The sequence below is a fragment of the Phytopseudomonas daroniae genome, assembly GCF_004327285.1.
In the GTDB taxonomy this organism is placed as follows: Bacteria; Pseudomonadota; Gammaproteobacteria; order Pseudomonadales; family Pseudomonadaceae; genus Aquipseudomonas; species Aquipseudomonas daroniae.
The window spans coordinates 171,986-227,929 of record NZ_QJUI01000006.1; the positions used below are offsets into that span (position 1 = coordinate 171,986).

57 protein-coding genes and 1 tRNA gene (2 of these 58 only partly in view) are annotated in these 55,944 nt (G+C 62.6%); 28 read left to right on the forward strand and 30 right to left on the reverse strand.

Annotated elements, in window-relative coordinates; genetic code table 11:
- Both typA and thiI read right to left on the reverse strand, forming a co-directional pair.
- Window positions 1-1,428 carry the 5' portion of a translational GTPase TypA gene (typA, locus tag DNK06_RS08620; protein ID WP_131179619.1) on the reverse strand. It extends 393 nt beyond the left edge of the window, so 1,428 of the gene's 1,821 nt are visible here — the first part of the coding sequence; it begins with the start codon at window positions 1,426-1,428; the stop codon falls past the left edge of the window.
- 172 nt (window positions 1,429-1,600) lie between these two features.
- Window positions 1,601-3,055 (reverse strand): tRNA uracil 4-sulfurtransferase ThiI, encoded by a 1,455-nt coding sequence (gene thiI, locus DNK06_RS08625; protein WP_131179620.1) that lies wholly within the window; start codon window positions 3,053-3,055, stop codon window positions 1,601-1,603.
- Between the two features lie 330 nt (window positions 3,056-3,385).
- Between thiI and glnA the strand changes: the two genes are divergently transcribed.
- The 5 genes from glnA to ntrC all read left to right on the forward strand — a co-directional run bounded on the left by glnA (window position 3,386) and on the right by ntrC (window position 9,215).
- Window positions 3,386-4,792, forward strand: a complete 1,407-nt coding sequence (gene glnA / locus DNK06_RS08630; RefSeq protein WP_131179621.1) for a glutamate--ammonia ligase — start codon at window positions 3,386-3,388, stop codon at window positions 4,790-4,792.
- Between the two features lie 272 nt (window positions 4,793-5,064).
- Window positions 5,065-5,619 (forward strand): DUF4124 domain-containing protein, encoded by a 555-nt coding sequence (locus DNK06_RS08635; protein WP_131179622.1) that lies wholly within the window; start codon window positions 5,065-5,067, stop codon window positions 5,617-5,619.
- Between the two features lie 5 nt (window positions 5,620-5,624).
- The gene (locus DNK06_RS08640) at window positions 5,625-6,251 is read left to right on the forward strand and encodes a DUF4124 domain-containing protein (protein WP_131179623.1); all 627 of its coding nucleotides are present in this window, start codon (window positions 5,625-5,627) and stop codon (window positions 6,249-6,251) included.
- Between the two features lie 445 nt (window positions 6,252-6,696).
- Window positions 6,697-7,782: a nitrogen regulation protein NR(II) gene (gene glnL, locus DNK06_RS08645; RefSeq protein ID WP_131179624.1), complete on the forward strand. Its 1,086-nt coding sequence runs from the start codon at window positions 6,697-6,699 to the stop codon at window positions 7,780-7,782.
- Window positions 7,779-9,215, forward strand: coding sequence for a nitrogen regulation protein NR(I) (ntrC, locus tag DNK06_RS08650; RefSeq protein WP_131179625.1), 1,437 nt, complete (start codon window positions 7,779-7,781; stop codon window positions 9,213-9,215). The genes glnL and ntrC overlap by 4 nt, the downstream gene beginning before the upstream one ends.
- Window positions 9,216-9,812: 597 nt before the next feature.
- Here the strand turns inward: ntrC and DNK06_RS08655 are convergent.
- A complete protein-coding gene (locus tag DNK06_RS08655) occupies window positions 9,813-10,253 on the reverse strand; it encodes a hypothetical protein (RefSeq protein ID WP_131179626.1) in 441 nt (146 codons plus the stop codon).
- On the opposite strand from DNK06_RS08655, the gene trmL reads away from it, so the two are divergent.
- Window positions 10,252-10,707, forward strand: coding sequence for a tRNA (uridine(34)/cytosine(34)/5-carboxymethylaminomethyluridine(34)-2'-O)-methyltransferase TrmL (gene trmL, locus DNK06_RS08660; RefSeq protein ID WP_131179627.1), 456 nt, complete (start codon window positions 10,252-10,254; stop codon window positions 10,705-10,707). The genes DNK06_RS08655 and trmL overlap by 2 nt on opposite strands.
- A 207-nt stretch (window positions 10,708-10,914) precedes the next feature.
- Here trmL and secB read toward each other — a convergent pair whose 3' ends face one another.
- Genes secB through DNK06_RS08675 form a run of 3 tightly spaced genes read right to left on the reverse strand, consistent with a single transcriptional unit; the run spans window position 10,915 to window position 12,096 of the window.
- A complete protein-coding gene (gene secB, locus DNK06_RS08665; protein ID WP_131179628.1) occupies window positions 10,915-11,379 on the reverse strand; it encodes a protein-export chaperone SecB in 465 nt (154 codons plus the stop codon).
- 47 nt (window positions 11,380-11,426) lie between these two features.
- Window positions 11,427-11,681, reverse strand: coding sequence for a glutaredoxin 3 (gene grxC / locus DNK06_RS08670; RefSeq protein ID WP_131179629.1), 255 nt, complete (start codon window positions 11,679-11,681; stop codon window positions 11,427-11,429).
- Between the two features lies 1 nt (window position 11,682).
- Window positions 11,683-12,096, reverse strand: a complete 414-nt coding sequence (locus tag DNK06_RS08675; protein ID WP_131179630.1) for a rhodanese-like domain-containing protein — start codon at window positions 12,094-12,096, stop codon at window positions 11,683-11,685.
- A gap of 145 nt (window positions 12,097-12,241) precedes the next feature.
- Here DNK06_RS08675 and gpmI point away from each other — a divergent pair, with 145 nt between their 5' ends.
- The 4 genes from gpmI to DNK06_RS08695 all read left to right on the forward strand — a co-directional run bounded on the left by gpmI (window position 12,242) and on the right by DNK06_RS08695 (window position 17,534).
- A complete protein-coding gene (gene gpmI, locus DNK06_RS08680) occupies window positions 12,242-13,777 on the forward strand; it encodes a 2,3-bisphosphoglycerate-independent phosphoglycerate mutase (RefSeq protein ID WP_131179631.1) in 1,536 nt (511 codons plus the stop codon).
- Between the two features lie 155 nt (window positions 13,778-13,932).
- Entirely contained in the window at window positions 13,933-14,829 is an 897-nt protein-coding gene (locus DNK06_RS08685; protein ID WP_131179632.1) for an NAD-dependent epimerase/dehydratase family protein, read from the forward strand.
- 113 nt (window positions 14,830-14,942) lie between these two features.
- A complete protein-coding gene (locus DNK06_RS08690) occupies window positions 14,943-16,187 on the forward strand; it encodes a murein hydrolase activator EnvC family protein (protein ID WP_131179633.1) in 1,245 nt (414 codons plus the stop codon).
- Between the two features lie 33 nt (window positions 16,188-16,220).
- Window positions 16,221-17,534 carry a S41 family peptidase gene (locus DNK06_RS08695; protein WP_131179634.1) on the forward strand — a complete coding sequence of 438 codons (1,314 nt, stop codon included), beginning with the start codon at window positions 16,221-16,223 and terminating at the stop codon, window positions 17,532-17,534.
- Between the two features lie 180 nt (window positions 17,535-17,714).
- Here DNK06_RS08695 and DNK06_RS08705 read toward each other — a convergent pair whose 3' ends face one another.
- The 14 genes from DNK06_RS08705 to DNK06_RS08770 all read right to left on the reverse strand — a co-directional run bounded on the left by DNK06_RS08705 (window position 17,715) and on the right by DNK06_RS08770 (window position 31,865).
- Complete coding sequence (locus DNK06_RS08705) at window positions 17,715-18,470, reverse strand: substrate-binding periplasmic protein (protein ID WP_131179635.1); 756 nt, start codon at window positions 18,468-18,470, stop codon at window positions 17,715-17,717.
- 183 nt (window positions 18,471-18,653) lie between these two features.
- Entirely contained in the window at window positions 18,654-19,409 is a 756-nt protein-coding gene (locus DNK06_RS08710) for a substrate-binding periplasmic protein (protein WP_131179636.1), read from the reverse strand.
- Window positions 19,410-19,667: 258 nt separating this feature from the next.
- Complete coding sequence (locus DNK06_RS08715; RefSeq protein WP_131179637.1) at window positions 19,668-21,113, reverse strand: aldehyde dehydrogenase family protein; 1,446 nt, start codon at window positions 21,111-21,113, stop codon at window positions 19,668-19,670.
- A gap of 36 nt (window positions 21,114-21,149) precedes the next feature.
- The gene (locus tag DNK06_RS08720) at window positions 21,150-22,325 is read right to left on the reverse strand and encodes a fumarylacetoacetate hydrolase family protein (protein WP_131179638.1); all 1,176 of its coding nucleotides are present in this window, start codon (window positions 22,323-22,325) and stop codon (window positions 21,150-21,152) included.
- Window positions 22,312-23,571, reverse strand: coding sequence for a glycoside hydrolase family protein (locus DNK06_RS08725; RefSeq protein ID WP_131179639.1), 1,260 nt, complete (start codon window positions 23,569-23,571; stop codon window positions 22,312-22,314). The genes DNK06_RS08720 and DNK06_RS08725 overlap by 14 nt, the downstream gene beginning before the upstream one ends.
- A 417-nt stretch (window positions 23,572-23,988) precedes the next feature.
- Window positions 23,989-24,909 (reverse strand): DMT family transporter, encoded by a 921-nt coding sequence (locus DNK06_RS08730; protein ID WP_131179640.1) that lies wholly within the window; start codon window positions 24,907-24,909, stop codon window positions 23,989-23,991.
- The gene (locus tag DNK06_RS08735) at window positions 24,899-25,336 is read right to left on the reverse strand and encodes a MaoC family dehydratase (RefSeq protein WP_131179641.1); all 438 of its coding nucleotides are present in this window, start codon (window positions 25,334-25,336) and stop codon (window positions 24,899-24,901) included. The genes DNK06_RS08730 and DNK06_RS08735 overlap by 11 nt, the downstream gene beginning before the upstream one ends.
- Entirely contained in the window at window positions 25,333-26,523 is a 1,191-nt protein-coding gene (locus DNK06_RS08740) for a CaiB/BaiF CoA transferase family protein (RefSeq protein WP_131179642.1), read from the reverse strand. The genes DNK06_RS08735 and DNK06_RS08740 overlap by 4 nt, the downstream gene beginning before the upstream one ends.
- A 2-nt stretch (window positions 26,524-26,525) precedes the next feature.
- Window positions 26,526-27,716: an acyl-CoA dehydrogenase family protein gene (locus DNK06_RS08745; protein ID WP_207389972.1), complete on the reverse strand. Its 1,191-nt coding sequence runs from the start codon at window positions 27,714-27,716 to the stop codon at window positions 26,526-26,528.
- Window positions 27,709-28,503, reverse strand: a complete 795-nt coding sequence (locus DNK06_RS08750; protein WP_131176685.1) for an enoyl-CoA hydratase/isomerase family protein — start codon at window positions 28,501-28,503, stop codon at window positions 27,709-27,711. The genes DNK06_RS08745 and DNK06_RS08750 overlap by 8 nt, the downstream gene beginning before the upstream one ends.
- 10 nt (window positions 28,504-28,513) lie before the next feature.
- The gene (locus tag DNK06_RS08755) at window positions 28,514-28,939 is read right to left on the reverse strand and encodes a MaoC family dehydratase (protein WP_207389973.1); all 426 of its coding nucleotides are present in this window, start codon (window positions 28,937-28,939) and stop codon (window positions 28,514-28,516) included.
- Window positions 28,940-28,953: 14 nt separating this feature from the next.
- The gene (locus DNK06_RS08760) at window positions 28,954-29,949 is read right to left on the reverse strand and encodes a TRAP transporter substrate-binding protein (protein ID WP_131176684.1); all 996 of its coding nucleotides are present in this window, start codon (window positions 29,947-29,949) and stop codon (window positions 28,954-28,956) included.
- 33 nt (window positions 29,950-29,982) lie between these two features.
- Window positions 29,983-31,257: a TRAP transporter large permease gene (locus DNK06_RS08765; protein ID WP_131179643.1), complete on the reverse strand. Its 1,275-nt coding sequence runs from the start codon at window positions 31,255-31,257 to the stop codon at window positions 29,983-29,985.
- On the reverse strand, window positions 31,254-31,865 hold the full coding sequence (locus DNK06_RS08770) for a TRAP transporter small permease (RefSeq protein WP_131176682.1): 612 nt from the start codon (window positions 31,863-31,865) through the stop codon (window positions 31,254-31,256). Before DNK06_RS08770 ends, DNK06_RS08765 begins: the two co-directional genes overlap by 4 nt.
- A 314-nt stretch (window positions 31,866-32,179) precedes the next feature.
- Between DNK06_RS08770 and DNK06_RS08775 the strand changes: the two genes are divergently transcribed.
- Window positions 32,180-33,076, forward strand: coding sequence for a helix-turn-helix domain-containing protein (locus DNK06_RS08775; RefSeq protein WP_131179644.1), 897 nt, complete (start codon window positions 32,180-32,182; stop codon window positions 33,074-33,076).
- A gap of 230 nt (window positions 33,077-33,306) precedes the next feature.
- Here the strand turns inward: DNK06_RS08775 and hisF are convergent, their stop codons facing one another.
- The 6 genes from hisF to DNK06_RS08805 form a co-directional block, all read right to left on the reverse strand.
- A complete protein-coding gene (gene hisF, locus DNK06_RS08780; protein WP_131179645.1) occupies window positions 33,307-34,077 on the reverse strand; it encodes an imidazole glycerol phosphate synthase subunit HisF in 771 nt (256 codons plus the stop codon).
- A gap of 96 nt (window positions 34,078-34,173) precedes the next feature.
- Window positions 34,174-34,917: a 1-(5-phosphoribosyl)-5-[(5-phosphoribosylamino)methylideneamino]imidazole-4-carboxamide isomerase gene (gene hisA, locus DNK06_RS08785; protein ID WP_131179646.1), complete on the reverse strand. Its 744-nt coding sequence runs from the start codon at window positions 34,915-34,917 to the stop codon at window positions 34,174-34,176.
- Window positions 34,918-35,010: 93 nt separating this feature from the next.
- Window positions 35,011-35,265: a DUF2164 domain-containing protein gene (locus DNK06_RS08790; protein WP_207389974.1), complete on the reverse strand. Its 255-nt coding sequence runs from the start codon at window positions 35,263-35,265 to the stop codon at window positions 35,011-35,013.
- On the reverse strand, window positions 35,265-35,903 hold the full coding sequence (gene hisH, locus DNK06_RS08795) for an imidazole glycerol phosphate synthase subunit HisH (protein ID WP_131179648.1): 639 nt from the start codon (window positions 35,901-35,903) through the stop codon (window positions 35,265-35,267). Before hisH ends, DNK06_RS08790 begins: the two co-directional genes overlap by 1 nt.
- Window positions 35,903-36,496, reverse strand: coding sequence for an imidazoleglycerol-phosphate dehydratase HisB (hisB, locus tag DNK06_RS08800; protein ID WP_131179649.1), 594 nt, complete (start codon window positions 36,494-36,496; stop codon window positions 35,903-35,905). Before hisB ends, hisH begins: the two co-directional genes overlap by 1 nt.
- Before the next feature lie 184 nt (window positions 36,497-36,680).
- The gene (locus DNK06_RS08805; RefSeq protein ID WP_131179650.1) at window positions 36,681-38,339 is read right to left on the reverse strand and encodes an OFA family MFS transporter; all 1,659 of its coding nucleotides are present in this window, start codon (window positions 38,337-38,339) and stop codon (window positions 36,681-36,683) included.
- A gap of 352 nt (window positions 38,340-38,691) precedes the next feature.
- On the opposite strand from DNK06_RS08805, the gene DNK06_RS08810 reads away from it, so the two are divergent.
- From DNK06_RS08810 to DNK06_RS08890, 17 genes are all read left to right on the forward strand, one after another.
- Entirely contained in the window at window positions 38,692-39,798 is a 1,107-nt protein-coding gene (locus tag DNK06_RS08810; RefSeq protein WP_131179651.1) for an NAD(P)/FAD-dependent oxidoreductase, read from the forward strand.
- A 65-nt stretch (window positions 39,799-39,863) separates the two neighbouring features.
- Window positions 39,864-42,095, forward strand: a complete 2,232-nt coding sequence (locus DNK06_RS08815; RefSeq protein ID WP_131179652.1) for an AsmA family protein — start codon at window positions 39,864-39,866, stop codon at window positions 42,093-42,095.
- Entirely contained in the window at window positions 42,092-43,159 is a 1,068-nt protein-coding gene (gene mutY, locus DNK06_RS08820; RefSeq protein ID WP_131179653.1) for an A/G-specific adenine glycosylase, read from the forward strand. Before DNK06_RS08815 ends, mutY begins: the two co-directional genes overlap by 4 nt.
- Window positions 43,156-43,428: an oxidative damage protection protein gene (locus DNK06_RS08825; RefSeq protein ID WP_131179654.1), complete on the forward strand. Its 273-nt coding sequence runs from the start codon at window positions 43,156-43,158 to the stop codon at window positions 43,426-43,428. Before mutY ends, DNK06_RS08825 begins: the two co-directional genes overlap by 4 nt.
- Before the next feature lie 90 nt (window positions 43,429-43,518).
- A tRNA-Phe gene (locus tag DNK06_RS08830) sits at window positions 43,519-43,594 on the forward strand.
- 292 nt (window positions 43,595-43,886) lie between these two features.
- On the forward strand, window positions 43,887-45,095 hold the full coding sequence (locus DNK06_RS08835) for a tyrosine-type recombinase/integrase (protein ID WP_131179655.1): 1,209 nt from the start codon (window positions 43,887-43,889) through the stop codon (window positions 45,093-45,095).
- Between the two features lie 2 nt (window positions 45,096-45,097).
- Entirely contained in the window at window positions 45,098-45,829 is a 732-nt protein-coding gene (locus tag DNK06_RS08840; protein WP_131179656.1) for a hypothetical protein, read from the forward strand.
- 61 nt (window positions 45,830-45,890) lie between these two features.
- Entirely contained in the window at window positions 45,891-46,115 is a 225-nt protein-coding gene (locus tag DNK06_RS08845; protein ID WP_131179657.1) for a helix-turn-helix transcriptional regulator, read from the forward strand.
- Between the two features lie 278 nt (window positions 46,116-46,393).
- On the forward strand, window positions 46,394-46,552 hold the full coding sequence (locus DNK06_RS25085; protein ID WP_165493664.1) for a hypothetical protein: 159 nt from the start codon (window positions 46,394-46,396) through the stop codon (window positions 46,550-46,552).
- On the forward strand, window positions 46,549-46,776 hold the full coding sequence (locus DNK06_RS08855; RefSeq protein WP_131179659.1) for a hypothetical protein: 228 nt from the start codon (window positions 46,549-46,551) through the stop codon (window positions 46,774-46,776). Before DNK06_RS25085 ends, DNK06_RS08855 begins: the two co-directional genes overlap by 4 nt.
- On the forward strand, window positions 46,769-47,005 hold the full coding sequence (locus tag DNK06_RS08860) for a hypothetical protein (RefSeq protein ID WP_131179660.1): 237 nt from the start codon (window positions 46,769-46,771) through the stop codon (window positions 47,003-47,005). The genes DNK06_RS08855 and DNK06_RS08860 overlap by 8 nt, the downstream gene beginning before the upstream one ends.
- A gap of 82 nt (window positions 47,006-47,087) precedes the next feature.
- Window positions 47,088-47,378, forward strand: a complete 291-nt coding sequence (locus DNK06_RS08865; protein WP_242674708.1) for a hypothetical protein — start codon at window positions 47,088-47,090, stop codon at window positions 47,376-47,378.
- Window positions 47,375-47,689 (forward strand): DUF3077 domain-containing protein, encoded by a 315-nt coding sequence (locus DNK06_RS08870; protein ID WP_131179661.1) that lies wholly within the window; start codon window positions 47,375-47,377, stop codon window positions 47,687-47,689. Before DNK06_RS08865 ends, DNK06_RS08870 begins: the two co-directional genes overlap by 4 nt.
- The gene (locus DNK06_RS08875) at window positions 47,686-47,937 is read left to right on the forward strand and encodes a hypothetical protein (RefSeq protein WP_131179662.1); all 252 of its coding nucleotides are present in this window, start codon (window positions 47,686-47,688) and stop codon (window positions 47,935-47,937) included. The genes DNK06_RS08870 and DNK06_RS08875 overlap by 4 nt, the downstream gene beginning before the upstream one ends.
- A gap of 3 nt (window positions 47,938-47,940) precedes the next feature.
- Entirely contained in the window at window positions 47,941-48,585 is a 645-nt protein-coding gene (locus DNK06_RS08880) for a primase/helicase family protein (protein ID WP_165496317.1), read from the forward strand.
- Between the two features lie 65 nt (window positions 48,586-48,650).
- Window positions 48,651-49,058, forward strand: coding sequence for a hypothetical protein (locus tag DNK06_RS08885; protein ID WP_131179664.1), 408 nt, complete (start codon window positions 48,651-48,653; stop codon window positions 49,056-49,058).
- Window positions 49,059-49,490: 432 nt separating this feature from the next.
- On the forward strand, window positions 49,491-49,700 hold the full coding sequence (locus DNK06_RS08890) for a hypothetical protein (RefSeq protein WP_131179665.1): 210 nt from the start codon (window positions 49,491-49,493) through the stop codon (window positions 49,698-49,700).
- 383 nt (window positions 49,701-50,083) lie between these two features.
- On the opposite strand, the gene DNK06_RS08895 is transcribed toward DNK06_RS08890, so the two are convergent.
- The 4 genes in view from DNK06_RS08895 to DNK06_RS08910 are tightly spaced (at most 1 nt apart) and all read right to left on the reverse strand, a layout consistent with a single transcriptional unit that may run on beyond the window.
- Window positions 50,084-51,322, reverse strand: a complete 1,239-nt coding sequence (locus DNK06_RS08895; RefSeq protein ID WP_131179666.1) for a hybrid sensor histidine kinase/response regulator — start codon at window positions 51,320-51,322, stop codon at window positions 50,084-50,086.
- On the reverse strand, window positions 51,316-51,903 hold the full coding sequence (locus DNK06_RS08900) for a chemotaxis protein CheB (RefSeq protein ID WP_131179667.1): 588 nt from the start codon (window positions 51,901-51,903) through the stop codon (window positions 51,316-51,318). The genes DNK06_RS08895 and DNK06_RS08900 overlap by 7 nt, the downstream gene beginning before the upstream one ends.
- Entirely contained in the window at window positions 51,900-52,718 is an 819-nt protein-coding gene (locus tag DNK06_RS08905) for a CheR family methyltransferase (RefSeq protein ID WP_131179668.1), read from the reverse strand. Before DNK06_RS08905 ends, DNK06_RS08900 begins: the two co-directional genes overlap by 4 nt.
- Window position 52,719: 1 nt before the next feature.
- On the reverse strand, window positions 52,720-55,944 hold the 3' portion of the coding sequence (locus DNK06_RS08910) for a response regulator (RefSeq protein ID WP_131179669.1). Its footprint extends 246 nt past the window's final position; only the last 3,225 of its 3,471 coding nucleotides appear in the window; the start codon falls outside the window, past its right edge; it ends in the stop codon at window positions 52,720-52,722.

Below are 55,944 nucleotides of genomic sequence, written 5' to 3' on the forward strand. Positions count from 1 at the left end.
CTTCATCACGTCGTAACGATCGAAGATCGAGGTCAGGATGCCTGCGCCGTTGGTCAGGGTCAGGAACTGGTTACGGAAACCGATCAGACCACGGGCCGGGATGTTGTATTCCAGGCGTACACGGCCCTTGCCATCCGGAACCATGTTGCTCAGGTCGCCCTTACGCAGGCCCATCTCTTCCATGACCTTGCCCTGAGCCTCTTCAGGGATGTCGATGGTGACGTTCTCGAACGGCTCGTGCTTGGCACCGTTGACTTCACGGATGATCACTTCCGGACGGCCTACGCCCATTTCGAAACCTTCGCGACGCATGTTCTCGATCAGTACCGACAGGTGCAGCTCACCGCGGCCGGAGACCTTGAACTTGTCGGCCGAATCGCCTTCTTCGACGCGCAGGGCCACGTTGTACAGCAGCTCCTTGTCCAGACGTTCCTTGATGTTACGGCTGGTGACGAACTTGCCTTCCTTGCCGCAGAACGGCGAATCGTTGACCTGGAAGGTCATGGAAACGGTCGGCTCGTCGACGGTCAGCGGCTTCATCGCTTCGACATTGTTGATGTCGCACAGGGTGTCGGAGATGAACAGCTGATCCATGCCGCTGATGCACACGATGTCACCGGCAGCGGCTTCCTCCACATCGACGCGATGCAGGCCGTGGTGGCCCATCAGCTTGAGGATACGACCATTGCGGCGCTTGCCGTCGGCGTCGATGGCGACCACCGGGGTGTTCGGCTTGACACGGCCACGGGCGATACGACCCACGCCGATGATGCCGAGGAAGCTGTTGTAGTCCAGTGCCGAGATCTGCATCTGGAACGGGCCTTCGCGGTCAACGGCCGGAGCCGGAACGTTGTCGACGATGGACTGGTACAGCGGGGTCATGTCTTCGGCCATTTCGGTGTGATCCAGACCGGCAATGCCGTTCAGGGCCGAGGCGTAGACGACTTTGAAGTCCAACTGTTCTTCGGTGGCACCGAGGTTGTCGAACAGATCGAAGATCTGATCCAGCACCCAGTCAGGACGCGCGCCCGGACGGTCGACCTTGTTGATCACCACGATCGGACGCAGGCCGGCTTCGAAAGCCTTCTTGGTCACGAAGCGGGTTTGCGGCATCGGGCCGTCTTGAGCATCGACCAGCAGCAGCACGGAGTCGACCATCGACATCACGCGCTCTACTTCACCGCCGAAGTCGGCGTGGCCGGGGGTGTCGACGATGTTGATGTGGTAGCCGTTCCAGTTGATCGCGGTGTTCTTCGCGAGAATGGTGATGCCACGCTCTTTTTCCTGGTCGTTGCTGTCCATCACGCGCTCGTCGTTGAGCTCGCCGCGCTCCAGGGTGCCGGACTGGCGCAGGAGCTTGTCGACCAGAGTGGTTTTACCATGGTCAACGTGGGCGATGATGGCGATGTTACGTAGATTCTCGATCACAGTAGTGGTCTCGTAGGTTGGGTCGGGCTACCCAGCAGTTGCATTCAGCGGCCCAACGCGAAAAATCGGGATAAGGATAAAGGCAGTTCGTTAACGATGTGTGGCGACAATGCCGCCGCGAATCGGGTCGGGAGGTCGGTGGCGGATACTGCCGCCATTCAGCCCAGGCGTTTTATGCCGGACGATAAACGCGCACATTGGCATGCCCCTCGCTCAGCAGGTGATGAGCATGCAAACGGCTCATCACGCCCTTGTCGCAGTAAAGGAGGTACTGGCGGCTCGCATCCAGCTCCTTGAAACGGTTGTTCAGTGCATAGAACGGCATGGCCTGCACGTCGACGCCAGGCAGTTGCAGCGGCTCATCCTCGACCAGATCCGGGTGACGGATATCGATGACCACATGGCTGGGCAGTGCCTCGGCCAGTTCCTCTACCTGAATGTCCTGGCCCAGCTCTTCGATCACTCGGTCGATCGGCAGCAGGCGTGCCCGCTCCAGCGCTCGTTCGAGCACCGCCATGTCGAACTGCTCTTCTTCATGGACGATGCGATGCGGCTTGGCCTTGGTAGTCGGGTTCACCGAGATCACGCCACAATATTCTGGCATGTGCCGGGCGAAGTCGGCGGTACCGATCGCCTCGGCGGTGTCGATGATGTCCTGCTTGTGGCTGGCGATCAGCGGGCGCAGCACCAGCTTGTCGGTGACCGAATCGATCACCGAAAGGTTCGGCAAGGTCTGGCTGGATACCTGGCTGATCGCTTCACCGGTCACCAGGGCATCGATCTGCAGGCGCTCGGCCAGTCGGCTGGCGACGCGCAGCATCATGCGCTTGAGGGTCACGCCCATGTAGCTGTTGTCGACCTTGCCGAGAATCTCGGCGAGCACTTCCTCGAACGGCACGCTGATGAACAGCACACGGTGCGAGCGGCCGTACTTCTGCCACAGATAATGGGCGACTTCCATCACGCCCAGTTCGTGGGCACGGCCGCCGAGGTTGAAGAAACAGAAATGGGTCATCAGGCCGCGGCGCATGATCTGGTAGGCGGCGACAGTGGAGTCGAAGCCGCCGCTCATCAGCACCAGGGTCTGCTCCAGCGAGCCCAGCGGATAACCGCCCAGCCCCGGATGCTGGTGATGAATGACGAACAGGCGCTGGTCGCGGATCTCGATGCGTACTTCGATCTCGGGCTTCTTCAGGTCGATACCCGCAGCGCCGCATTGCTGGCGCAACTGGCTGCCGACATGACGCTCGACATCGATAGAGGAGAAAGAATGCCGGCCACCGCGCTTGCAGCGCACCGAAAAGATCTTGCCCGGCAGCAGGTCACCGTAATGAAGCTTGCACTTTTCGACGATATCGTCGAAGTCGCCCAGCGGGTATTCGTCGATCTGCAGAAAATGCACGATGCCCGGCACGCAGCTCAGGCGTTCCACGAGTTCGTGCAGAAGCTTGGCCTCGGTGACCTCGGTCTTCACTTCCAGATTGTCCCAGACACCGGTCACCTGCAGTTGCGGATCGAGATCACGCGTGACTGCACGGATGTTCTTGGCCAACTGCCGGATGAAGTTCTTGCGAACCGGCGGGCTCTTGATGGTGATTTCCGGGAAGACTTTGACGATCAGTTTCATGGGAGCAAATGTCGGGCACCAGGGCCTGAAAAACAGGGGCGCGGATTATAGCGGAAATTGCTCAAGCTTTGATCAAAAATCCTCAAACAATCCGCGAGCGCACCAAAAAAGAACACAACTCCGCTATTACGCACCAATAAGGAGCCACGACGAACCATGTCGATGCACCGACACCCGCGTCAGCGCTGGTTTTCAGGGCACGATCCCATCACGGGGCACTGGCATGCAAATTGCTCCCTTGTGAGGCAGGGTGTCCTGGCAGACCATCTTGCCCGGCGTCACGAACTCAAAGAAGGGTCAATAGAAGACCCTATCCACCTGGAGGACAACATGTCTAAGGCTGTTCAACTGATCAAAGAACACGACGTGAAGTGGGTTGACCTGCGCTTCACCGACACCAAGGGCAAGCAGCACCACGTGACCATGCCGGCCCGTGATGCCCTGGACGACGAATTCTTCGAAGTCGGCAAGATGTTCGACGGTTCCTCCATCCATGGCTGGAAAGGCATCGAAGCCTCCGACATGATCCTGCTGCCGGACGACAGCACTGCCGTTCTCGACCCGTTCACCGAAGAGCCGACCCTGATCCTGGTCTGCGACATTATCGAGCCGAGCACCATGCAAGGCTACGACCGCGACCCGCGCTCCATCGCCCGTCGCGCCGAGGAATACCTGAAGAGCACCGGTATCGGTGATACCGTATTCGTTGGCCCGGAGCCTGAGTTCTTCATCTTCGACGAAGTGAAGTTCAAGTCCGACATCTCCGGTTCCATGTTCAAGATCTACTCCGAACAAGGCTCCTGGAACACCGACGCCGACATCGAAGGCGGCAACAAGGGCCACCGCCCAGCCGTCAAAGGCGGTTATTTCCCGGTTCCGCCGTGCGACCACGACCACGAAATCCGTACTGCCATGTGTAATGCCATGGAAGAAATGGGCCTGGTCATCGAAGTTCACCACCACGAAGTGGCGACTGCCGGTCAGAACGAAATCGGCGTGAAGTTCAACACCCTGGTGGCCAAGGCCGACGAAACCCAGACCCTGAAGTACTGCGTGCACAACGTGGCCGATGCCTACGGCAAAACCGCCACTTTCATGCCGAAGCCGCTGTATGGCGACAACGGTTCGGGCATGCACGTACACATCTCGGTTTCCAAAGACGGCAAGAACACCTTCGCAGGCGAAGGCTATGCCGGCCTGTCCGAGACAGCCCTGTACTTCATCGGCGGCATCATCAAGCACGGCAAGGCCCTGAACGGCTTCACCAACCCGTCGACCAACTCGTACAAGCGCCTGGTTCCGGGCTTCGAAGCACCGGTCATGCTGGCCTACTCGGCTCGCAACCGCTCTGCCTCGATCCGTATCCCGTACGTTTCCAGCCCGAAAGCCCGCCGCATCGAAGCACGCTTCCCGGATCCCTCTGCCAACCCATACCTGGCCTTCGCAGCACTGCTGATGGCTGGTCTGGACGGCATCCAGAACAAGATCCACCCTGGCGATGCAGCGGACAAGAACCTGTACGACCTGCCGCCGGAAGAAGGCAAGCTGATCCCGCAGGTTTGCGGCAGCCTGAAAGAAGCCCTGGAAGAGCTGGACAAGGGCCGTGCGTTCCTGACCAAGGGCGGCGTATTCTCCGACGACTTCATCGATGCCTACATCGAGCTGAAATCGGAAGAAGAAATCAAAGTGCGCACCTTCGTACACCCGCTGGAATACGACCTGTACTACAGCGTCTAAGCCGAAACCCGGATTACGCCTTCGGCTAATCCAGGCTACGCTACCTGCGCCGCGCACACGGCGGCACGAGAAAACCTCCCCGGTTTTGCCGGGGAGGTTTTTTTATGGCCTGCCGCCATCTCTGGCGGCCACGTCATGAGCTGTTTCGGCGCGACATTTGAATCATGCCCGGCCATTTTTATGGGCAAGTGCAAATCCTCGGCGCAGCGTGCTTGCCAGCGCGCCGCGGCGGTGCAAGGCTATCGACATCACCTAGATGGGAGACCGGCCCAATGCGCCGTACGCTCGCTTGCCTGCTGCTGATACTGGCCCTGCCAGTCAGCGCACAGATCTACAAGTACACCGATGCCAACGGCAACACGGTGTTCACCAATCAGCCACCGGATGGCGTCGAAGCCGAGAACGTCGAGCTGAAGCAGACCAATACCGTGGAGCCGCCAGCGGCGCCCACTGCCCCTGCCCCCGCGAGCCAGACGCAAGGCGAAGCAGCCCAGGCGCCCTATAGCGTGCTGGAGCTACGGGATCTGCCCAGCGAAGAAGCGCTGCGCGCCAACAACGGCACCTTCTCCGTGGGCGTGACCATCGAGCCACGCCTGAGCCCCGGCCATAGCCTCCGCCTGTTGCTGGATGGCAAACCCTATGGTTCGCCCAGCAACGTACCACGCCTGCAATTGAACGAGGTCGACCGCGGCGAGCACAGCCTGGCCGTTGTCGTCATGCAGGGCGAGCAGGTGATTCAGCAAAGCGACACACGCACCTTTACAGTGCAACGCGTCAATACCAGCAGCCCTGCCCTGCGCCCGCCACCACCACGGCCGAGCAAATGATCGCCATGCGCACCCTGCTTTTCAGTCTGCTGCTGATCGCCCTGCCAAGTCTTGCCCAGGTTTATACCTATGTGGATGCAGAGGGGAATCGGGTCTTCACCGACAGCCCTCGTGACGGCAACGCCAAACAGTTGCAGATAGCGCCCTCCAACCGCATCGAGCCACCACCAGCGCGTAGCGCCGAGCCGGCGACGCCGCCCGTGCAAAGCATGCCGCTGCTGGGTTACGAGCTGCTGAGGATCACCATTCCGCAACCGGACGCGACCATCCGCGACAACGCCGGCAACCTGATCGTCACCGCCAGCAGTGACCCGGCGCTGCACCCAGGCCACAGCTATCGCCTGCTGCTGGACGGCCAGCCGGTCGGCACCGCCGGGCGCAGCCCGGTGTTCCCATTGGAGAATATCGATCGCGGCACTCATCAGATCGCCGTGGAAATCATCACCGAGGGCGGCATCATCGTCGAACGCACGCCCAGCCAGCCCTTCCACATGGTACGCATCTCCCTGGCGCAGAAACGCCTGGCCCGCCCCTGCAAGAAGGACGATTACGGCGTGCGCCCGGAATGCCCGCTCAAGGACAAGCCCAAGGAAGAAGACAAAGGCATCATCAGTATTCTTCCCTTCCTGTAACCCCCACGCCCGATCAGCGCCGCGACCCTGCTGCACGAGGCACGGCGCTGACACCAGCACGCGCCTCGTCGCAAAGCGATTCGCACCAAAAAGGTGCGATACGGCGCACTGATTTCTATACTCGTCCCAAATTGGCACACCGTGGTTTTCATCGTTGCGCCGAAAAGTTGCCAAATCCGGCCTATTGCGCCTTTGCGCGCGTCTTTAGAGGGCTTTGGTTTGCTTCTTGCATTTTCTCCCGCACTGCCGGATGGCCCGAGGTGCGCCTCGTTTGCCATGCCAACCGGCCCTTCTGCTGCAGAACACCGCACGAGGAACGACTTTTGGCTGGCCCACACACGCAACGAGACACAGCACGCTGCGCCCCGCTGCCGGACGACCATAGCCTTGTCGCGGCACTCCTCACCCGGGGACACGCCACGACCAGAGCGGCGGAGCCTGCCCAATGATCATCAATGACTCCCTGCACCGCCTGCTACTCGACAACCTGACCACGGCCACGCTGCTGCTCAATGCCGATCTGCGCCTGGAGTACATGAACCCTGCCGCTGAAATGCTCCTGGCGGTCAGCGGTCAACGCAGCCACGGTCAGTTCATCAGCGAGCTGTTCACGGAAAGCCGCGAAGCCCTGGCCGCTCTACGCCAGGCAGTGGCCGAGGCCCACCCGTTCAACAAACGCGAGGCGATGCTGACCACCCAGACCGGACAGAGTCTGACCGTCGACTACGCCGTCACCCCGGTGCTCAGCCGCGGCGAAACCATGTTGCTGCTCGAAGTGCATCCTCGTGATCGCTTGCTGCGCATCACCAAGGAAGAAGCCCAGTTATCCAAGCAGGAAACCACCAAGCTACTGGTGCGCGGCCTGGCTCACGAGATCAAGAATCCACTCGGAGGTATCCGTGGCGCGGCCCAGTTGCTGGCCCGCGAGCTACCGGAAGAAAGCCTCAAGGATTACACCAACGTCATCATCGAAGAATCGGATCGCTTGCGTAATCTGGTCGATCGCATGCTCGGCTCCAACAAGCTGCCGTCCCTGGCGATCACCAACGTGCACGAGGTGCTGGAGCGCGTCGCCAGCCTGGTCGAAGCCGAGAGCCAGGGCAGCATCCTGCTGGTGCGCGACTACGACCCGAGCATTCCGGATCTGGTCATAGACCGTGAACAGATGATCCAGGCCGTGCTCAATATCGTGCGTAACGCCATGCAGGCGATCGGCGCCAAACCCGAGCTGCGACCCGGGCGCATCACCCTGCGCACGCGCACCTTGCGGCAGTTCACCATCGGCTACGTTCGCCACCGTCTGGTGACCAAGATCGAGATCATCGACAACGGCCCGGGCATCGCGCCGGAACTGCAGGAAACCATCTTCTATCCCATGGTCAGCGGGCGTGCCGACGGCACCGGCCTGGGCCTGGCGATCACCCAGAACATCATCAGTCAGCATCAAGGCCTGATCGAATGCGAGAGCCATCCTGGCAACACCGTGTTCTCGATCTTTCTGCCGCTGGAACAAGGAGCAACTCCGACATGAGCCGCAGTGAAACCGTATGGATCGTTGACGACGACCGCTCCATCCGCTGGGTACTGGAAAAAGCCCTGCAACAGGAAGGCATGAGCACCCAGAGCTTCGACAGCGCCGACGGTGTACTCGGCCGCCTTACCCGCCAGCAGCCTGACGTGATCATCTCCGACATTCGCATGCCCGGCTCCAGCGGCCTGGAGCTGCTGGCCAGAATCCGCGAGATGCACCCGCGCCTGCCAGTGATCATCATGACCGCCCATTCGGATCTGGACAGCGCCGTGGCGTCTTACCAGGGCGGTGCCTTCGAGTACCTGCCCAAGCCCTTCGACGTCGACGAGGCGGTATCGCTGGTCAAGCGTGCCAACCAGCACGCCAAGGAGCAGCAGGGCCTGCACGTGCCGGTGGTACAAGCGCGCACCCCGGAAATCATCGGCGAAGCGCCGGCGATGCAGGAGGTGTTCCGCGCCATCGGCCGGCTCTCGCATTCCAACATCACTGTTTTAATCAACGGTGAGTCCGGTACCGGCAAGGAGCTGGTCGCTCATGCTCTGCACCGCCACAGTCCGCGAGCGGCATCACCGTTCATAGCGCTGAACATGGCGGCGATTCCCAAGGATCTGATGGAATCCGAGCTGTTCGGCCACGAGAAAGGCGCCTTCACCGGCGCGGCCAACCAGCGCCGCGGACGCTTCGAGCAGGCCGACGGCGGCACCCTGTTCCTCGACGAGATCGGCGACATGCCGGCCGACACCCAGACCCGCCTGCTGCGCGTGCTGGCCGACGGCGAATTCTACCGGGTTGGCGGGCACACGCCGGTGAAGGTGGATGTGCGCATCATCGCCGCCACCCACCAGAACCTGGAAAGCCTGGTGACGGCCGGCAAGTTTCGCGAAGACCTGTTTCACCGCCTCAACGTCATCCGCATCCATATTCCGCGCCTGTCCGATCGCCGCGAAGACATCCCGACCCTGGCCCGCCACTTCCTCAGCCGCGCCGCCACCGAACTGGCGGTCGAGCCCAAGCTGTTGAAGAGCGAAACCGAGGATTACCTGCAGCAACTACCGTGGCCGGGCAACGTGCGCCAGTTGGAGAACACGTGCCGCTGGATCACGGTGATGGCCTCAGGGCGCGAAGTGCATGTCGACGACCTGCCGCCGGAACTGCTCGTTCAGCCGCAGGACAACGCGCCAGTGAGCAACTGGGAACAGGCGTTGCGCCAGTGGGCCGATCAGGCCCTGGGCCGTGGCCAGTCGAGCCTGCTCGATACTGCCGTGCCGGCCTTCGAGCGGATCATGATCGAAACGGCCCTCAAGCACACCGCCGGACGCCGTCGCGATGCGGCCATCCTGCTGGGCTGGGGCCGCAACACCCTGACCCGCAAGATCAAGGAACTGGGCATGAACGTCGATGGATCCGAAGAGGACGACAGCGACGACAACTGAGCCGCGACCGCAACACCGAAACGCCGCGGCCTGATCAGGGCGCGCGGCGTTTTTTATGGCCTGCCATTCCTGGCGGCCACCCCTATGAGAACGCGACATGCCGATGCGTTGTTCATCCCCTAAAGCAGTAGCGCACGCAAGAACCATGGTGGAACGATGAAGCGTGTTCCACCCTACGAAAGGCACCGCAGCACCGTAGCCTGGGTTGAGCACAGCGATACCCGGGTGTCCTTTCCCGGGTATATGAAAATGCACGCGATCAGCGCACTGGCAGTGTGCTGATGCACCCGAGCGGAACATCCACGTCCATGCTCCGCGCCCGCCAGAAATCGGCCATATCGGTCGGAGGCCAGTAATCACGGGGTCTTGCAGAGAAAAACAGAACCTGGCACGCCACCTGCAATGGTACAGATAACCCAGTTTCGGGGACCTTGGTACAGGCAGGCCGGGGATTCCCCTCTTTCTTTGGGAGCCTCGGTACAGGCAGGCCGGGAACTCCCTTCTTTCTTCGGGGGCTCTGGTACAGGCAGATCAGAGAATCCCCATTTTCTTCGGGGGCCTTGGTACAGGCAGGCCGAGCACCCCCTCTTTTATCCGCTACCGCGGCGCCAGACGAATCGTCAGGCGCCAGCGACCATCGACTTCCTCGGCATTCCACTCACCACGCAAAGGGCGAGCCGCCAGGACACGCACCTCCAGCTCTCGACCATCACGCAGCACACGCCAATTGGCGGCTCGTCCAGCTACCTGCAGTTGGCCCTGTTGCTCACGCCCCAGCCCTTCGAAACGCAGCGCGAATGCGCCCTGGAAATCGCTGACCTGCACCTGCGGCTCGACGTTGAACCACAGTACCAGTCGATCATTGTCGGCCTCCAGCGCCTTCAGGTGCATCGCGTCGGGATGGAACAGTCGGCCGACCATCAAGCCGACCAGAAAGCCGAAGATCGCCAGCGAGATGATCACCCGTAGCCACGGACGCGGTCTTGGCGGCTTATCGGGCGTAGAATACGCACCGTCTTCTGGCTCGGAGCCGTGCATGTTTCATGTAATCCTTTTTCAACCGGAAATCCCGCCCAACACCGGCAACATTATCAGGCTCTGCGCCAACAGCGGCTGCTACCTGCACCTGATCGAGCCGCTCGGCTTCGAGCTGGACGACAAGCGCCTGCGCCGCGCCGGGCTGGATTACCACGAGTACGCCACGCTACAGCGCCACGCCAGCCTGGAGGCCTGCCTCGAAAGCCTTGGCCAACCACGCGTGTTCGCCTTCACCACCAAGGGCTCACAGCCCTTTCACGAAGTGGCCTACCAACCGGGCGACGCTTTCCTGTTCGGCCCGGAAAGCCGCGGTCTGCCGCCGGAGGTTCGCGACGCCCTGCCAGACGAGCAACGCGTGCGCCTGCCGATGCGCGAGGGTTGCCGCAGCCTGAATCTGTCCAATACCGTGGCCGTCGCGGTCTACGAGGCCTGGCGCCAGCAGGGCTTCCGCTGAGCCGCTAAACGCCAGGCATAAAAAATGGCTGGAAGCCATTTTCAACGTCGCTTGCGACGGCCCGAAGGGTGACCGCCTGGGATGGCAGGCCATAAAAAATGGCCAGGAGCCATTTTTAACGTCGCTTGCGACGGCCCGCAGGGTGGCCGCCAGGGATGGCAGGCCATAAAAAAGCGCCCCGCAGGGCGCTTTTTGAGCAGCGACGACTTAGTTGGCCGCTTGCTGACGCTGCAGCTCTTGGGCGTACAGGGCGTCGAAGTTCACCGGAGCCAGCATCAACGCCGGGAACGAACCACGTACCACGAGGTTGTCCAGGGCTTCACGCGCGTACGGGAACAGGATGTTCGGGCAGAACGCGCCCAGGGTGTGGCTCATGGAGCCAGCGTCCAGGCCCTTGATCAGGAAGATGCCCGCCTGCTGCACTTCAGCGATGAAAGCGGTTTCTTCGCCATTCTTCACGGTCACCGACAGGGTCAGCACCACTTCGTGGAAGTCACCTTCCAGGGGTTTCTGACGGGTGTTGAGATCCATCGCTACGCTCGGCGTCCATTCCTGACGGAAGATCTCAGGGCTCTTCGGCGCTTCGAAGGACAGGTCACGCACGTAGATGCGCTGCAGGGAGAACTGGGGGGTCTGCTCGCCTTGGGCGGCACCGGTAACTTGTTCGGTCATGGGCAAAGCCTTCTGCTGTATGGACTTAAAGAAAGGTTCTAGATCTATCAGGCGCTGAGCAGCGCATCGAGCTTGCCTGCCCGTTCCAGGGCATACAGCTCATCGCAGCCACCCACGTGGGTATCACCGATCCATATCTGCGGCACCGAAGTGCGACCGGCCTTGCGCGTCATCTCTGCACGCAGTTCCGGCTTGCCATCGACGCGGATCTCGTCGAACGACACGTTTTTGTTCGTCAACAGTTGCTTGGCGCGAATGCAGTAGGGGCACCAGTCACTGGAGTAGATGACGACCTTGGTCATGTCACTTCACCACGGGCAGGTTGTCGCTGCGCCAGGTGGCGATGCCACCGCCCAGCTTGGCCGCCGTGAACCCGGCCTTCTTCAGATCGCGAGCGGCAGTGCCGGACTGCTGGCCCAGGGCATCGACGATGATCAGCGTCTTGGCCTTGTGCTTCTCGAGCTCGACGATACGCGAGGTCAGCTTGTCGTAGGGAATGTTCAGGGCACCGACGATATGGCCGCTGGCGAAGTCCTTCTTGTTACGGATGTCGACCACAACGCCTTCGTCGCGGTTGATCAGCGCGGTCAGCTCGCGGCTGCTCAGGCTCTGTCCGCCCTTGCGCAGCTCGGTGAAGATCAGCAGCGCGAGAATGATGACGAACAGGCCGCTGAGGATGAAGTGGGTGGTAGCGAATTCAATGAGGTTGGCAAGCATCACGCGGTTCCGGGACGGTAAAATGTCGGCCAGTATACACAGCCACACAGGTCCCACCAAAGGCCGTACGACCGTGACGGGATCTTTCCTTGGCCGTAGAATGTCTGAACTTTTCTATGTGTCCCTCAAGCAAAGCGAGCCCAGTATGAGCGCAACGCCCAAACCCTTGGTTCTGGTCATTCTCGACGGCTTCGGCCACAGCGACACCCCCGAGCACAATGCCATCTTCGCCGCCAACACGCCGGTCTACGACCGCCTGCGCGCCACCCAGCCCCACGGGCTGATTTCCGGCAGCGGCATGGATGTCGGCCTGCCGGACGGGCAGATGGGCAACTCCGAGGTCGGCCACATGAACCTCGGCGCCGGGCGTGTGGTGTACCAGGACTTTACGCGGGTGACCAAGGCGATTCGCGATGGCGAGTTCTTCGAGAACCCGGCCATCACCGGCGCTGTGGATAAAGCCGTTGGCGCGGGCAAGGCCGTGCACATCCTTGGCCTGCTGTCCGATGGTGGCGTGCACAGCCATCAGGATCATCTGGTGGCGATGGCCGAACTGGCTGCCCGCCGCGGCGCCGAGAAGATCTACCTGCACGCCTTCCTCGATGGCCGCGACACCGCGCCGAAAAGCGCTCAGGGCTCCCTTGAACTGCTCGATGCCACCTTCGCCAGGCTCGGCAAGGGTCGTATTGCCTCGCTGATCGGTCGCTATTTCGCCATGGATCGCGACAATCGCTGGGATCGCGTCGCCCAGGCCTATAACCTGATCGCCGCCGGCCAGAGCCAGTTCAGCGCCGAGACCGCCGTCGCCGGCCTGGAAGCCGCCTACGCCCGTGGTGAGAGCGACGAATTCGTCAAGGCCACCAGCATCGGCGAAGCGGTCAGTGTCGAAGACGGCGATGCCGTGGTGTTCATGAACTTTCGTGCCGACCGCGCCCGCGAACTGACCCGCGCCTTCGTCGAGCCAGGTTTCGATGCCTTCGAACGCGCCCGCGCGCCGCAGACCGCCGGTTTCATCATGCTCACCCAGTACGCGGCAAGCATCGACACGCCCAGCGCCTACAAGCCGGAACCGCTGGTCAATGTGTTCGGCGAGTACCTGGCCAACAATGGCAAGACCCAGCTGCGCATCGCCGAGACCGAGAAGTACGCCCACGTGACCTTCTTCTTCTCCGGCGGTCGCGAAGAGCCCTTCCCCGGTGAAGAACGCATCCTCATCCCCTCGCCCAACGTCGCCACCTACGACCTGCAGCCGCAGATGAACGCCCCCGAAGTCACCGACAAGATCGTCGATGCCATCGAGAACCAGCGTTACGACGTGATCGTGGTCAACTACGCCAATGGCGACATGGTCGGCCACACCGGTGTGTTCGAAGCCGCCGTGGCCGCCGTGGAATGCCTGGACACCTGCGTCGGACGCATCGTCGAGGCGCTCGACAAGGTCGGCGGCGAAGCGCTGATCACCGCGGATCACGGCAACGTCGAGCAGATGCAGGACGAGTGCACCGGCCAGGCACACACGGCACACACCTGCGAACCGGTGCCGTTCATCTATGTCGGCAAGCGCGACGTGAGCCTGCGTGAAGGCGGTGTGCTGGCCGATGTGGCGCCGACCCTGCTGACGCTTATGGGTATGCCGATCCCGAAAGAAATGACCGGCACCAGCATCATTACCCTGAAATGAGGGAATGAACGGCGTCACCCGAAGCCCCGGCTCCTGCCGGGGCTTTTTCCTTTCAGGACCCACTCTTGCTCCCGGGGCAATTCTGTTTTGAGCCGCAGCCGGTTACTCGCCGCGCCAGCGCTGCCCATACTGGCGGCACATTCAGGAGGACACCCATGAACATTTTCATTACCGGCGCCGGTGGCTACATCGGCGGCTCCATCGCAACCGGCCTGGTTCGCGCCGGACACACCGTCACTGGCCTGGTACGCCGCACCGAACAGGCCGACGAACTGGCCGCGCTGGGTATCACCCCGCTGCTCGGCAGCCTCGACGACCGGCAACTGCTGATCAATCAGGCACGGGCCGCCGATGCGGTGATCAATGCCGCCAGCAGCGATCACCGGGGTGCCGTGGAGGCGTTGATCGAAGGCCTGGACGGTTCGGGCAAGGTGCTGCTGCATACCAGCGGCTCGAGCATCGTCGGCGACGCCTGTGGCGGCGACTCGGCGTCGAGCGAGATCTTCCGCGAAGACAACCTGCCGGCGCCAACCGCGGACAAGGCCGCCCGCGTGGCCATCGACGACCTGGTGCTCGCCGCCGCCTCGCGCGGGATCCGCAGTGCCGTACTGTGCAACACCCTGATCTACGGCCACGCCCTCGGCCTGCCACGGGAAAGCGTACAGCTGCCGCGCCTGTTGCGTCAGGCCCGCAAATCCGGTGTGGTTCGACATGTCGGCCGCGGCCTGAACATCTGGTCGAACGTGCATATCGAGGACGTGGTGGCGGTGTACCTGCTGGCCCTGGAGAAAACCCCGGCAGGCACCTTCTACTTCATCGAGAACGGCGAAGCCGCATTCCGCGACATGACCGCCGCCATGGCCCGCGCCCTGCAGCTCGGCGAAGCCCAGGACTGGCCGCTGGCCCAGGCCGAAGCCGAGTGGGGCTACGAGATGGCCAACTACGGCCTGGGCTCCAACAGTCGGGTACGCGGTGAGCGCGCGCGCCGTCTGCTCGGCTGGACGCCAGGCCACTCGTCGGTGCTGCAGTGGATCGAGCACGAGATGCTTTGACCCCGTTGGGACACCGCCAAACGCCTTGGGTCGGCATTCGCGATCCAGGGCGTTTTTTTTGCCCCGCACCACGGGCATACTAGGCAGGTTCCCCGCCAGGTATCGCCTGCCCCATGTTTCGTGCCCTCACCCTGATTCTTCTCGCCTGCCTGCTGACCCCGGCCTTTGCCGATCAGAAAGCCGACACGCAAAAACAGCTGGAAGCAGCACGCGCCGACGTGGCCGAGCTGAAAAAGCTGTTGGAAAAACTGCAGCAGGACAAATCCGGCGTGCAGAAACAGCTGCAGGCCACCGAAACCGAAATGGGCAACCTGGAAAACCAGGTCAAGAGCCTGCGCGATGAACTGCAGGAGAGCGAAGAGGAGCTCAAACGCCTCGATCAGGAGAAAAAAAAACTCCAGGGCGCGCGCCTTGAACAGCAACGGCTGATCGGCATCCAGGCCCGCGCGGCCTACCAGGGCGGCCGTCAGGAATACATCAAGCTGCTGCTCAACCAGCAGAACCCGGAAAAATTCTCCCGCACCCTGACCTACTACGATTACCTCGCTGAAGCCCGAATGGAACAGCTGACGGCCTTCAACGAAACACTGCGCCAGCTGGATAATGTCGAGAAAGACATCAGCCATCATCAAGCCCAGCTGCAGGAACAGAAAAGCCAGCTGGACAAGCGCAGCAACGAATTGGCGGCCGTACGCAAGGAGCGCCAGATAGCCCTGGCCAAGCTGAACAAGGATTACGCCGCCCGCGACCAGCGCCTCAAGGCCCGCGAGCAGGAACAGGCGAATCTTGCCCGAGTACTCAAGACCATCGAGGAAACCCTCGCCCGCCAGGCCCGTGAGGCCGAGCAGGAGCGCCAGCGCGCCCTGGCCGCCGCCCGCGAGAAGCCCGCAGCGCCTACCGCCAAGACACCGGACAGTGGCCCGCTGGTCAGCTCCGGCGCCAGCTACGGCGGCCCCTTCGCCAATGCCAAGGGCAAGCTGCCCTGGCCAGTGAACGGCCGCCTGGTAGCGAGATATGGAACCCCTCGCGGCGAAGACGCTCGGACTAAATGGGACGGCGTACTGATCGGCGCTTCCGCCGGTAGTCAGGTACGCGCCGTGCATGGTGGTCGGGTGGTCTTCGCAGACTGGTTGCGCGGATCCGGGCTTCTGGTCATTCTCGACCATGGCAACGGTTACCTGACCCTGTACGGTCACAACCAGAGCCTGCTCAAGGACGCCGGAGACATCGTCAAAGCCGGTGACCCCATCGCCACCGTTGGTACCAGCGGTGGGCAGGATACGCCGGCTCTGTATTTCGCGATTCGCCAGCAGGGCCGCGCCAGCGATCCGGCCCAATGGTGTCGGGCGCAAGGATAAGCGCCATCTCATTGTCGTAGGAGTTAGTTCGATATGCCGCAACTGTCCCGCCTCACCTCCCTGGCCCTGGCGATTGCCCTGCTCGGTGGCGCACCTGTGCTGCATGCCGACCAGGCTCCAATCACGCCTCCGCCGGCTGCCGACCAGAGCGCCGCGCCACTGCCGCTGGAGGAGCTGCGCACTTTCGCCGAGGTGATGGATCGCATCAAGGCGGCCTACGTGGAGCCGGTTACCGATAAGGAGCTGCTGGAGAATGCCATCAAGGGCATGCTCAGCAACCTCGACCCGCACTCGGCCTACCTCGACCCCAAGGCATTCACCGAGCTGCAGGAAAGCACCAGCGGCGAATTCGGCGGCCTGGGTATCGAAGTCGGTACCGAAGACGGTTTCATCAAGGTGGTCTCGCCGATCGACGACACCCCGGCCTCAAAAGCTGGCATCCACCCCGGTGACCTGATCATCAAGATCGACGGTAAGCCGACCAAGGGCCTGTCGATGATGGAAGCCGTGGAGAAAATGCGTGGCAAGGCCGGCAGCAAAATCCTCCTGACCCTGGTGCGCGAAGGCGGCAGGCCGTTCGACGTGGAGCTGACCCGTGCAGTGATCAAGGTCACCAGCGTCAAGAGTCAGTTGCTCGACCCCGGTTACGGTTACATCCGTGTCACCCAGTTCCAGGTCAACACCGGCGAGGAAGTCGGCAAGGCCCTGAACAAGCTGCGCAAGGACAACGGCAAGAAACTCAGCGGCCTGGTGCTCGACCTGCGCAACAACCCGGGTGGCGTGCTGCAGTCGGCCGTCGAGGTGGCGGATCACTTTCTCAAGCAGGGCCTGATCGTCTACACCAAGGGGCGTATCCCCAACTCGGAACTGCGCTTCTCGGCCGACCCGCTCGACGCCAGCGAAGGCGTTCCGCTGGTGGTGCTGATCAACGGCGGCAGTGCTTCGGCTTCGGAAATCGTCGCCGGAGCCCTGCAGGATCACAAGCGTGGCGTAGTGATGGGCACCGACAGCTTCGGCAAAGGCTCGGTCCAGACCGTGCTGCCGCTGAACAACGACCGGGCGTTGAAAATCACCACGGCGCTGTATTTCACCCCCAATGGCCGCTCCATCCAGGCCCAGGGCATCGTTCCGGATGTGGAGGTGGCACGTGCCAAGCTGACGCGCGAGAGCGACGACCCGAGCCTCAAGGAAGCGGATCTGCAAGGCCACCTGGGCAACGGCAACGGCGGCGCCGACCGTCCGAGCCAGGGTAGCGCCGGCAAACCGGCTCGCCCGCAGGATGATGACTACCAACTGAACCAGGCACTGAATCTGCTCAAAGGTCTGAACATCACCCGCGCCAACTGACGCTCGGTAAACCAAGGCCCCATTGCAGGCTGCTGCAATGGGGCTTTTTCTTGGGCGAAATGGCGAGCCATCCAAGCGTCGGCCAGACCTGCGCGGCCCGCACTGCGTTCCTTGCGGCCCCACTTGATGCGAAAAAACCCGGCACAGCGTTGCCATACCGGGTTTTCCTTTGAGCGTTTTTTAGAGGTAGTTGTTGGTCATCTCGTCGATGAAACCTTCGTTGCGCAGCTCGTCCAGAGCTTTCTGCAGACGCTGCACCACTTCGTCCGGCGTGTCCTTGTTCAGCGCCAGATACAACTCGGCCTCGTTGAAACGCAGCACGGTATTCAGACCGCTGACCCCTTCCTGCTTGGCCAGGTAGCGACCGACCGGGTCGGTGGTGGCCCACAGGTCGATCTTGCCGCTGGTGAGCTTTTTCACGTTCTCCTGATCACGCAAGGCGTTGACCGGTTCCAGGCCCTGGCTTTCCAGGTGCTGACTGACGGCGTCGTTCTTGTAGGCACCAATCGTGTATTTCCCGGCCTCCTTGAGGCTGGCCACGCTGAGGTTGTTACCCGGCGCAGAGAGCAAGACCCAACCGGTCTTGGCCAGCGGGCCGACCCACTTGAACAGAGGCTGACGCTCAGGGGTGAAGGTGGTGGAGAACAGGCCGTAGTTGGGCTTGTCCAGGGTCAGCTTGTAGAGGCGATCCCAGGGGAAGCGCAGGGTCAGGGTGTAATCGATCTGCGCACGCTTGAACATCTCGCGCACGACTTCGGCACTGATACCGTCGATGGAGTCGTCGCGGGCGAAGTTCTTGTCGTCCACCGCCATGTTGAACGGCGGGAAATTCTCGGTCAGCAGCACCATCTTGTAATCAGGTGGCAGCTCGGCCCTGGCGGCACAGGCCGCCAGGGTGAGCCCGAGCAGTACAATCGCTTTCATAGTGTTCAACATCAGTCGTCCCCGCCGCGTGGTTATGATTATGGTTGGCCGGCTTCCTGCCCAATCCCCGCACCATCACCTTCCGTGGCGATGACCACCGTGTGCCCCAAGCACACTGCATTGCAGCATGCAGGCTAGATCATGACCACGCCGGGCGCCTCTCGGCAGCACCCGCGATGTGAATGACCTTCATGCCTAAAGATAACTGTTGAGAATGGTGTCGACGAACCCCTCAGCGCGCATCTTGTCCAGTTCGGTTTGCAGCTTCTGTACCACCTCATCCGGCACTTCCCGGTTCAGCGCCAGATAGAGCTGTGCGCTGTTGAAACGCATCACGGTTTTCAGGCCGCTGACGCCCTCCTGTCGCGCCAGGTAACGGCCGGCAGGGTCACCCGTGGCCCACAAGTCGATCTGACCGGCCACGAGTTTCTTGGCGTTCTCCTGATCACGCAATGAGGTGATCGGCTGCAGCCCCTGCTGTTCCAGATGCTCGGCGATGGCGTCGCCCTTGTAGGCGCCAATCCGGTACCGCTTGGCCTGCTGCAGGCTGTTCACTGCCAGGTTGCTGTCGCCGCGCGCCAGCAGTACCCAATCGTCCGGTCCGATCGGCCCGACCCACTTGAACAGCTCCTCGCGCTCAGGCAGCCGCGCAGTCACGAACACGCCGTAGCCGGGCTTTTCCAGTGCGAGTTTATAGATGCGATCCCAGGGGAAACGCAGGGTGAGACTGTAGGCCACACCGGCACGCTTGAACATCTCGCGCACCACATCGGCGGCGATACCGTCGATATTGTCTTCCTGCGCAAAATTCTTGCCGTTGATCGCCATGTTGTACGGCGGGAAGTTTTCCGTCAGCAACACTACGTTGTAGTTCGGGTCGATTTCCGCTCTAGCCATTCCAGACATCAATAACAGGGCACCCACGCCCATCAGCCACAACCGCTTGCACATAAACAGGTTCCTACCAAGTCAGGGTTTTCAAAAAAGCGGCCCAGCTTAGCCCTGTTTTGGGGCAGACCAAACCTCAATCGTGATTACTGAGCGGTCGGTCACCCGCACCAAGGTGGCGCACAAAGGCTTTCGACGCACCGTGACATGGCTCGCGGCATGGCGTTGACCGGGCGCTGGCAACTTCCCAGGAACTCAGGTGGCGGGCTCGCCCGAAACCGGTACAGGCTCGATGGCTGCCTCTTCTCTGAACCGGTCGGCTCAGGCCGGCACGCTGCCCGCGTTCAGGTAGGTGGTCTTCACCAGGGTGTAGAACTCACGGGCATGGCTGCCCTGCTCCCTGGGGCCGTAGCTGGAATGTTTGCGCCCGCCGAAGGGCACGTGATAATCGACCCCGGCAGTGGCCGCGTTGATCATCACCATGCCGGCCTGGACATGCCGCTTGAAGTGGCTGGCATGGCTCAGGGAGCGGGTGCAGATGCCCGCCGACAGGCCGAACTCGCTGTCGTTGGCCATGGCCAGGGCCTCGGCATAATCCTCGGCACGCAAGATCGAGGCGATGGGCCCGAAGACTTCCTCGCGGCTGATGCGCATGTGCGGCTCGGCGCCGACCACAAGCGCCGGGCGCATGAAGAAACCGCGCGTGTCCCGCTCCAGCAGTTCGCCGCCGTGCACCTGGCCGCCTTCGCTCCTGGCCACGTCGAGGTAAGCCTGGTTCCTGCGCAGTTGCGCGGCATCCACCACCGGGCCGATATCCACCGCCGCCTCCAGGGCATGGCCGACGCGCAGGGCGGCCATGCGCTCGAGCATCGCCGCGACGAAGCGGTCATGGATGCCGGCGGTGACGATCAGCCGACTGGAAGCGGTACAGCGCTGGCCGGTGGCGTGGAAGGCCCCGTTGATGCAGGCCTCGACCGCCACCTCGAGGTCGGCGTCGTCTAGCACCACCATGGGATTCTTGCCGCCCATCTCCAGTTGCAGTTTCTTGCGCAGCGGCAGGCAGGCCGCGGCGATGCGCTGGCCGGTGTGCACCGAACCGGTAAAGCTGACGGCATCGACCTGTGGCGATTCGCTCAACGCCTGCCCGACCACCGCGCCAGAGCCCATGACCAGGTTGACCACGCCCCCGGGCACGCCGGCTTCATTGAGGATGTCGACCAGCGCCCAGGCACAGCCCGGCACCAGTTCAGCCGGTTTGAACACCAGGGTGTTGCCGTAGGCCAGGGCCGGGGCAATCTTCCAGGCCGGTATCGCCATGGGGAAATTCCACGGCGTGATCAGCCCCACCACGCCGAGCGGCTCCCGGGTCACCTCGACGTTCAGGCCGGGACGCACCGAGCCGAGAATCTCGCCGTGCAGGCGCAGGGCCTCGCCGGCGAAGAACTTGAAGATCTGTCCGGCGCGACCGACTTCGGCGATCGCCTCGGGCAGGGTCTTGCCCTCCTCGCGGGCGAGCAGCCGGCCGAGCTCTTCACGGCGGGCGAGGATCAGGCTGCCGGCGCCGTCGAGTATGTCGAAGCGCTGCTGCGGGGACACCTGCGCCCAGGCCGGGAACGCCGCGCGGGCGGCGGCGATGGCTTCGCCGGTCTGCCCGGCATCCGCCTGGGCATAGTCGCCGATCAGGTCGTCCTGATCGGACGGGTTGAGATTGCTCCGGTACTCGGTGCCTGCGCGCCAGCGACCGTCGATGTAGTTGTCGAACCGCATGTGTGGCACTCCTTGCTAGCGGGCCGTTGGAGAACGTTAGCGGGGCAAAAGACCTCGTTCTCCCAGATTGCGGTACAGCGCGCGCACGCCGAACTGCCAGGGCGCGATCGCCGTCGAGTGGCGTACCTCGTTGACCAGCGTGCCCAGGGACGGGGTGGCGATGCTCACCCGGTCGCCGAGATGGTGGGTGAAACCGGCGCCGGCCTCGCCGCGATCCTGGATCGGCGAAAACATGGTGCCGAGAAACAGCATGAAACCGTCCGGGTACTGGTGATGCTCGCCGCAGGTCTGCTCGACCAGGTTCTGCGGGTCGCGGCTGATCTCACGCATGTGGCTGTGGCCCTGCAGGCGGAAACCGTCGTCGGCGCCGTCGATGGTCAGGCCGACTTCGGCCTGGCGCACGGTGTCCAGGTCGAAGTGCTGGTCGAACAGGCGGATGAACGGGCCGATGGCGCAGGAGCCGTTGTTGTCCTTGGCCTTGCCCAGCAGCAATGCGCTACGCCCCTCGATATCGCGCAGGTTGACGTCGTTGCCCAGGCTGGCGCCGACCACCTGGCGCCGGGCGTTGACCGCCAGGACGATCTCCGGCTCGGGGTTGTTCCACTGTGACTGAGGATGCAGGCCGACGCAGGCGCCGAAACCGACGGCCGACATCGGCTGGGATTTGGAGAACACCTCGGCGTCGGGGCCGATGCCCACTTCCATGTATTGCGACCAGGCGCCGCGCCGGCTCAGCTCTTCGCGCAGGGCCTCTGCCTCGGCTGAGCCTGGACGGATACGCGACAGGTCGTCGCCGATCAATGCCTGCAAACTGGCACGGATATCCCTGGCCTTGCCAGCATCGCCGCCGGCCTGCTCCTCGATCACCCGCTCCAGCAGGCTGACCGCGAAGGTCACGCCACAGGCCTTGATCGCCTGCAGGTCGCAGGGCGCCAGCAGGCGATCCTCGGCCTGCGGGTCGAGGCTGCGCGTGAGCCAGTCCGTGGCTGCGCCGAGGGCTTCGCCGGGGGCGTGCCGGGCCAGTTCGAGGCGGTCGTCACGGTCGAGCAGGTCGGCCATCAGCGCCACGCTGCGGCTGATGTCGACCACCTGGCCGTCGCGTACCGCGACCAGCGCAGGGCCATGATGCGGCGCGCCACGCCAGACCCGCCCGACCAGCACGGCACGATCCAGGTCGACGGGCAGGCAGGTAGGGCTGTCAATGGGTTGCATGGGAAACCTCCGCGGCGCCGGGCAGGTTGATCGAACGCGCCCCGTGGATCGGCCGCAAACGCCCCGGGTAGAGCAATTTGCACAGGGCTTCGACGCAGTAGAAATCGCCGAACAGTGTCGCGCCGCGTTCGCCCAGGCGGTGCGGCATGGAGTAGCAGCCATCGGTGAGCAAGCCCCGCTGCGCCGGCTCCCGGGCCAAGTAGGTGGCGCACAGGCCGGTGAGCATCCACTCAGCCTTACCGCGCAGGAAAGCGGCGCGCTGGGCGTCGTCGAGGCTGGCGGCGAGGTCGAGCAGGGCCGAGGCGACGATGGCCGTGGTGGCGGTGTCGCGCACCCGGTCATGGGGCGGCAGGGCATCGAAATCCCAGGGCGGCACCGGGTCGTCGCCGAGCCGCTCGAGGTAGTAGTCGGTCAGTTCCAGGGCGTGCTCGGCATAGCGCCGGTCGGCACTCTCCAGCCAGGACTGGGTGAAGCCGTAGATCGCCCAGGCCTGACCGCGGCTCCAGTCGGATTCGTCGCCGCTGCCTTGGTAGGTGTAGCCGCGCAGGCGTTCGCCACTGACCGTGTCGTACTCCAGGGCATGGTAGGTGGAACGGTTGGGGCGTACGAAATGGGCCCAGGTGCAATCGGCATGGGCCTGGGCGGCCAGGCGGAAGCTGGCGTCGCCGCTGTAGTCCGAGGCCCAGTACAGCAGCGGCAGGTTGGCCATGGTGTCGATGGCCGAACTGCTGCGCCCGCGCGGGTCGTCCAGCGGCCCCCAGGACGACACATAGGCGCCGCCGGCAGTGGCGACGATACGTGCCCGTAGACGCTGGGCGGCGCGCAGGGCGATCTCGGCACAGTCGCGCTCGCCGGTCAGTTGCCAGAAGGGAATCGCGCTGCTGTCGAAGATGAAACCGATGTCGTGGGTGTGCGGATCCTCGGCGCGGTGCTCGATCAGGCGCAGGCGTTCGCGGGCCAGTTCGAGGAAGCGCCGCTCGCCGGTATGGATATGGCTGGCCAGCAGCAGACCGACCCAGAAACCGCAATGCCAGTTGCCGTGGCTCCAGGCCTCGCCCGAATAGCCGGCCGACACCGAGGCGTATTGGGTCACCCAGTTTCCATCTGCGTCGGTATAGATGGGAAAGGCCAGACCCAGGCTGCGCTCGTCCTCCAGCAGCTTGCGCGCCAGAAGATCGAGCGCCTCGCCAGCCAGACGGCCCAGCTCGGCGTCCAGGGCGGGTGGGGAAAGCGTTGCATTCGGCATAGCGTGTCGCTCCTCGATTGTTGTTGTAAGCGTGCGGCCCAGCATAGGAAATCATCTGCCGGGCAGGTTAGGACGATGCCGAGAAATGCTTGTACGATTCGCCCGTCCTGCAGCTGCGCGGCCCCGATCCACCCTTGGACGGTCACGCTTGTGCAGGAGCTGCGACCTCGCAGCGAATGGCGAGCGCAGCGCAGATTCTGCTGGATGGCCACCATCGCATCGCGCCTGGGTCGACGCGCCTACAGGCGAGCCCTCTTGCGAACGGGCTCTTGCAGGCCAAGGAGCAAGGCGCTCTCCGATCACGCCGAATCTCTTGTTCCTGTAGCCCGGGTCGAGCGTAGCGACACCCGGGGCGGGGCAACCATGGTGGATGAAAAAAGCGTCATCCACCCTACGCCCACGTCCGGCGCCCGCCGTTCACGGCCTGACGCCCTGCGGCCTGAGCGCGATATAGGTGCCGAGCACCACGCACACCAACCCGGCGATGCGCCAGAGCCCCAGTGGCTCGTGCAGGAACAGCACGGCGAACAGCACCCCGGAAATCGGCAGCCAGTTGAGAAATACCGAAGAACGGCTCAGGCCGATGGTGGCGATGCCATAGGCCCAGGACAGGTTGCCCAGGGCCGTGGAAAAGAACGCCGAGATTCCCACCAGCCACCAGAACCCGGCGTCCAGCCCAGGCAGACGCCACACCACCTGCGGCTCGCTGAGCGCGACGTGCGCCGCCAGCAATACGGCACCGACCACATGCATGTACAGACCCAACAGCAGCGGCGGCACCGCGGCAGACACGCGGCGGATGCATACCCCGGCGGCGACATAGGTGAACAGCGCGGCGAACAGCGCCGTATCGCCGGAAGCCCCCAGGTGCAGCGCGCCACCATGCAGCACCACCAGCGCCGCGCCGGTCAGGCCCAGGGCGATGCCCACCAGGCTGCGTCGGGTCTGCCGCTCGCCAAGCAGCAGGTAGCCGAGCAGCACGGAAAAGATCGGATTGAGGCCGAGAATCAGTGCGCCATTGGTGGCCGACGAGGTGGCTACGCCCTGGGCCAGGAAAATCTGGTGGGCATACACCATCAGCCCGCCGGCGCCGATCAGCCAGCCCCAGTCGCGCCAGCCGATGCGCACCAGGCGCTGACCGCGCAGCAGGCAGATGGCGCAGATGCACAGCAGCGCCAGGATCATGCGCAACGCGGACAGGGGCAGCGCCGGCAGGTCGACCGTGAGCAGCTTGATCACCGAGACGTTGGCGCCCCAGATCAGCACCGCATAGGCCAGTACGCCGTACGCGGTGACGGTGCTCCGGCGCTGTGCGGCGAGCGCCGCTTCAGGCGTCAAGGCTGACAGCGCCGAGGGCTTTCAGGGCCGAGCGCCCCTCGACGACGCTGACCCCGTTCTGGTTGACCACCCGGCTTTCGCAGACCAGCACCTGCTTGGCCGCCTTCTTCTCTGCCACCCACACCTCCACGCTGAGGGTATCGCCGATATGCACCGGCCCCTTGAAACTCAGGTTCTGCCCGACATAGACGAACCCCGGCCCGGTCAGCCGGGTATGCACCGCGGAAATCAGCGCGGCGGAGAACATGCCATGCACCACCCGGCGGCCGAACGCGGTGCCCGCGGCGAAGGCGTCGTCCATGTGCAGCGGGTTGTCGTCGCCGCACAGTTCGGCGAACAGTGCCACATCGGCAGCGCTGATCGAGCGGCTGAGGCTGAGGCAGTCATCCACCTGCAGGTCGTCGAAGGTATTCGGCATGCTACTCATCGCGGCTCCTCCGCACCGATCACCACGGCTCGCTGCAGCAGCGCATCGATCGCCTCGGCGTCGTAGCCCAGCTCTTCGAGGATTTCCCGCGAGTGCTCGCCGTGCAGCGGTGGCGGCCGGCGCAGCGGCGGCACCTCGCCGTCGTAGCGCAGCGGGTGGTTGAGCAGGCGCACCTTGCCGGCGCGCGGGTAGTCGAACTCGACGATGCTGCGGTTCCACTGCACCTGCGGGTCCTGCTCGACCTGGGCGTAGTCGTTGACCGGCGCGTGCCAGATGCCGTGCTCGGTGAAGATGGCGAACCACTGCTCGGTGCCCTTGCCGAGCAACAGCTTGGCGATCCGCCCATGGATCTCCTCGCGCTTGTAGGACTGGTCATGCTTGGAATAAGCCTTCAGCTCCGGCTCGGCGAAGGCGGCGGACAACGGTTCCATGGCGCTCAGGGAAATCGCGATCCAGCCGTCCGCGGTGCGGTAGATGCCATAGGGCGCCGGGTGGAAGCGCGAGCCCATGGCCGGGGTGCTGCGCGGCCACAGTTCGCCCTTGTTCAGGTAATAGTTGAAGGGCTCGATCTGCAGGTCGAGGGCGGCGTTGAGCAGGTTGCTCTCCACCCGCCGGCCCAGGCCGCTGTGCTGGCGCGCCAGCAGCGCGGCGGTGACGCCGAAGGCGGCGAGGATCGCCGCGTGCTGGTCGACGATCGCCGAACCGACCCCGACCGGGGCGCGATCGCCGTCGCCACTGAGCATCGCCAGGCCGCTCATCGCCTGCAGCAGCAGATCCTGACCGGGCCGCTGCACATAGGGGCCGTCGCTGCCGTAGCCGGTACAGGAGCAGTAGACCAGGCCGGGATTCAGCGCCTTCATCGCCTCGTAGCCGAACCCCAGCTTGTCGAGCACCCCGGGGCGGTAGTTCTCCACCAGCACGTCGGCCTCGCCGATCAGCTTCAGGGCGATGACCTTGCCCTCCTCGCTGCGCAGGTCGAGGGAAATGCTGCGCTGGTTGCGGTTGGCCAGCAGGAAGAACACGCTGACCCCGTCGAGAAAGGCATCGTGACCTGACCAGTGGCGCTCGAAGGCGCCCTTCGGCGGCTCGATCTTGACCACCTCGGCGCCGGCGTCGGCAAGCATCTGCACCGCCGAAGGCCCCTGCAGGTAATGAGTGAAACTGACGACCTTGATTCCCTTGAGCATGTTCAACCCTCCTGTGCCAGGCCCATGGCCCGGGCAATGATCTGTCGCTGGATTTCCGAGGTGCCCTCGACGATCTCCAGCACCTTGGCGTCGCCGAAAGCGCGGGCCACGGCGAATTCGCTGCAGATGCCGTAGCCGCCGTGGATCTGTACCGCCTGGTGCGCTGCGCGCATCGCACATTCGCTGGCGTGCAGCTTGGCCATCGAGGCCTCCAGGGCGTAGGGCTGGCCGGCGTCCTTGCGCCGCGCCGCATCGTAGATCGCCAGGCGCGCGGTGTAGGTGTCGCGGGCCATGTCGGCGAGCTTGAATTGCAGGGCCTGGAAGAATTCCAGGCGCGAACCGAAGGCGCTGCGTTCGCGCAGGTAGGCATGCGCCCGATCCAGCGAACCCTGGAGGATGCCCAGGGCCAGCGCGGCGATCAGGATGCGCCCGCCGGTGACCGTGCCGAGGGTCTGGCGCAGCCCCGCGCCTTCGACGCCGAGCAGGTTGCCGGCAGGGACGCGGCAGTCGTCGAAGAACAGCTCGCAGGTGCTCGAGGCGCGCCAACCGATCTTCTTCAGCTTGCGCCCATAGCTCAGGCCCGGCGTGCCATGGGGCACCACCAGGTTGGAAATCGCCTTGCGCCCGTCCGGCCGGGTGCCGGTGACCGCCGCCACCACGATGGGCCCGGTGATCTCGGTGCCGGAATTGCTGATGAAGGTCTTCGCCCCATTCAGGCGCCAGCCGTCGCCATCGCGCTCGGCGCGAGTACGGATGGCCGCGGCATCGGAACCGGCGTCCGGCTCGGTGAGGGCGATCGCGCCGATCGCCTCGCCCTGCAGGATCGGTCGCAACCAGGTGGCTTTCTGCGCCGCGTCGCCAAACTCGGCGAGCAGGGTGGCGACGCTGGAATTGGCCATGAAGGCATTGGCGATGGCGCAGTCGATGCGCGCGAACTCCTCCAGCACGATGACGAACGACAGCCAGTCGCCGCCGCTGCCGCCGTCCTGCTCGGCATAGGGCAGGCCACTGAAGCCATGCCGCGCCGCCTCGCGCCAGACGGCGTAGGGAAAGCCCTGCTCTTCCCACAGCTCGGCGGCGACGGGCGCGATGTGCGCCTCGGCGAAACGCCGGGCGGACTCACGGATCATCCCCTGCTCCTCGCTCAGCCCGATGGGCAGCGAACTCAGCGCGCTTGTCAGTGATTCAGCCATGCTTGCGTTCTCCACTCTTGCCGAGGAAGGCGCGCAGACCATCGCGCGCCTCCGCCCGGCTGAAATTCACCCCATACAGGGCGGCTTCGCTGCCGAGGCCGTCGGCGAAGGCCCAATCCTCGGCGCCGTTGCACAGGCGCTTGGCCAGGCTCAGGCAGGTGGCGTCACGCTCGATCAGCGTGGCAACCAGCGCCAGCGTTTCTTCGTGCAGGTGGGCGGGCTCGCAGAGGCGATTGACCAGGCCCATTTCCCAGGCCTCCTCGGCGCTGTAGCGGCGGCCGCTCATGATCATTTCCTTGGCCCGCGCCAGGCCGATCGCGCGCACCGCCAGTTGCGTACCGCCCCAGCCGGGAAAGGTGTTCAGGCGGATCTCCGGGAAACCGAAGCTGGCCTGGCGCGAGGCGACGATGAAGTCGCAGGCCAGCGCCAGCTCCAGACCGCCCCCCAGGGCGTAGCCATTGACCATCGCCACCACCGGCTTGGGGTAGTCGCGCAGGCGGCTGACCAGGCGCTGGCCCGCTTCCATCAAGGCGAACGCCTCGTGAGCATCGACCTGGGCCAGGTGCTCGATGTCGTTGCCGGCGATGAAGGCGCGTTCACCTTCGCCTGTCAGCACCAGCGCACGCACCTCGGTAGCCGCCTGCAACAGCGTCAGCTGCGTGTCGAGCTGCTGCAGGATCGCCGGACTCAGGGCGTTGTGCTTGTGCACCCGGTCGATGGCCAGCACGGCCACCGCCCCTTCGCGGCGCACACTCAGCCCGCCGCCGTCGTTTCGCGGATCGTTCATCGGTTTTCGCTCACAAGACTTTCAGATAGGTCTGCCCATCGGCGACGGTGACGCCGTCCTGATTGAGGACGGTGGCCTTGAAGATGCAGATGCTGCGTTCGAGGTTCTTCTCGATCAGCTCCAGCTGCGCGGTCACCGTCTCGCCGATGAACACCGGGGCGCGGAAGGTGATGTCGTAGCGGTAGGACACCGCCCCCGGGCCCTCGGCGCGCGCCGCCAGATAGCCCATCACCGTGGCGATGAAACCGATCGACAAGGCGCCCTGGGCGATGCGTTTGCCGAAGCGGGTCTGCTTGGCGAACTCCTCGTTCAGGTGCACGCCGTAGAAGTCGCCGACGATACCGGCGAACAGGTAGACGTCCGATTCGCCGACGGTCTTGGAAAAACGCTCGATATCGCCCATGGCGTAGCGTTCCATGTTGGCTCTGGCTTGCATGATGGCGCCCTCCTTCACTGTGGTGCGGCCTGGGTGGAGGTTTCCAGCAGCTCGAGCAGCTTGCGGCCCTCGGGAACCTGTTCGATGAGCTGCTCGCGCACCTTGGCGCTCTTCTCGCGCAGCGGGGCGACATCGGTCTCGACCACGGTCACGCCACCCGCCTGCATGCGCTCGATGGATTCGTCGTAGGAGCGTTTGTAGTACTCGATGCCGTAGGCCAGGGCTTCGTCGGCGGCTTCCTGCAGCCAGCCCTTCTGCTGGTCGTTCAGCGAATCCCAGCGGCGCTTGGACATGATCAGCAGGCCCGGCAGGTAGTGCACCCGGGTGATGCTGTAGAACTTGCTGACCTCGGTGAACTTGTCCATGACGAACTGATCGGGCGAGGTATCGCCACCGTCGATCACCCCCTGCTGCAGGGCGATGTACAGCTCGCCGTAGGCCATCGGCGTGGGCTGCGCGCCCAGCGCCTCGTAGGTTCTGACATAGCCGGGCGACTGCATGACGCGCAGCTTGAGGCCGTGCATGCCTCGCTCGCTGTCGACCGGCTTGGAAGCGAACACGTTGCGCTCCATGGCCGACAGCCAGCCCAGGCCGACCAGGTTGTAGTCCGGCAGCATCTCGAGGAAATGCTTGCCCAATGGCCCGGCCAACGCTGTGTTGGCCTGGTCGACGCTGTCGAACAGGTAGGGCACGTCGAAGAAGCTGAAGGCCTTGACCGTCGAGGTCAACGGCGCCTGGGCGGTGACGAACATGTCCAGGGTGCCGCTGCGGGCCGACTGGATCATCTTCACCTCGCCGCCCAGTTGCGACTGCGGGAAGGTGTTGATGGTGATCTCGCCGGCGGACTTCTGCTCGATCAATTCACCGAGCTTTTCCGCCATCACCTGGTAATGGCTTTCCGGCGCCAGGGTGTGGCCGAGGTTGAGGGTCAGCGCCGAGGCTGAGCCGGCGGCGAGCAGCAGCGCGGGGGCGCACAGGCAGGTCGCGAGCGAACGGATGATGGGTTTCATGGTGACTCTCCTAATTGTTGTTGTGTGGAGGACTCAGGGCAGGAACCAGGTGGACAGCGCCGGCACGTAGGTGATGATCATCACGTCCATGATCAGTACGCCGAGGAACAGCAGCAGCGGGCGCATCAGTTGCTCCATGCGCACGTTGGCCACCTGGCAGGCGACGAACAGGTTGACGCCGACCGGCGGGGTGACCATGCCGACCGCCAGGTTGACCACCATGATGCAGGCGAAGTGCACCGGGTCGATGCCGAACTGCATGGCCGCTGGCGCCAGGATCGGCGCGAGGATGATGATCGCCGCCAGGGTCTCGAGGAACATGCCGATCAGGAACAGCGCCACGTTGACGATCAGCAGGAACACCAGCGGGTTGTCGGAAATGCCGGTGATCAGGGTACCGAGCATGTGCGGCACGCGATTGATGGTCAGCATGTAGGCGAAGATCGCGGCGAAGGCGACGATGATCAGGATGATCGCCGAGGTCACCGCCGAGCGGCCGAACACATCCAGCAGGTCGCGCCAGCTCAGTTCGCGGTAGATGAACAGCCCCACCACCAGGCCGTACACCACCGCCACCACCGAGGCTTCGGTCGGGGTGAACATGCCACTGTAGATACCGCCGAGAATCACCATCGGCATGAGAATCGCGAAGAACGACTGCTTGAGCGCGAGCAGTACGCCCAGCGTCCACTGGCGCAGGGTGATCGGCTCGATCATGTCGTAGTTGCGCAGCCGGGCGATCAGGCAGGTGCAGACGATCAGCGAGAGGCCGACCAGCAGGCCGGGCAGAATGCCGGCGAGGAAGATCGAGGCCACCGAGACGTTGGCGGTCAGGGCGTAGACGATCATCGGGATCGACGGCGGAATGATCGCGCCCAGCTCGCCGGAACTGGCCGCCACCGCGGCGCCGAAGGGGCGTGGATAGCCCTTTTTCTCCATCGCCGGGATCAGCACCGAGCCGACCGCCGCGGTGGTTGCCGAGGACGAGCCGGACATGGTCGAGAAGAACATCGAGGTCAGTACCACCACACCGCCGAGGCCACCGCGGATCCAGCCGAGGATGGCGTTGGCCAGGTTGACCAGGCGCTTGGCGATGCCGCCGGACTGCATCAGGTTGCCGGCGAGAATGAAGAACGGAATGGCCATCAGGCTGAACGAGTCGAGGGACTCGAACACGCTCTGCGCCACGGTGACGAAGGGCATGCCCTGGTAGCTCAGCACCACCATCGAGGACGCGCCGAGGGCGATGGCGATCGGCACGCCGACGAACATCAGCACCAGCAGGGAGATGAAGAGAATGCCGATCATGCCTTGCCCTCCGCCAGAGCGGTGACGATTTCATCGTCCTCCTCGGCGCCGAGGATGCCGTCCTGCGAACGCCAGGCCTCGTAGACCAGCGCCAGGGTATTGAGCACGGACAGGCTGAAACCCACCGACATCGCCGAATAGGTCGCCACCATTGGCAGCTCCATGACCGGAGAGCCCTGGGTACGGCCGAGTTCGGCCCATTCCAGGCCGACCCAGATGAGGATCAGGTAGAAGCCCAGCGAGAGCAGGATCGACAGGTACTTGAGCCCGGCGCCGAGCTTGCGCGGCAGGGCGTAGATCAGCACCTGCACGCCGATCAGCTTGCCCTTGCGCGCGGCCACTGCGGCGCCGAGGAACACCACCCAGATCATCAGGTAACGCGACACTTCCTCGGTCCAGGGCAGGGCCAGGTCGTATTGCAGGTGACTGAAGACGAAGCGGGTCAGGATACCGGCGACCACGCAGAGCACCATGACCAGCATGGCCAGGCCGCACAGCCGGGTGACGAGGTCGTTGAGACGGTCGACGACGGCCAGCGGGTCGAAGCGCGGTCGCGCCCCTTTCCCTCCTGTCTCGTCGAATGCCAATGTCTTGTTCTTATTATTCATCGCTGTTTTCCCTCGCGGGGTTTTCGTGGGCGGAGACAGCCGGCCGGATGGCAGCTTCCAGTCCCGGCGTCGTTCTGGATCAGGGCACCTTGGAAGGTCGATGGAGGCGAGTATAGGAAGGCCGCCACGCACGTCGTTAGGACAATAGACACGGCATTCTTGGACTTTTTTCCAGGGCGGTTTTTTGCCTGTACTAATTGTCCAAGTCTGTGTTCAACTCATCGTCAGTCGGCGCTGAAAGCCCCCGGGGCTGGCGCTCGTATAGCGACACTTTCCTAACAAGAACAAAAGCCCGAAGGGCAGGAGAGCGAGCCATGTATGCCTGCAATTGCTGCAGCATTCCCACGTACAAGATCAGGGATTTCGGCGACTCGGTGAAGTCGGCGACATTCGATTTCGCGCGCATGCAGCACCGCATGAATATCCTGCCCTACCCCCATCGACACGATTTCTTCCATGTCATCTGGGTCACCCAGGGTTCGGGCACGCACGTCATCGACTCGGTGCGTTATTGCGTGAAACCCAACACCCTGTTCTTCATGATGCCGGGGCAGATCCACGACTTCGAACTGTCCGACGACACCGCCGGCTACAACCTCAATTTCAGCGCGGAGTACTTCCTGCTGAACATGCGCAACGACGTGGCAATCAGCGACATCCCGTTCTTCCGCATGGCCGATCCGATCCAGGCGCTGTACCTGACCGACGAGGTCGCCATCCAGCTGCAACGGGTCATCGACCGCATCGAGGAGGAATACCGCGGCGAGCGCACCGGCTACCACGACATCATCCGCTCCTACCTGCACATCTTCTTCCTGCACGCGGCGCGGCTGATCAGCGTGACGGACATCCAGGATCACGCCTCGCCGAACATCGTGCTGGCGCGACGCTTTCGCAAACTGCTGGAAAAGGAACCGATCACCCTGGTCAGCGCCGGGCGTTTCGCCTCGATGCTGCACATCACCGAGCGCAGGCTCTCCGAAGCGACCAAGGTCGCCGAGGGGCTGACCGCCACCGAAGTCATCCAGCACCGCCTGGCGCTGGAGGCCAAGCGCCTGCTGGCGCATTCCGAGTTCAACATCGCCACGGTGGCGACCCGCCTGGGCTTCGACGACCCGGCGTATTTCAGCCGCTTCTTCAGGAAGAAAGTGGGACTGTCACCGTCGGAGTTCAAACGCAGCATGCATGCCGACGAAGCGCTGAACGCCTGAACCGGGCCACTACAGGCGAACGGAACATGCGTAATGGGGATGGCCGCCATAAGGCGGAAGAAGCCGCTCACTCCGTAGGGTGGATGACGCTCTTTTCATCCACCATTGCGATTGCAGAGCGGTGGACGGATAAAGCGTCGTCCACCCTACGAAAGGCCGCTCTTGCCCGTGCACCCAAGCCTGACCGTTCCCGTGCAGCCTGCACAGGAATGCTCGGCCCGAGCAAGCGCTCAGCGCATCACGATACCGCGGCTAGCCATATAGGCCTTGGCTTCCGGCACGGTGTATTCGCCGAAATGGAAGATGCTTGCCGCCAGCACCGCCGCGGCCTTGCCTTCGATGATGCCGTCAGCCAGGTGCTGCAGGTTGCCGACACCGCCGGAAGCGATCACCGGAATGCCGACCGCCTCGCTGATGGCACGGGTCACGCCGAGGTCGTAGCCACTCTTCACGCCGTCCTGATCCATGCTGGTCAGGAGGATCTCGCCAGCCCCCAGGCCTTCCATCTTCTGCGCCCAGGCGACGGCGTCGAGGCCGGTGGGCTTGCGCCCGCCATGGGTGAAGATTTCCCAGCGCGGCGTTTCGCCGGGGCCGGAGACCTTCTTGGCGTCGATGGCGACGACGATGCACTGCGAGCCGAAGCGCGAAGCGGCCTCGCCAACGAACTCGGGGGTGAACACCGCCGCCGTGTTGATCGATACCTTGTCGGCGCCGGCGTTGAGCAGGTTGCGGATGTCCATCACGGTACGCACGCCGCCGCCCACGGTCAGCGGGATGAACACCTGGCTGGCCATGCGCTCGACGGTGTGCAGCGTGGTGTCGCGACCGTCGACGCTGGCGGTGATATCGAGAAAGGTGATCTCGTCGGCGCCCTGCTCGTCGTAGCGCCGGGCGATTTCCACCGGGTCGCCGGCGTCGCGGATGTTTTCGAACTTGACGCCCTTGACCACACGGCCATTGTCCACGTCGAGGCAGGGGATGATGCGTTTAGCGAGGGCCATGCGGGCCTCCCAATCCTGAATTCGCTGGAGGCTGGACGCTGGACGCTGAACGAAAAGGCAACTCGGCCATCGTCCAGCCTTCAGCTTTCAGCGCCTTTATTCGTCTTTTGCCTGCCGATCGCAGAACGCCTGGGCCTCGGCGACGTCCAGGGTGCCTTCGTAGATGGCCCGCCCGGTGATGGCGCCGATGATGCCCGGCGAACGGGCCAGCAGCAGCTTCTCGATATCGCCCAGGTTGTGGATACCGCCCGAGGCGATCACCGGGATACGGCTGGCGGCGGCCAGGGCCGCGGTGGCCTCGACGTTGCAGCCCTGCATCATGCCGTCCTTGGCGATGTCGGTATAGACGATCGCCGACACGCCATCGGCCTCGAAGCGGCGCGCCAGGTCGACGGCCTGCACGCTGCTGACTTCAGCCCAGCCGTCGGTGGCGACGAAACCGTCCTTGGCATCCAGGCCGACGATCACCTTGCCCGGAAAGGCCTTGCAGGCCTCGGCGACGAACTCGGGCTGCTTGACCGCCTTGGTGCCGATGATCACGTAGCTGACCCCGGCCCTGACGTAGTGCTCGATGGTTTCCAGCGAGCGGATACCGCCGCCGATCTGGATCGGCAGGTTCGGGTAGCGCTTGGCGATCGCGGTGACCACCTCGCCATTGACCGGCTTACCTTCGAATGCGCCGTTGAGATCGACCAGATGCAGACGACGGCAACCGCCCTCGACCCACTTGGCAGCCATGCTCACCGGGTCATCGGAGAACACCGTGGAATCTTCCATACGGCCCTGACGCAGACGCACGCAGGCGCCGTCCTTGAGGTCGATAGCGGGGATAATCAACATGTCTTTTTTCCTAACGTCAAAAAGAGCGGCAAGCTGCAAGCCACAAGCTGCAAGCCATGCGCAAAAGTTGTTCGGTGAGCGGAGCGGCGGTTATCAATCCTTCTCCAATGCCCACAGGTCGACTTCGAGGCTTTCGAAGCGCTCGCGCAGCAGGGTGTGCGCGTCGGTGACCGCCCGGTTGTAGTAATGCGGCGCGACTTCGCGGCCAAACAGCTCGAGCAGCTCCAGCACTTCGAAGGAGCCCAGCTCCAGCTCGAACCGATCGGCCAGGAAGCGCTGCAGCTTGTGCACCGCATCGCTTTCCTGCTCGGGCGTGAGCGTGAGGATCGGGCTCTTGAGCCTGGCCATTACCAGCGACCGTCCCAGGCGGCGAAGTTCTGCAATAGCTGCAGGCCGTGGGTATGGCTCTTCTCAGGGTGAAACTGCACGGCGAAGCGCGAACCATCGGCCAGGGCCGCGGCGAAATCCTTGCCGTAGTGACCACGGCCAACGACCTGCTGCGCCTTGCCGGCTTCGATGTAGTAGCTGTGCACGAAGTAGAAGCGCGCCTGATCCGGAATGCTGTGCCACAGCGGGTGGTTGATCGCCTGGCTCACCTCGTTCCAGCCCATATGCGGAACCTTGAGCGGCTCGCCGTCCTCGACCATGTTCTTGCCGAAGAAACGCACCTGGCCGGGGAACAGGCCGATGCAATCGACGCCGTCGTTCTCTTCGCTACGTTCGAGCAGCGCCTGCATGCCAACGCAGATGCCCAGAAACGGACGATCCTGACTGACTTCACGCACCAGCTCATCGAAGCCCAGACGACGAATCTCGGCCATGCAATCACGAATCGCACCCACACCGGGAAACACCACCCGGTCGGCTTCACGGATCACCTGAGCATCACTGGTCACCAGCACCCGGCCAGCACCAACGTGCTCCAGGGCCTTGGCCACCGAGTGCAGGTTGCCCATGCCATAGTCGATGACTGCAACCGTCTGCATCAGAGTACGCCCTTGGTCGATGGCATCTGCCCGGCCATGCGCGGATCGAGCTCCACGGCCATGCGCAACGCGCGGCCGAAAGCCTTGAACACGGTTTCGATCTGGTGGTGGGTATTCACGCCACGCAGGTTGTCGATGTGCAGGCTGACCTGGGCGTGGTTGACGAAGCCCTGGAAGAATTCCTGGAACAGGTCGACATCGAAGCCGCCGACTACCGCGCGGGTGAACGGCACGTGCATCTGCAGGCCCGGACGACCGGAGAAGTCGATGACCACGCGCGACAGCGCTTCATCCAGCGGCACGTAGGAATGGCCGTAGCGGGTCATGCCCTTCTTGTCGCCGACAGCTTTGGCGAAGGCCTGGCCGAGGGTGATACCGACATCCTCGACGGTGTGGTGGTCGTCGATCTCAAGGTCGCCCTTGCAGAAGATGTCGAGGTCGATCAGGCCATGGCGGGCGATCTGGTCAAGCATGTGCTCGAAAAACGGCACACCGGTGTCGAACTTGGACTTGCCGGTGCCATCCAGGTTGATCGAGACCTTGATCTGGGTCTCCAGGGTATTGCGCTCGACGAATGCCGTACGTTCGGCCATCACCTGCTCCACAAAATCGTTGGGCGAAAGGGTCGCCATTATAGGCTGATAAGCAGCGAACCTATAAAGCCACACGGCAAAAATGGATGAAAAACGCTCCAGACCCGCCAGGCAGAAAAGTGACAGGCATAAAAAATCCCGCGGACGCATGGCGCGCCTGCGGGATTATTCGGCAGAAGCCCCGTTACTGGAACAGTACGACGGTCTTCTGCAGGGTGACCCACACACCCCAGGCCAGCGGCAGACCCACCGCCAGCCAGGCAGCGATCACCAGAGGCTTGGTCGACGGATCGGCAGCCCACTCCAGCTCGGCAGCGCTCGGTGCGGACTTCTCACCATAAGCGCGCTCGGCAGCCAGCTCTTCAGCGGTCATGAAGTACTTGTCAGCCACCGGACGTACCAGCAGGTTGCAGATGAAGCCCAGCACCAGCAGGCCGGCGAGGATATACAGAGTGATGTCATAAGCCGCGGCACGCTCGACGCCGATGCTCAGCTGATACTCACGCAGGTAGTTGACCAACACCGGGCCCAGTACGCCAGCAGCGGCCCAGGCAGTCAGCAGGCGACCGTGGATGGCACCGACCATCTGGGTACCGAACAGATCCGCCAGGTAGGCCGGCACGGTGGCGAAACCGCCGCCGTACATGGACAGGATCAGGCAGAAGGCGAACACGAACAGCGCCACGCTGCCCAGGTGACCGGTCCACGGAACCAGCGCATACAGGGCGAAACCCAGCGCGAAGAACACGAAGTAGGTCGCCTTACGGCCGATCAGGTCGGAGAACGATGCCCAGAAGAAGCGGCCGCCGATGTTGAACAGGCTCAGCAGACCGGTGAAACCGGCAGCGATGGCGGCGATCTGCCCCAGCTGCGCGGCATTCAGCTCACTGAAGGACAGGTTGACTCCGATCAGCTTGCCACCGAACACTTCCTGCAGCATGGGCGAAGCCATGCCGATGATGCCGATACCGGCGGAAACGTTCAGGCACAGCACGGCCCAGACCAGCCAGAACTGCGGGGTTTTCCACGCGGTATTCACGTGTACGTGGCCCTTGGTGATCATCGCGTTGTTGGCCTTGGCCGCCGGAGCGACCCAGCCAGCCGGTTTCCAGCCAGTCGGCGGAACGCGGTAAGCCAGAGCACCACCGACCATGAAGATGAAATAGATCACCGCCATGACCACGAAGCTTTGCCATACACCAACACTGGTTTCGCTGGCGAAATGGCCCATCAGCAGTGCAGCCAGGGGAGCACCGACCATCGCGCCGCCACCGAAGCCCATGATGGCCATACCGGTGGCCATGCCGCGCTTGTCCGGGAACCACTTGATCAGGGTCGACACCGGGGAGATGTAGCCCAGGCCCAGACCGATACCACCGATCACACCGGAACCGACCCACATCAGCCAGATCTGATGCGTGTAGATACCGAACGCGGAAATCAGCAGACCGCCGCACCAGCACAGCGCCGAAACCAGACCGGCCTTGCGCGGGCCGGCGTGTTCCAGCCAGCCGCCCCACACGGCAGCCGAACAGCCGAGGAAGACGAAGAACAGGGTGTAGATCCATCCCAGCATGGAGATCTGCCAATCGCAGTTGCTGGCGAAGATCTGCTCGAAGAAACCGATGTCCGGTGCACAAGAGACAGCAGCATCGATACCGATGGCTTTCGATAACGGCAGCCAGAATACGGAGAATCCGTAGGCCATGCCGATGCACAGGTGGATGGCGAGGGCAGCTGGCGGAACCAGCCAGCGGTTGAAACCGGGCTTAGCGATGATACGCTCCTTGGACAGGAACGCAGGGGTCGCTGAAGCACCGTCTAGAACGATGGCGTCAGTCATTGTTTTCTTCTCTGAATTTAGGTTGGCAAACAAAACGATTACTTGCGAAGCCCAAACTAGAGCCTCGCCAAACAGCAAATATATTTCAGCGAGTCATTCGCGGCTAGCAGAACGCTAGAGATCCCGCGGCATTGTGTCACATCGCCATAGTGCTTGTGCAACCACCAGGACAGCACACTTGCCCGCCTGCGACGCCTTTCTCAGCCTTACAACGAAATTTGTCGACTGCTGGTAACTATCGTCACTCGTGGTGCTCCAAGCGTTGCCCTCCTAAATAGTGCCAAGGCGCTATGACGGCGAATGACACTTCACACTTGCTACGCTCAGCACCTCACCCGACCGGATGGTAGCCATGGATAGCATCGACACCCTGATAATCGGCGCTGGCGCACTTGGCCTCGCCTGTGCCGCACGTCTGGCGGAGCCTGGGCGCAGCACGCTGATCGTCGAGCAGGAAGCGCTGGTGGGCAGCCACACCTCCAGCCGCAACTCGGAAGTCATACACGCTGGCATCTATTACCCGCCGGGCTCACTGAAGGCAGAGCTCTGCCTGGAAGGCCGCGAGCGTCTGTACGCCTGGTGCGAGCAATGGCAGGTGCCCTACCGGCGCCTGGGCAAACTGCTGGTAGCGGTGAGTGACGAGGAACGCGGCAAGCTCGACGCGCTGGCCAGCAATGCGCGGGACAGCGGCGTGGATGAACTACAGCCCATCAGCGGCGCCCAGCTCGCCGCCCTCGAACCCGCAGTGCGCGGCGTCGCCGCCCTGCTCTCGCCCAACACCGGCATCATCGACAGCCATGCCTTTCTGCAATCACTACTCGCCTGCGCTGAACGCCAGGGCGCCGAACTGGTGCTGCAGACCCGCGTCGAAAGCCTCACCCATGACGGCGATGGCTGGATCGCCAGCGGTACCAGCGCTGGCGAGCCGTTCAGCCTCAAGGCCGGGCGGGTGATCAATGCCGCCGGGCTGTTCGCCCAGCAACTTGCTCAGCACACCCAAGGACTGGCGCCACGACAGATCCCGCCGCTATATATGTGCCAAGGCAATTACTTCAACTACAACGGTAAATCGCCGTTCAGCCATCTGGTCTACCCAATGCCGGAGGCCAACACCAGCGGTCTCGGCGTACATGCCACTCTGGATCTGGCTGGCCAGTTGCGCTTCGGCCCCGATATCCGCTACCTCGACAGCATCGATTACCGCGTCGACGAAACGCTGCGCGACGCCTTCGCCAGCGCCATCAGTCGCTATTTTCCCGCGCTCGACAGCACGCGCCTGGTACCCGGCTATGCGGGCATCCGGCCAAAACTCAGCGGCCCAGGTGAAACGGCGGAAGATTTTATGCTGCAAATGCCGGTTGACCATGGTCTACCAGGACTGGTGAATCTGTTCGGCATCGAATCGCCTGGCCTCACGGCCAGCCTGGCCATCGCCGAACGCATCGCCCACAGGCTTTAGCCGCGGAAGCGCCGTCGGCGTTATACTCGCGAATTCAATTTCTCGTCACTGCATAGGATTCGTCCATGAAAGCGCTCGGCAAAATCCTGGGTCTGTTCTTCCTCGGACTACTGCTGATCATCGTGGCGTTGGGCTTTGCCCTGACTCACTTGTTCGATCCCAACGACTACAAGGATGAAATCCGCCAGCTGGCACGGGACAAGGCCAACCTCGAGCTGACTCTCAACGGCGATATCGGCTGGAGCCTGTTCCCATGGTTGGGCCTGGAGCTGACCGATGCCACGCTCGCCAGCGCCAGCACACCGGACAAACCCTTCGCCAACCTGCGCCTGCTTGGCCTGTCGGTGCGCGTACTGCCGCTGCTGCGCAAGGAAGTGCAGATGAGCGACATCCGCGTCGATGGCCTCAATCTCGACCTGCAGCGCGACGAGAATGGTCACGGCAACTGGGAAGACGTCGGCCGCCCCGCCGCCAAGCCGGGCGAAACCCCGGCCCAGCAGACGGCTGCAAACGACTCGCAGCCGCCAGAATCCAAACCCGCCCAGGAAAGCAGCGCGCAACCGATCAAGCTGGACATCGACAGCCTGATCGTCAACGGCGCCCGCGTGAACTACCACGATGCGCAGAAGGGCCAGCAATTCAACGCCGAAAGCATCCAGCTCACCACCGGCGCGATTCGCGAAGGCGCCGGTGTGCCGATCAAGCTCAGCGCCTTCTTCGGCAGCAACCAACCGGTAATGCGCGCACGCAGCGAACTGCAGGGCGAACTGCGCTTCGACCGCGCGCTCAAGCGCTATCAACTGGAAGATGCGCGCCTGTCCGGTGAAGCCTCCGGAGAGCCGTTCAACGGCCAGACCCTGACCTACGCCGCACAGGGCCAACTGCTGGTCGACCTGGCTGCCCAGGTTGCCGAGTGGAACGGTCTGAAGCTCTCGGCCAACCAACTGCGCGCACTGGGCGAGTTGAAAGTCCGTGACCTGGAAAGCGCTCCGAAGCTGTCGGGCGGTCTGTCCGTCGCACCGGTCAATCTGCGCGAATTCCTCGCCAGCCTCGGCCAGAAACTACCGCCGATGGGCGACGAGAAGACCCTGACGCAGTTCGAACTGGTGACCCAGCTCGGCGGCACGCCGAATAGTGTGTCCCTCGATGAGCTGACCCTCAAGCTCGACGAAAGCACCTTCACCGGCAGGATTGCCGTCGCCGACTTCGCCAAGCAGGCACTGCGCGTGCAGCTCAAGGGTGATCGCCTGAACCTCGACCGCTACCTTCCGGCTCCGCCCAAGGACGCCAAGGACAGCGATACCGCACGCAAGGCCGAAGTACGTGAAACCGTCGCCAACGCCGGGCAAGCCGGCAGCACGCCAGTGCCCAATGCTCCGACCCAGCAAGCCTGGAGCTCGAACGAAGTGCTGCCGATCACCACACTGCGCAAGCTCGACCTGCAAGCCACCCTGAACCTCGACCAACTGACACTGCAAAAACAGTCGCTCGACAAGGTCAGCCTCAAGGCTCGCGCTCAGGGCGGCGCCCTGAATCTGGAAGAGCTGCGCGGCAATCTCGGCAACGGCAATTTCACTCTCAAGGCCGATGCCGACGTGCGTCCAGCCGTGCCGGTTCTCAGTCTGCATACGCAACTGAGCAACATCCCGGTCGAGCCCTTCCTCAAGGATGAGCAACGCCCCTCGCCGATCAAGGGCCTGCTCAATCTGAAAAGCGACCTGACCACCAGCGGCAACAGCCAGAAAGCCTGGGTAGACGCCCTCAACGGTACCGCCAGCTTCTTGCTCAACGACGGCGTGCTGGTCGACGCCAACCTCGAACAGCAGCTGTGCCGCGGCATCGCCACCCTCAACCGCAAAGCGCTGAGCAACGAACCGCGCAGCAAGGACACTCCGTTCGAGCGCCTGCAAGGCAGCCTCAACATCCGTAACGGTGTGGCCAGCAACCCGGATCTGCAAGCGCGCATTCCGGGCCTCAGCGTGACCGGCGAAGGCGCCCTCGACCTGCGTGTGCTGGGCCTGGACTACCGGGTCGGCATCACCATCGAAGGCGACCAGCGTGCAATGCCCGACCCAGCCTGCGAGGTCAATCATCGCTATGTTGGCATCGCCTGGCCGCTGCACTGCCGCGGCCCACTGGAACTGGGCGCCAAGGCCTGCCGCCTGGATCAGGAAGGCATGGGCAAGGTCGCCGCCAAACTGGCTGGTGACCGCATCAACGAAAAACTCGAAGAAAAGCTCGGTGACAAAGTCAGCCCCGAGCTGAAAGACGCACTCAAGGGTCTGTTCAACCGATGACATCCGAGCAATTCTCCAGCGCGGTACTGCACTGGTACGACGTGCACGGACGCAAGGATCTGCCCTGGCAACAGGACATCACACCCTATCGCGTGTGGGTGTCGGAGATCATGCTGCAGCAGACTCAGGTCAGCACCGTGCTCGGCTACTTCGACCGCTTCATGGCCGCACTGCCCACCGTACGCGACCTGGCCGAGGCCCCCGAAGACGAAGTGCTGCACCTGTGGACGGGCCTGGGCTACTACACCCGCGCCCGCAACCTGCAGAAGACCGCGCAGATCGTCATGCGCGACCATGGCGGCGAATTCCCCCGCGATGTCGAAGCGCTCACCGAACTACCCGGCATCGGTCGCTCTACCGCAGGCGCCATCGCCAGCCTGAGCATGGGCCTGCGCGCGCCGATTCTCGACGGCAACGTCAAGCGCGTGCTGGCCCGCTATGTGGCTCAGGAAGGTTATCCGGGCGAGCCCAAGGTAGCCAAACAGCTGTGGGCCGTGGCCGAGCGGTTCCTGCCCGAGGAACGCGTCAACCACTACACCCAGGCGATGATGGATCTCGGCGCCACGCTGTGTACCCGCAGCAAGCCTACCTGCCTGCTCTGCCCGGTGCAGAACGGCTGTGAAGCGCACCTGCTCGGCCTGGAGATCCGCTACCCGATCGCCAAACCGCGCAAAGAGCTGCCACAGAAACGCACCCTGATGCCGATCCTCGCCAACCGCGATGGCGCCATCCTGCTCTACCGACGCCCGTCGACCGGACTATGGGGCGGCTTGTGGAGCCTGCCCGAACTGGACGACCTCGATGCCCTGGCAACGCTTGCCGATCAGCACCAGTTGCGCCTCGGCGAACGCCGTAAGCTCGACAGCCTGACCCACACCTTCAGCCACTTCCAACTGGCCATCGAACCCTGGCTGATCGAAGTCGACGGAATTCCCGGTTACGTGGCCGAGGCCGACTGGCTCTGGTATAACCTCGCCACCCCGCCGCGCCTGGGGCTCGCCGCACCGGTGAAGAAACTGCTCAAACGCGCGGCCGAAGCACTGAACACAGGAGAAATGGCATGACCCGCACCGTGATGTGCCGCAAGCACAAAAAAGAACTGCCCGCACTCGATCGCGCGCCCTACCCTGGCGCCAAAGGCGAAGACATCTACCAGAACGTATCCAAGCAAGCCTGGGATGAGTGGCAGAAACACCAGACCCTGCTGATCAACGAACGTCGCCTGAACATGATGAACGCCGAAGATCGTAAATTCCTGCAGGCCGAGATGGACAAGTTCCTCTCCGGCGAAGACTACGCCCAAGCGGAAGGCTACGTTCCACCCAGCGAATAAGGCCTGAGAACGTAAGCGCCCGGAATATTTAAATATTTTCCAAAAACTCGCTTGACACCAAAAAGCTAAAAACGTCTAATACGCCCCGTTGCCCAGGTAGCTCAGTCGGTAGAGCAGGGGATTGAAAATCCCCGTGTCGGCGGTTCGATTCCGTCCCTGGGCACCACCTTTCGTTTTTAGGTGGTGCCAAAACCACCCGAAAGCCAACAAAAAGCCCGCCTAGTGCGGGCTTTTTGTTGCCTGTGATTCCTGATGGTTCCCTTGTAAGCCCAAACATTTGGGGGTATATCTGGGGGTATCACCAGTTCGGTCATGGAAAATACCCCCAAAATGAACGCTAACCCAGGCGCTGCGGCGCTTGTAGCGATATCCCCACAGATGCCCGCGATACCCCCACGGGGTAGCTTGGCCAGCTCAGATGCCCTTCCCTCTAGCAGCACAACAAGGGGGATCGCCTCATGCCGCTGACCGACAGTGCCGTCAGGGCCGCCAAGCCCAAGGACAAGCCGTACAAGCTGAGCGACGCTCATGGCCTTCACATGGTGATCAATCCGAACGGGGCAAAGCTCTGGCGACTGAAATACCGAGTGGCAGGGAAAGAGAAGCTCTTGTCCTTCGGCGCCTATCCCATCGTCGGGCTGCAGCAGGCCCGCCAGCTACGCGACAGCGCACGCCAGCAACTGGCCGAAGGGGTAGACCCAGGCGAGCACAAGAAAGCGATCAAGAGCGCCAGCAGAGCGGAAGGACTCACCTTCGAGGTGCTGGCCCGGGAGTGGTATGCGTACAACGCGCCGCGCTGGGCAGAGAGCACCAGCTACAAGGCCAAGCTCTACATGGAGAATGACCTCATCCCTGTCATCGGCAGCCGGCCGGTGAAAACCATCACGCGCCCCGATCTGGTGGAGCTGGTGCGCAAGGTGGAAGCACGCGGCACGCTCAACGCCGCTGGCAAGATCCGCCAATGGCTGCACCAGATCTTCCGGTACGGCCTGGCCAAAGGGGCGGTAGAGCACAACCCAGCCACCAACCTGGACGTGGTGGCTGCACCGCCCAAAGCCCGCCGCCATCACCCGCACGTGCCGCTGGCCGAACTACCGGAATTGCTTGAGAAGCTGGAGGCCGGGCGACTGAGCAATCTCACCCGCTGGGCGATCCGCCTGCTGATACTCACGGCCGTGCGCCCGGGTGAACTGCGCGCCGCGCCCTGGGCAGAGTTCGATCTGGAGAAAGCGACCTGGACGATCCCCAAAGAGCGGATGAAAGCCCGCCGGCCGCATGTGGTTCCCCTACCGCGCCAGGCTGTGGCCATCCTGCGCCAGCTCGAGGAGGTCACCGGTCGCTATACCCTGCTGTTCCCTGGCCAGCAGAACATCGAGCGGCCGATGAGCGAGAACACCATCAACAAGGCGCTACGCCTGATCGGCTACGAAGGTCGGCAGACTGGCCATGGTTTCCGTCACCTGCTCAGCACCGAACTGAATGGCCGCGGGTATAACCGCGACTGGATCGAACGCCAGCTAGCCCATGGTGATCAAGACGAGATCCGTGACACCTACAACCATGCCACCTACTTGGAGCAGCGCCGGGAAATGATGCAGGCCTGGGCCGATTCGATTGAAGCGCTATGTGCTGGTGCCAATGTGTCGAATATCAAGCGGAAGGCTTAACGATGGATTGGAATACTCCTGATTGGCGTTTCATTGATACCTATCCGCGCCATAAGTGGCCATCCGAATGGCGCTGGGAGTTTCTTCGCCGGCTTCCAGAGTACCGCGACGACTGGCTCACCCGGGATAGCACAATGCAACTTGCCCAAGGCGAATACTGCGACCAGATGCGCCTAGAGTATGAGGAGGCGCATCCGCCTGTACCGGAAGGGTACGCCAGCTTCCGCGATGCAATGGGCGAACAGGGTTTCTCTGCTGACGGTAAGCACGAGGAGAGATGGGGGCTACGTGCACTATTCCCGCCCTACCTCCTGAGACTGCCGGACGAAGCCTGGAAAGAGAAACAAGAAAGTACATCGTTTTATTCACACGACGCACTTGTGACGTTCGGGTCTCTCGAATTAAACGAGCGCGTCCTACCTGAGCATAAAATATTAATAAAATTCGATCTTAGGGAGAGCATTGACGACCAGTTACTGAGAGCAAAAAACCTGCTCAAAGAACTACAGAAAGAATCTGAAATTGTCGTTGGGAATCGCCGTTTAACCCCAGATGAAATGCTTCGATACTTACGCGTATTAGATGCAAAAGAGTCCGGTGTTAAAAACAGAGAAATAGGTGAAGCTCTGCGCCCGCCGCACATTGGCGAGGAAGCTGCGAAAGAAGCTAAGCGTCTATTCCGAACCGCAAAGGGGGTACAGCTTAAACTAGCCCATAAGTTGCACCTTAATTAACAGTCTCTTTCCAGTCAGCATTGCGGCCATGTTCCCAACGCCACCCAAGGAGGCGCAGACGATGGCAAGCACTGCTCACACCGCCCAACCAATCCACCGCTTCATCAAGCGCCAGGCCGTCGAGGTGATGACTGGTCTGTCCTGCTCAGAAATTTACCGCCGCATTGCCGCCGGTACCTTCCCCACGCAAGTCCACCTTGGCCCGAAGTCCGTGGCCTGGGTTGAATCTGAGGTCATTGCCTGGTGCGAACAACGAATCGCTGACAGCCGCCAGGAGGTCGCATGATCGCTCTTGCACTCTCCCCGTCTCAGCGCTATGGTTTGTCCGTCGCTGCAAAATCAGCGACCGGGTGTGCAAGCCCGAGCAAGCAAAAGGCGCACAAGCGCCACCGTAGAACAGCAGGCGCTTTTTTTGTGCCCGCTTTTCGCCGTTATGGTGGCTGCGTGTGGGAGGGCTTCGGCCCTGCCGGGTTCCTTTTGCCCCGGTCTTGCACACCCGCACGCAGCCGCCACCCATCATGTGCAAGTGATGTTGGCGGTTCCTCAGCAAAAGGAGCTATACCAATGCACGCCCTCAATCCGTCCAAAATCCGCGCACTGGCTCACCGCCGCATGGCACTGAGCGCCCTTCGCGCCAAATCGTCCCTTTCCGTCCGCCTGACCCGCTACAACTCGCACATGGCGATCGCTCGCACCCTGGAAACCCAAGGGGGTGTGAAATGAATTTGCAGACCTCACCAGTAGATCGGCTCGACGACACGTCGATGGCTTCCCGCGCCGCGACGATCAAGCACCTGCTCACCTATGCCGATCAGTTGGAAATCATCCTGCGGTACCAGGTTGAGCCAACTTTGCGCGGTGTGGATCGCGATCTGGCAGCTCGCGTCTACAGCCTTCGCCAACAGATCAAGCTCTGCGGCATCGTGCTCGGAGGTGGCCATGCGTAACCAACTGACAGCCCGCACCAGCATCACTCCTGAAATCGTCTATTCCGCTGACGTAAAACTGGATAACCACTCTGCATCGCTGCACGCCTGGAGCCAAGGCCGGCTGATGCTTGACTTCGGCCCTTGCAGCCTCCCGCTATCGCCGCAGGCGCTGCTCGAGCTGATCTCTCACCTGCACAAAGCCATGGATGCCGTCGTGGATCATGCCGAAAAGGAGGGTCAGCAATGAATCTTGCGACTTCCCTTACTCACAACAACGCTCATATGCGGCGCGTCCGCGCCCTCGAAACTGTGAATGTTGGAGGTGTGAAATGAATACTCGTACTTCTAAGCCCGCTATGGACGAGGCTATCAACTCTGCACATATCGCTGAACGCTCGTTGAGCGACATGCGCCTGAATGTCAGTCGTCGTTCCGAGACTATTACCGCCGCGGGGTTCGGGCTGTGCGCTCTCGCCAACCTCCTCGGCGCTGATGCCTCCGATCATTTCGTTGACCATGATCTGAAATACGGACTGGCGAATGCCGTGCTGGCGATTGGGGAACTGCTAAAGGAAACCGGCGCCAGTCTCTGGGAAAACAGCGGGGAGGGTCGGAAATGAACCAGGTCAAGACCATCCGCAACACCTTCCACGCCCATGCGGGGCCGCAGGAGCAGCCTCTGTTTTCCGTCAATGAGGACGTGCCGGCTGCTGCTGCCTTGGAGTCAGTGTCGTGCCTGCTGAGCATCACCAAAGGGCTGCTTTATAGTTCCGGCGGTCGTTCCCTTGACGCCGTTACTATTGCCGCCCTCGAAGTTGTCGTTGGCCAAGCCAAGGCCGCTCTGGACGCAGTCTGGGAAGGTTTCGATGACCACGAGACGATCACCGAGTGTCAGGAGCGGCAGCGGGCCGGAGAGGAGTTAGAAAAATGAGTGCGCCCTGGAAAAACCTGCTGCCCTCCATGCTGGACGGATTTACTCAGATTGAGTGCGCCATGGAGCAAATGGATTGGCTGCGCGGCACCCTGAATGTCTTGCGGGATCGATTGAAGCAAGACCTGGCGCTGGAGCACTACGCAACGCTGGCCGGCCTGGCCATCTACAACCTTGACGACTGGCACAACTTCCTCGATTGCCAGCGCGAGGATCTGATCGGCCGTATCGATAAGGCCAAGGAGTAATCCATGATGAACTTCCCTCCCCGCCAAATGGCGGGGACGGGTTCGGCTTGCCTGGAAAAAGTCGAACTCGTCTTTCGTGAAGAACTTCACGCCATCTACGGCCAGCTCGACTGGTTACCTGTGGCAGACGGTGAGATTCATCGCTTCCACGTCCCCGGTGATCGGGCTGGCAGCATGAACGGCTGGTATGTGCTATTCGCCGATGGCATCGCCTCTGGCAGCTTCGGCAGCTGGAAGGCCGGCATCTCGCACACCTGGAACAGTCGGGAGCCAGTTAACCTGCTGGAGGTCGAGCAGGTGCGCCGGCGCGTCGAACAAGCCCGACTCCAGCGGCAGGCCGAACAGCGCCAACGTCAGCAGGCCGCCGCCGAGCATGTCAACCGGCTGTGGCGTAACGCCCGTCGCGCCGATCCCGAGCATGCCTACCTAGTAGCCAAGCAGGTGCGTCCCTATAGCCTGCGCCAGCACCGTACCCGCCTGCTGGTGCCGCTCTACCACGACGGTCAACTGGTGAACCTGCAGAGCATCGCCACCGATGGTGGAAAGCTGTTCCAGGCCGGTGGCCAGGTGAAAGGCAGCTATTCGCCACTGGGCGTCATCAGCGCTGATAAACCGCTGTACGTCTGCGAGGGTTCTTGTTGGTCTTGAGGCTCGATGGGCTTGTTCACCAGTTTCATTGAGAGCGCATTTCAACGGACAGATAGGAGAAAAAAATGGCCGGGAAATCGCTTGGCATCCTTACCCTGGATCTGATCGCCAGGGTCGGAGCCTTCGAGCAAGGAATGGATAAGGCCGAACGCTCGGCCAAGAAGAGCGCCAAGGGCATCAAAGATTCGGCTGATCAAGCCTCTGCAGCTTGGACAGGCCTAGGGAAAATTGCAGCAGGAGCGCTGGCTGGCTTATCGGTAGGCACTGTATTCAGCACTGTAATCAACAACACCCGGCAGATGGAGCAGGAGCAAGCTCAGCTTGCAGCCGTTCTGAAATCAACAGGTGAGGCCGCAGGGTTCAGTCGTGACCATCCGCCAATTGGAGCATGGCACTGCAATGAAACTGGCCAAGCTACTGACATCCGCCCTTCATCCCGCAGTGACGGAGAAGCATCGCCGTTTGAGGAATGAGGCGAATCTGCCCCACATCCGATTCGCTCGGGAAGCGAGCAACAAATTGGCTGCAGATAGCTGATCGCCAAATCATGCACCGATGAGGCCTTGGTGTTCATCGGGAGCCATCGGGCTTAATCCACCAGGTCGGTAGAGGCACTTTTCATTCTGGGGGTATTTTGGGGGGTATCGACGAAAGACAACCGCCGAACAGCCCATAAATTACGGAAACCACAGACAATGGTTCGATTCCGTCCCTGGCACCACCTTCCTTCTCAGGTGGTGCCAGCATCATCAGAGAAAATTAAAGAACCGGCCTTGAGCCGGTTTTTTATTGCCTGCGAAAAAGTACCGTCCAGCCGACAGCCTGAACACGCCAGCAAGGTGCCCCTCAAAAATGGACAGGCCTCGCGCCCTTCGTGCCGAGCCTGAACGTAGCAGGAGCCAGCCATGCATATTGTCTCGAGCGCCGCCAACGACCCGACGTTTCCACCGGTCGACCCCCAAGAAGACCCGATCAACGATCCGGGCAACGAAGATCCGGGCTCCGGTATCGACGAACCGGACACCCCGATTCGGCCCGCTGTACCTCCCCACGAACCGGATCGTCCCCAGCGCCCCGTACAAGACCCGGGAAGATCCAATCCAGAGAAACGTTAGTCATCCTGCAGCGACAGCCCACACACCGTAGGCTGCTTGAGCGAAGCGATACCCAGGGCGGGGCCGGAGATGGCGAGCATTCCAGCGCGCGTGGAGCCGCACTCCCACGGCGAGGAGGCTGACGTGACTTCGCGCAGTGGCCCACAGCCGGGTCGCCTCGGATTCCCTGTGTGGGCGCGTCGTATTTTGCGATGGAACGGTGAGATCGCCTGGTGGGTTACAGCGCGTTGGGATGGATGGCAACCGCTACCTTGAGGCGCACCTAACCCACCCTACGAGAATCGTGCGCCGTAGCTCGGGTTGTTTCACAAGGCCCGTGGCGGATTAATCTGCATACTCAGAACGGTTCTTGTGGGTTGGCTCACTGCCCGGCTTCCGGCTTTTTACTCCTTAGCTTCGACCTTGCCGGCAGAGTGAGCGCAATCCATATCCGCATGCTTGCCGCGCGGCAGCCACAAGCTGAACAGCGAGCCCTGCCCCAGACTGCTTTGCACCTCGATACTCCCACCGTGCGCCTTGACGATCTGCTCGGAGATAAACAGCCCCAGACCCAGCCCCGCCACCGATTCGCTGCTCACGGCGCGCTCGAACTGCTGGAAGATGCGCCGCTGGTTCTCCAGGGAGATACCGATACCGTGGTCGCGCACGTCGATACGCACACCATCATCCTCGGCCCTCGCGCGCACTTCGATGGGGCGGCCCGCGCCGTAACGCAGTGCGTTACTGAGCAGGTTGCTGATGACCTGTTCGACCCGGAACTGATCCCAACTGCCGCACAGTACTTCGTCACAGTCGAGCTGCAATTCGCAGCCGGCCACTTCCATCTGCTGGGCGAAGTTTTCCGCGACGTTGCGTACGGTCTGCGCCAGATCGAAATCCACCGGACGGATCGACAGCTTGCCGGTGCGGATACGCGACACGTCGAGCATGTCCTCGATCAGGCGGATCAGGCTGTGGATCTGTCGTTCGTCACGATCGAACATGGCCTTGAGCTTGTCGTCGCTGAAGGCCGCCATATTGCCCCTGGAAAGGTGCATCTTGCGCAACTGGGTATCGAGGATCAGGCCGTTGAGCGGGGTGCGCAGCTCGTGGGAGACGATCGACATGAAATCGTCGCGCATGCGCACCGCGTGCTGCAGTTCGCCCTGGGTGGCACGCAGTTCGCCGAGCAGCGCATCCTGCTCCTTGCGTGCCTGCTCCAGGGCCTCCAACTGTCGCGTCATCACTTTGCGCTGACGGTACAGGTCGACGAACACCGCGACCTTGCTCTGCACCGCCTGGATATCCAGCGGTTTGTAGAGAAAGTCCACCGCACCACTTTCGTAGCCCTTGAAGGCGTAGTTCATCTCCCGGCCGGCGGCGCTGACGAAGACGATGGGGATGTGCTTGGTCTTTTCCGTACCGCGCATCAGTTCGGCCAGCTCGAAGCCGTTCATGCCGGGCATTTGCACGTCAAGGATGGCCAGGGCAAACTCGTGCTCGAGCAACAGCACCAGCGCGTCGTCGGCACATTGCGCCTTGAACACCTCGCGACCATCACGGCGGATCAGCGCCTCCAGGGCCAGCAGGTTTTCCGGCAGGTCATCGACGATCAGTAGTTTGCATCCGGTGCTACTCAGCATGGGCGTGAGTCCAGTTCGGCTAACAATGCGAGAATCCCCCGCAAAGAAAGAATGTAATCGGGACGATGCAGTGCCAGCGCCGCTTCGGGCATGCTCGGAACCTGTGCCTCCTGCGGATCTTGCACCACGGTCACACCACCCCGCTGTTTTATTGTGCTCAGGCCGATGGCGCCGTCCTGATTGGCGCCGGTCAGCAGTATGCCCATCACGTTGGCGCCGTAGGTATCGGCGGCCGATTCGAACAGGTAATCGATCGACGGCCGCGAATAGTGCAGTGGCTCATCGCGACTGTAGGAAAAGCACCGATCGGATTCGATGCCCAGATGGTAACCGGGCGCCGAGAAATACAGCGTTCCCGGCTGCAGCGCTTCCTTGTCCTGCGCTTCCTTCACCCGCAGAGCCAGACGCTGGCCGAACAGGACAGGCAACAGGCTTTCACGGCTGTCGGGCAGGTGCAGCACCACCACCAGCGGTAAACCGTAGTCGGCCGGCAGCCCCTCGAGCAGCGTCAACAGCGCCTCGACGCCGCCTGCCGATGCACCGATCACTATCGCGTCGAGTGTCTGTGCTTGCGTATTCATAGCTTGCGAAACAACCGTTCCTGCCGGTTGAGCGCTTCGAAGCGCTCGGCATAGGCCGAGAAATCCAGGCTTTCCTTACTGCCCAGGCCGAGAAAGGCACGGTGACCGAGGGACTCGTGGAACAGCCCGAAGGCACGATCCTGCAGGGCCTTGTTGAAATAGATCAGAACATTGCGGCAGGAGATGAACTGGGTTTCCGAGAACACGCTGTCGGTGGCCAGGCTGTGGTCGGCGAACGTCACGTTGGCACACAGGAAGCGATCGAACAGCGCACCGTCGTAAGCCGCCGTGAAGTAGTCGGAAAGCGAACCCTTGCCTCCTGCGCGCTGATAGTTCTCGCTGTACAGGCGCATGCTGTCGATGGGGAAGATGCCCTTCCTGGCCTTGTCCAGCGAGTGTGGGTTGATGTCGGTGGCGTAGATGATCGAACGCTCCAGCAGCCCTTCCTCGTGCAGCAGAATGGCCAGGGAATACACCTCCTCACCCGTGCTGCAGCCAGCCACCCACAGTTTGAGCGACGGATAGGTGCGCAGGAACGGCACCACTTCCTGGCGTAGCGCCAGGAAGTAGGACGGGTCGCGGAACATCTCGCTGACCGGGATGGTGAGGAACTGCAGTAGCTGCATGAACGCTGCCGGGTCGTGAATGATCCGTGCCTGCAAGGCGGAGATGCTCGAACAGTCGAACTGGCGCATGGCGTGCACCATCCGGCGCTTCAGCGAAGAGCCGGAGTAATCACGAAAATCGTAGCTGTATTGCAGGTAGATCGCCTCGATCAGCAGACGCAGCTCGATATCCTGCGTACGGTTGGGCATGTCAGATGCGCTCCAGCTTCGGCAACCAGACGCGGATCAGCGAGAACAGGCGATCCAGGTCGATGGGCTTGGCCAGGTAATCGTTGGCACCGGCTTTCATGCACAGATCCTGATCGTCCTTCATCGCCTTGGCAGTCACCGCGATGATCGGCAGTTTGCGCCAGCGCGGGTTTTCGCGGATGCGCCGGGTGGCTTCGTAGCCGTCCATCTCGGGCATCATCACGTCCATCAGCACCAGGTCGATGTCGCTCACCGCGTCCAGCTTGTCGATGGCTTCGCGGCCATTGCGCGCCACCTCGACCTGGGCTCCCTTGTGCTCCAGAGCGCTGGTGAGGGCGAAGATATTACGCACGTCGTCATCGACCAGCAGGATGCGCCGGCCCTCGAACACCTTGTCACGGCTGCGCGCGGTCTTGAGCATGGTCTGCCGTTCGCTGGACAGTTCCGACTCGACCATGTGCAGGAACAGGGTGACTTCGTCGAGCAGCCGCTCGGGCGAACGAGCGCCCTTGATGATGATCGAGCGCGAATACTTGAGCAGCTCGGCTTCCTCGATACGAGTCAGGTTGCGCCCGGTGTAGACGATCACCGGCGGGAAGGAACGGATGTTCTCGCTGCCCATGCGTGCCAGCAGCTCGTCGCCCTGCATGTCCGGCAGTTTGAGGTCGATGATCATGCAATCGAAGATGTGGTGGCGCAGTTGCTCCAGGGCCTGCTCTCCACACTCGACGGCGACGATTTCGATGTCGTCATCACCGATCAGCCGAGCGATGCTGTCGCGCTGCAGCTTGTCGTCCTCGACCACCAGCACGCGTTTCATCTTCTGTGTCAGGCGTGCCTCGAGCTTGCTGAATACCCCCTTGAGCTGGTCGCGGGTAGCGGGCTTCAACGCATAACCGACGGCACCCATTTGCAGCGCGGCCTCGGCCATGTCCTCGACGGAAATCACGTGCACCGGAATATGCCGGGTGCCCGGGTTCTCCTTGAGGCGCTGCAATACCGACAGGCCGGAAACGTCCGGCAGACGCATGTCCAGCAGGATGGCGTCGGGATGATGGGTGGTCGCCAGGTTCAAGCCGTCTTCGGCGCAGTGGGCGACCAGGCAGCGGTAATCCAGCTCATGGGCCAGGTCGTAGAGGATGTGGGCGAACTGCGGTTCGTCCTCGATCACCAGCACGCAACGGCCGCCCAGTACCGACATGCCGCGGTCGTCGGGAAAGGTCGGGATGCTTTTTTCCACAACATCCTTAACCGGCTCGGGCGCACGCGGTGCGTAACTACGAGCGACAGTTGCCGGCTCTGCAGGCACCATCTCGCTCTCGGTATCCAGCGGCGAATAATTCTGCGGCAGTACCAGGGTGAATACGCTGCCCTGCCCCGGCACGCTGGAAACACTGATAGAGCCGCCCAGCAGCACCGCCAGATCGCGGGAAATCGACAGGCCCAGACCGGTGCCGCCGAAGCGTCGGTTGGTGGTACCGTCGGCCTGGCGGAAGGCCTCGAAGATGTACTCCTGCTGATCGTCGCGAATGCCGATGCCACTGTCGTGCACGGCGAACGACACACCATCGTCGACACGGCTGACGCTCAGGCTGACCGCCCCCTGCTCGGTGAACTTGATGGCGTTGGATAGCAGGTTCTTGAGGATCTGCTCGACACGCAAACGATCCGTGTACAGCGAGCGCGGCACGTCTTCGGCGACCTGCACACTGAAACCCAGATTTTTCTCTCCGGCCAGCGGCTGGAAGGTGCTATCGAGGCTTTGCGCGAGGCGCAGCACGTTGGCATTTTCGGGACGCAGGTCGAGCTTGCCGGCCTCGACCTTGGAGATATCGAGGATATCGTTGATCAGGTTGAGCAGGTCGTTGCCGGCCGAGTAGATCGAGTCGGCGAACTTGACCTGCTCGGCGTCCAGGTTGCCCTTGGGGTTGTCGGAGAGCAACTTGGCCAGAATCAGCGAGCTGTTCAGCGGCGTGCGCAGCTCGTGGGACATGTTGGCGAGGAATTCGGATTTGTAGCGGCTGGCGCGCTGCAGCTCTTCGGCGTGCTCTTCCAGCTGCTCCTGGACAACGCGCAGGGCACTGTTGCGATCGTCCAGGGCATCACGTTGCGACGACAACTGCTCGTTGGTCTGCTCCAGTTCCGCCTGCTGGGTTTCGAGGTACGCCTGGGACTCCTTGAGCGCCCGCGACTGCTCTTCCAACTCCTCGTTGGCGGTCTTCAATTCTTCCTGCTGTACCTGCAGCTCTTCGTTGAGCTGCTGGGTTTCGGCGAGGATTTCCTGCAGACGATGACGGTAGCGGGCGGCCTCGACCGAGGCACCGACACTCGAAGCGACCTGCGTCAGGAACTCGCCATCACGTTCGCTCAGCGGGCGCAGGAAGCCCAGCTCGATCACGCCATTGACCTCGCCATCGTTATCGATAGGCAGCAGCGCCACCGTCAGCGGCTCGCCGTGGCCCAGACCCGAGCTGACCTTGAGGTAATCGGCAGGCAGTTGATCGAGGGTCAGCAGCCGACGACTCTGAGCCACCTGGCCGACCAGGCCTTCTGCGCTGTAGAACGACTGCTCGGCCTTCTCCTGTTCGCGGGAAAAACCGTAGGACGCGACGCGGCGCAAACCGCCATGCTCTTCACGCACATAAAGAGCGCCAACCGCCGCTCCCAGATGACTGGCCAGAAACTCCAGCATGTTGCGGCCAAGCACTGGCAGCGCCTGCTGGCCAATCAGCCGCTCGGCCATTTCGGTCTGGCCACTGCGTAACCAGGCCTGGGCCTGCAGGCGCTCGTTGTGTTCGTCCTGCTTCTTGAGGATGGTGCCGTAGGTGTTCGTCAGGCTCAACAGTTCACGGCGCCCGAACAGCGCGAGCCCACCGCTGAACAGCAGGGTGAAGAGCAGGAACAGGCCGATGGTGATGGTGGCCGTGTTGGTGGCGGCGTCATTGCGCTCTTTGCGCAGGCGCTGCTCATGGACGACGAAATCCGAGTACTCGGCGCGGATGGCGTCGGTCAGCTGCTTGCCGCGGCCATCGCGTACCGGATCGAGGAAATTGCCGCCTTCGCGCTTGGCGGCGATCGCCGTTTGCGCAAAGACATTCCACTCGTCCTGCAGCGCCGCGATACTGCGCAGGCGGTCGATCTGCAGCGGGTTGTCCGCGACCAGCTCGGAGAGAATTTCCATCTCGGCCTTGATACGTGGCCTGGCGACTTCGAAAGGCTCCAGGAA

Bases quoted from the DNA above. Each gene is read 5' to 3' on its own strand.
- thiI (WP_131179620.1), bottom strand. From the start codon at position 3,055: ATGAAACTGATCGTCAAAGTCTTCCCGGAAATCACCATCAAGAGCCCG.
- glnA (WP_131179621.1), top strand. From the start codon at position 3,386: ATGTCTAAGGCTGTTCAACTGATCAAAGAACACGACGTGAAGTGGGTT.
- DNK06_RS08635 (WP_131179622.1), top strand. From the start codon at position 5,065: ATGCGCCGTACGCTCGCTTGCCTGCTGCTGATACTGGCCCTGCCAGTC.
- DNK06_RS08640 (WP_131179623.1), top strand. From the start codon at position 5,625: ATGCGCACCCTGCTTTTCAGTCTGCTGCTGATCGCCCTGCCAAGTCTT.
- glnL (WP_131179624.1), top strand. From the start codon at position 6,697: ATGATCATCAATGACTCCCTGCACCGCCTGCTACTCGACAACCTGACC.
- ntrC (WP_131179625.1), top strand. From the start codon at position 7,779: ATGAGCCGCAGTGAAACCGTATGGATCGTTGACGACGACCGCTCCATC.
- trmL (WP_131179627.1), top strand. From the start codon at position 10,252: ATGTTTCATGTAATCCTTTTTCAACCGGAAATCCCGCCCAACACCGGC.
- DNK06_RS08655 (WP_131179626.1), bottom strand. From the start codon at position 10,253: ATGCACGGCTCCGAGCCAGAAGACGGTGCGTATTCTACGCCCGATAAG.
- secB (WP_131179628.1), bottom strand. From the start codon at position 11,379: ATGACCGAACAAGTTACCGGTGCCGCCCAAGGCGAGCAGACCCCCCAG.
- grxC (WP_131179629.1), bottom strand. From the start codon at position 11,681: ATGACCAAGGTCGTCATCTACTCCAGTGACTGGTGCCCCTACTGCATT.
- DNK06_RS08675 (WP_131179630.1), bottom strand. From the start codon at position 12,096: ATGCTTGCCAACCTCATTGAATTCGCTACCACCCACTTCATCCTCAGC.
- gpmI (WP_131179631.1), top strand. From the start codon at position 12,242: ATGAGCGCAACGCCCAAACCCTTGGTTCTGGTCATTCTCGACGGCTTC.
- DNK06_RS08685 (WP_131179632.1), top strand. From the start codon at position 13,933: ATGAACATTTTCATTACCGGCGCCGGTGGCTACATCGGCGGCTCCATC.
- DNK06_RS08690 (WP_131179633.1), top strand. From the start codon at position 14,943: ATGTTTCGTGCCCTCACCCTGATTCTTCTCGCCTGCCTGCTGACCCCG.
- DNK06_RS08695 (WP_131179634.1), top strand. From the start codon at position 16,221: ATGCCGCAACTGTCCCGCCTCACCTCCCTGGCCCTGGCGATTGCCCTG.
- DNK06_RS08705 (WP_131179635.1), bottom strand. From the start codon at position 18,470: ATGTTGAACACTATGAAAGCGATTGTACTGCTCGGGCTCACCCTGGCG.
- DNK06_RS08710 (WP_131179636.1), bottom strand. From the start codon at position 19,409: ATGTGCAAGCGGTTGTGGCTGATGGGCGTGGGTGCCCTGTTATTGATG.
- DNK06_RS08715 (WP_131179637.1), bottom strand. From the start codon at position 21,113: ATGCGGTTCGACAACTACATCGACGGTCGCTGGCGCGCAGGCACCGAG.
- DNK06_RS08720 (WP_131179638.1), bottom strand. From the start codon at position 22,325: ATGCAACCCATTGACAGCCCTACCTGCCTGCCCGTCGACCTGGATCGT.
- DNK06_RS08725 (WP_131179639.1), bottom strand. From the start codon at position 23,571: ATGCCGAATGCAACGCTTTCCCCACCCGCCCTGGACGCCGAGCTGGGC.
- DNK06_RS08735 (WP_131179641.1), bottom strand. From the start codon at position 25,336: ATGAGTAGCATGCCGAATACCTTCGACGACCTGCAGGTGGATGACTGC.
- DNK06_RS08740 (WP_131179642.1), bottom strand. From the start codon at position 26,523: ATGCTCAAGGGAATCAAGGTCGTCAGTTTCACTCATTACCTGCAGGGG.
- DNK06_RS08745 (WP_207389972.1), bottom strand. From the start codon at position 27,716: ATGGCTGAATCACTGACAAGCGCGCTGAGTTCGCTGCCCATCGGGCTG.
- DNK06_RS08750 (WP_131176685.1), bottom strand. From the start codon at position 28,503: ATGAACGATCCGCGAAACGACGGCGGCGGGCTGAGTGTGCGCCGCGAA.
- DNK06_RS08755 (WP_207389973.1), bottom strand. From the start codon at position 28,939: ATGCAAGCCAGAGCCAACATGGAACGCTACGCCATGGGCGATATCGAG.
- DNK06_RS08760 (WP_131176684.1), bottom strand. From the start codon at position 29,949: ATGAAACCCATCATCCGTTCGCTCGCGACCTGCCTGTGCGCCCCCGCG.
- DNK06_RS08765 (WP_131179643.1), bottom strand. From the start codon at position 31,257: ATGATCGGCATTCTCTTCATCTCCCTGCTGGTGCTGATGTTCGTCGGC.
- DNK06_RS08770 (WP_131176682.1), bottom strand. From the start codon at position 31,865: ATGAATAATAAGAACAAGACATTGGCATTCGACGAGACAGGAGGGAAA.
- DNK06_RS08775 (WP_131179644.1), top strand. From the start codon at position 32,180: ATGTATGCCTGCAATTGCTGCAGCATTCCCACGTACAAGATCAGGGAT.
- hisF (WP_131179645.1), bottom strand. From the start codon at position 34,077: ATGGCCCTCGCTAAACGCATCATCCCCTGCCTCGACGTGGACAATGGC.
- hisA (WP_131179646.1), bottom strand. From the start codon at position 34,917: ATGTTGATTATCCCCGCTATCGACCTCAAGGACGGCGCCTGCGTGCGT.
- DNK06_RS08790 (WP_207389974.1), bottom strand. From the start codon at position 35,265: ATGGCCAGGCTCAAGAGCCCGATCCTCACGCTCACGCCCGAGCAGGAA.
- hisH (WP_131179648.1), bottom strand. From the start codon at position 35,903: ATGCAGACGGTTGCAGTCATCGACTATGGCATGGGCAACCTGCACTCG.
- hisB (WP_131179649.1), bottom strand. From the start codon at position 36,496: ATGGCCGAACGTACGGCATTCGTCGAGCGCAATACCCTGGAGACCCAG.
- DNK06_RS08805 (WP_131179650.1), bottom strand. From the start codon at position 38,339: ATGACTGACGCCATCGTTCTAGACGGTGCTTCAGCGACCCCTGCGTTC.
- DNK06_RS08810 (WP_131179651.1), top strand. From the start codon at position 38,692: ATGGATAGCATCGACACCCTGATAATCGGCGCTGGCGCACTTGGCCTC.
- DNK06_RS08815 (WP_131179652.1), top strand. From the start codon at position 39,864: ATGAAAGCGCTCGGCAAAATCCTGGGTCTGTTCTTCCTCGGACTACTG.
- mutY (WP_131179653.1), top strand. From the start codon at position 42,092: ATGACATCCGAGCAATTCTCCAGCGCGGTACTGCACTGGTACGACGTG.
- DNK06_RS08825 (WP_131179654.1), top strand. From the start codon at position 43,156: ATGACCCGCACCGTGATGTGCCGCAAGCACAAAAAAGAACTGCCCGCA.
- DNK06_RS08835 (WP_131179655.1), top strand. From the start codon at position 43,887: ATGCCGCTGACCGACAGTGCCGTCAGGGCCGCCAAGCCCAAGGACAAG.
- DNK06_RS08840 (WP_131179656.1), top strand. From the start codon at position 45,098: ATGGATTGGAATACTCCTGATTGGCGTTTCATTGATACCTATCCGCGC.
- DNK06_RS08845 (WP_131179657.1), top strand. From the start codon at position 45,891: ATGGCAAGCACTGCTCACACCGCCCAACCAATCCACCGCTTCATCAAG.
- DNK06_RS25085 (WP_165493664.1), top strand. From the start codon at position 46,394: ATGCACGCCCTCAATCCGTCCAAAATCCGCGCACTGGCTCACCGCCGC.
- DNK06_RS08855 (WP_131179659.1), top strand. From the start codon at position 46,549: ATGAATTTGCAGACCTCACCAGTAGATCGGCTCGACGACACGTCGATG.
- DNK06_RS08860 (WP_131179660.1), top strand. From the start codon at position 46,769: ATGCGTAACCAACTGACAGCCCGCACCAGCATCACTCCTGAAATCGTC.
- DNK06_RS08865 (WP_242674708.1), top strand. From the start codon at position 47,088: ATGAATACTCGTACTTCTAAGCCCGCTATGGACGAGGCTATCAACTCT.
- DNK06_RS08870 (WP_131179661.1), top strand. From the start codon at position 47,375: ATGAACCAGGTCAAGACCATCCGCAACACCTTCCACGCCCATGCGGGG.
- DNK06_RS08875 (WP_131179662.1), top strand. From the start codon at position 47,686: ATGAGTGCGCCCTGGAAAAACCTGCTGCCCTCCATGCTGGACGGATTT.
- DNK06_RS08880 (WP_165496317.1), top strand. From the start codon at position 47,941: ATGATGAACTTCCCTCCCCGCCAAATGGCGGGGACGGGTTCGGCTTGC.
- DNK06_RS08885 (WP_131179664.1), top strand. From the start codon at position 48,651: ATGGCCGGGAAATCGCTTGGCATCCTTACCCTGGATCTGATCGCCAGG.
- DNK06_RS08890 (WP_131179665.1), top strand. From the start codon at position 49,491: ATGCATATTGTCTCGAGCGCCGCCAACGACCCGACGTTTCCACCGGTC.
- DNK06_RS08895 (WP_131179666.1), bottom strand. From the start codon at position 51,322: ATGCTGAGTAGCACCGGATGCAAACTACTGATCGTCGATGACCTGCCG.
- DNK06_RS08900 (WP_131179667.1), bottom strand. From the start codon at position 51,903: ATGAATACGCAAGCACAGACACTCGACGCGATAGTGATCGGTGCATCG.
- DNK06_RS08905 (WP_131179668.1), bottom strand. From the start codon at position 52,718: ATGCCCAACCGTACGCAGGATATCGAGCTGCGTCTGCTGATCGAGGCG.